This is a genomic window from Alkanindiges illinoisensis (assembly GCF_004377485.1).
Taxonomy (GTDB): Bacteria; Pseudomonadota; Gammaproteobacteria; order Pseudomonadales; family Moraxellaceae; genus Alkanindiges; species Alkanindiges illinoisensis_A.
Map to the genome: position 1 here is coordinate 1 of NZ_SNTY01000006.1, position 56,610 is coordinate 56,610.

General features: G+C 46.6%; 56 protein-coding genes, 2 tRNA genes and 3 pseudogenes (1 of these 61 only partly in view). 32 read left to right on the forward strand and 29 right to left on the reverse strand.

Annotated elements, in window-relative coordinates; all coding sequences use genetic code 11:
* Positions 1 to 380, forward strand: a 380-nt coding sequence (locus E2B99_RS00905; RefSeq protein ID WP_166738956.1) for an ATP-binding protein, incomplete at its 5' end; no start/stop codon positions are given.
* A gap of 111 nt (positions 381 to 491) precedes the next feature.
* On the opposite strand, the gene E2B99_RS00910 is transcribed toward E2B99_RS00905, so the two are convergent.
* The 3 genes from E2B99_RS00910 to E2B99_RS00920 all read right to left on the reverse strand — a co-directional run bounded on the left by E2B99_RS00910 (position 492) and on the right by E2B99_RS00920 (position 4,183).
* Positions 492 to 1,040 (reverse strand): GntR family transcriptional regulator, encoded by a 549-nt coding sequence (locus tag E2B99_RS00910; protein WP_134243136.1) that lies wholly within the window; start codon positions 1,038 to 1,040, stop codon positions 492 to 494.
* A gap of 269 nt (positions 1,041 to 1,309) precedes the next feature.
* Positions 1,310 to 3,007, reverse strand: a complete 1,698-nt coding sequence (locus tag E2B99_RS00915) for an aldehyde dehydrogenase family protein (RefSeq protein ID WP_240687679.1) — start codon at positions 3,005 to 3,007, stop codon at positions 1,310 to 1,312.
* A gap of 234 nt (positions 3,008 to 3,241) precedes the next feature.
* Entirely contained in the window at positions 3,242 to 4,183 is a 942-nt protein-coding gene (locus tag E2B99_RS00920) for a GlxA family transcriptional regulator (protein ID WP_134243138.1), read from the reverse strand.
* Positions 4,184 to 4,510: 327 nt separating this feature from the next.
* Here E2B99_RS00920 and E2B99_RS00925 point away from each other — a divergent pair, with 327 nt between their 5' ends.
* The 8 genes and pseudogenes from E2B99_RS00925 (at position 4,511) to E2B99_RS00960 (ending at position 12,597) form a co-directional block, all read left to right on the forward strand.
* Positions 4,511 to 5,164 carry a TetR/AcrR family transcriptional regulator gene (locus E2B99_RS00925; RefSeq protein ID WP_134243139.1) on the forward strand — a complete coding sequence of 218 codons (654 nt, stop codon included), beginning with the start codon at positions 4,511 to 4,513 and terminating at the stop codon, positions 5,162 to 5,164.
* Positions 5,165 to 5,544: 380 nt separating this feature from the next.
* A complete protein-coding gene (locus E2B99_RS00930; RefSeq protein WP_134243140.1) occupies positions 5,545 to 6,342 on the forward strand; it encodes a PaaX family transcriptional regulator C-terminal domain-containing protein in 798 nt (265 codons plus the stop codon).
* Between the two features lie 148 nt (positions 6,343 to 6,490).
* The gene (locus tag E2B99_RS00935; RefSeq protein ID WP_134243141.1) at positions 6,491 to 7,471 is read left to right on the forward strand and encodes a GGDEF domain-containing protein; all 981 of its coding nucleotides are present in this window, start codon (positions 6,491 to 6,493) and stop codon (positions 7,469 to 7,471) included.
* A 559-nt stretch (positions 7,472 to 8,030) separates the two neighbouring features.
* Positions 8,031 to 8,213 carry a hypothetical protein gene (locus E2B99_RS00940; RefSeq protein ID WP_134243142.1) on the forward strand — a complete coding sequence of 61 codons (183 nt, stop codon included), beginning with the start codon at positions 8,031 to 8,033 and terminating at the stop codon, positions 8,211 to 8,213.
* A gap of 514 nt (positions 8,214 to 8,727) precedes the next feature.
* Positions 8,728 to 9,318 (forward strand): BLUF domain-containing protein, encoded by a 591-nt coding sequence (locus E2B99_RS00945; protein ID WP_134243143.1) that lies wholly within the window; start codon positions 8,728 to 8,730, stop codon positions 9,316 to 9,318.
* A 246-nt stretch (positions 9,319 to 9,564) separates the two neighbouring features.
* Positions 9,565 to 10,944 (forward strand): annotated as a pseudogene (locus E2B99_RS00950) (MFS transporter).
* Positions 10,945 to 11,044: 100 nt separating this feature from the next.
* Positions 11,045 to 12,202: pseudogene (locus E2B99_RS15055) on the forward strand (HlyD family secretion protein).
* A 194-nt stretch (positions 12,203 to 12,396) separates the two neighbouring features.
* Positions 12,397 to 12,597 carry a hypothetical protein gene (locus tag E2B99_RS00960; protein ID WP_134243144.1) on the forward strand — a complete coding sequence of 67 codons (201 nt, stop codon included), beginning with the start codon at positions 12,397 to 12,399 and terminating at the stop codon, positions 12,595 to 12,597.
* A gap of 318 nt (positions 12,598 to 12,915) precedes the next feature.
* Here E2B99_RS00960 and bla read toward each other — a convergent pair whose 3' ends face one another.
* Positions 12,916 to 13,896 (reverse strand): class A beta-lactamase, encoded by a 981-nt coding sequence (gene bla, locus E2B99_RS00965; RefSeq protein WP_134243145.1) that lies wholly within the window; start codon positions 13,894 to 13,896, stop codon positions 12,916 to 12,918.
* Between the two features lie 232 nt (positions 13,897 to 14,128).
* Here bla and E2B99_RS00970 point away from each other — a divergent pair, with 232 nt between their 5' ends.
* Entirely contained in the window at positions 14,129 to 14,701 is a 573-nt protein-coding gene (locus tag E2B99_RS00970) for a BLUF domain-containing protein (RefSeq protein WP_134243146.1), read from the forward strand.
* Positions 14,702 to 14,814: 113 nt separating this feature from the next.
* Here the strand turns inward: E2B99_RS00970 and E2B99_RS00975 are convergent.
* Positions 14,815 to 15,006: pseudogene (locus E2B99_RS00975) on the reverse strand (transposase); the annotation flags it as partial.
* Between the two features lie 142 nt (positions 15,007 to 15,148).
* A tRNA-Leu gene (locus E2B99_RS00980) sits at positions 15,149 to 15,223 on the reverse strand.
* Positions 15,224 to 15,402: 179 nt separating this feature from the next.
* Between E2B99_RS00980 and E2B99_RS00985 the strand changes: the two genes are divergently transcribed.
* The 6 genes from E2B99_RS00985 (at position 15,403) to E2B99_RS01010 (ending at position 20,327) form a co-directional block, all read left to right on the forward strand.
* The gene (locus E2B99_RS00985; protein WP_134243147.1) at positions 15,403 to 16,734 is read left to right on the forward strand and encodes a tyrosine-type recombinase/integrase; all 1,332 of its coding nucleotides are present in this window, start codon (positions 15,403 to 15,405) and stop codon (positions 16,732 to 16,734) included.
* Between the two features lie 7 nt (positions 16,735 to 16,741).
* Positions 16,742 to 17,734, forward strand: a complete 993-nt coding sequence (locus tag E2B99_RS00990) for a hypothetical protein (protein WP_134243148.1) — start codon at positions 16,742 to 16,744, stop codon at positions 17,732 to 17,734.
* 112 nt (positions 17,735 to 17,846) lie between these two features.
* On the forward strand, positions 17,847 to 18,071 hold the full coding sequence (locus E2B99_RS00995) for a helix-turn-helix transcriptional regulator (protein WP_134243149.1): 225 nt from the start codon (positions 17,847 to 17,849) through the stop codon (positions 18,069 to 18,071).
* 77 nt (positions 18,072 to 18,148) lie between these two features.
* A complete protein-coding gene (locus E2B99_RS01000) occupies positions 18,149 to 18,574 on the forward strand; it encodes a helix-turn-helix domain-containing protein (protein WP_134243150.1) in 426 nt (141 codons plus the stop codon).
* Positions 18,575 to 18,636: 62 nt separating this feature from the next.
* Positions 18,637 to 19,071: a replication initiation protein gene (locus E2B99_RS01005; RefSeq protein ID WP_134243151.1), complete on the forward strand. Its 435-nt coding sequence runs from the start codon at positions 18,637 to 18,639 to the stop codon at positions 19,069 to 19,071.
* Between the two features lie 839 nt (positions 19,072 to 19,910).
* Positions 19,911 to 20,327, forward strand: coding sequence for a terminase small subunit (locus tag E2B99_RS01010; protein ID WP_134243152.1), 417 nt, complete (start codon positions 19,911 to 19,913; stop codon positions 20,325 to 20,327).
* 153 nt (positions 20,328 to 20,480) lie between these two features.
* Here E2B99_RS01010 and E2B99_RS01015 read toward each other — a convergent pair.
* The 3 genes from E2B99_RS01015 to E2B99_RS01025 form a co-directional block, all read right to left on the reverse strand.
* Positions 20,481 to 20,557: transfer RNA gene (locus E2B99_RS01015), tRNA-Pro, on the reverse strand.
* 99 nt (positions 20,558 to 20,656) lie between these two features.
* Positions 20,657 to 21,679 (reverse strand): tRNA dihydrouridine(20/20a) synthase DusA, encoded by a 1,023-nt coding sequence (dusA, locus tag E2B99_RS01020; RefSeq protein WP_134243153.1) that lies wholly within the window; start codon positions 21,677 to 21,679, stop codon positions 20,657 to 20,659.
* 84 nt (positions 21,680 to 21,763) lie between these two features.
* Positions 21,764 to 22,738, reverse strand: coding sequence for a DMT family transporter (locus E2B99_RS01025; protein WP_134243154.1), 975 nt, complete (start codon positions 22,736 to 22,738; stop codon positions 21,764 to 21,766).
* Between the two features lie 257 nt (positions 22,739 to 22,995).
* Here E2B99_RS01025 and E2B99_RS01030 point away from each other — a divergent pair, with 257 nt between their 5' ends.
* From E2B99_RS01030 to E2B99_RS01050, 5 genes are all read left to right on the forward strand, one after another.
* Positions 22,996 to 24,123 carry a Re/Si-specific NAD(P)(+) transhydrogenase subunit alpha gene (locus E2B99_RS01030; RefSeq protein WP_134243155.1) on the forward strand — a complete coding sequence of 376 codons (1,128 nt, stop codon included), beginning with the start codon at positions 22,996 to 22,998 and terminating at the stop codon, positions 24,121 to 24,123.
* 11 nt (positions 24,124 to 24,134) lie between these two features.
* On the forward strand, positions 24,135 to 24,461 hold the full coding sequence (locus tag E2B99_RS01035) for a proton-translocating transhydrogenase family protein (protein ID WP_134243156.1): 327 nt from the start codon (positions 24,135 to 24,137) through the stop codon (positions 24,459 to 24,461).
* Between the two features lie 12 nt (positions 24,462 to 24,473).
* Entirely contained in the window at positions 24,474 to 25,928 is a 1,455-nt protein-coding gene (locus E2B99_RS01040; RefSeq protein ID WP_134243157.1) for an NAD(P)(+) transhydrogenase (Re/Si-specific) subunit beta, read from the forward strand.
* A 218-nt stretch (positions 25,929 to 26,146) separates the two neighbouring features.
* Positions 26,147 to 27,445, forward strand: a complete 1,299-nt coding sequence (locus E2B99_RS01045) for an ammonium transporter (RefSeq protein WP_134243206.1) — start codon at positions 26,147 to 26,149, stop codon at positions 27,443 to 27,445.
* Between the two features lie 26 nt (positions 27,446 to 27,471).
* Complete coding sequence (locus tag E2B99_RS01050) at positions 27,472 to 28,161, forward strand: hypothetical protein (RefSeq protein ID WP_134243158.1); 690 nt, start codon at positions 27,472 to 27,474, stop codon at positions 28,159 to 28,161.
* 134 nt (positions 28,162 to 28,295) lie between these two features.
* On the opposite strand, the gene rsfS is transcribed toward E2B99_RS01050, so the two are convergent.
* The 3 genes from rsfS to E2B99_RS01065 form a co-directional block, all read right to left on the reverse strand.
* Complete coding sequence (gene rsfS, locus E2B99_RS01055) at positions 28,296 to 28,730, reverse strand: ribosome silencing factor (RefSeq protein ID WP_026471348.1); 435 nt, start codon at positions 28,728 to 28,730, stop codon at positions 28,296 to 28,298.
* Between the two features lie 210 nt (positions 28,731 to 28,940).
* Positions 28,941 to 31,094 (reverse strand): phosphate acetyltransferase, encoded by a 2,154-nt coding sequence (gene pta / locus E2B99_RS01060; RefSeq protein WP_134243159.1) that lies wholly within the window; start codon positions 31,092 to 31,094, stop codon positions 28,941 to 28,943.
* A gap of 56 nt (positions 31,095 to 31,150) precedes the next feature.
* Entirely contained in the window at positions 31,151 to 32,359 is a 1,209-nt protein-coding gene (locus E2B99_RS01065; protein WP_134243160.1) for an acetate/propionate family kinase, read from the reverse strand.
* Positions 32,360 to 32,656: 297 nt separating this feature from the next.
* Between E2B99_RS01065 and E2B99_RS14965 the strand changes: the two genes are divergently transcribed.
* On the forward strand, positions 32,657 to 32,791 hold the full coding sequence (locus E2B99_RS14965; protein WP_276320925.1) for a hypothetical protein: 135 nt from the start codon (positions 32,657 to 32,659) through the stop codon (positions 32,789 to 32,791).
* A gap of 21 nt (positions 32,792 to 32,812) precedes the next feature.
* Positions 32,813 to 33,073, forward strand: coding sequence for a hypothetical protein (locus E2B99_RS01070; protein ID WP_134243161.1), 261 nt, complete (start codon positions 32,813 to 32,815; stop codon positions 33,071 to 33,073).
* A gap of 92 nt (positions 33,074 to 33,165) precedes the next feature.
* On the opposite strand, the gene E2B99_RS01075 is transcribed toward E2B99_RS01070, so the two are convergent.
* On the reverse strand, positions 33,166 to 34,434 hold the full coding sequence (locus tag E2B99_RS01075) for a glutamate-5-semialdehyde dehydrogenase (protein ID WP_134243162.1): 1,269 nt from the start codon (positions 34,432 to 34,434) through the stop codon (positions 33,166 to 33,168).
* Between the two features lie 382 nt (positions 34,435 to 34,816).
* Here E2B99_RS01075 and E2B99_RS01080 point away from each other — a divergent pair, with 382 nt between their 5' ends.
* A complete protein-coding gene (locus E2B99_RS01080) occupies positions 34,817 to 36,127 on the forward strand; it encodes an alpha/beta fold hydrolase (protein ID WP_240687684.1) in 1,311 nt (436 codons plus the stop codon).
* Positions 36,128 to 36,364: 237 nt separating this feature from the next.
* On the opposite strand, the gene E2B99_RS01085 is transcribed toward E2B99_RS01080, so the two are convergent.
* From E2B99_RS01085 to E2B99_RS01095, 3 genes are read right to left on the reverse strand one after another with little or no spacing between them, the layout of a single operon-like run.
* Positions 36,365 to 37,102 (reverse strand): hypothetical protein, encoded by a 738-nt coding sequence (locus tag E2B99_RS01085; protein ID WP_134243164.1) that lies wholly within the window; start codon positions 37,100 to 37,102, stop codon positions 36,365 to 36,367.
* Between the two features lie 56 nt (positions 37,103 to 37,158).
* Entirely contained in the window at positions 37,159 to 37,608 is a 450-nt protein-coding gene (locus E2B99_RS01090; protein WP_134243165.1) for a ClpXP protease specificity-enhancing factor, read from the reverse strand.
* Positions 37,609 to 37,612: 4 nt separating this feature from the next.
* Positions 37,613 to 38,263, reverse strand: a complete 651-nt coding sequence (locus E2B99_RS01095; RefSeq protein ID WP_134243166.1) for a glutathione S-transferase N-terminal domain-containing protein — start codon at positions 38,261 to 38,263, stop codon at positions 37,613 to 37,615.
* A gap of 198 nt (positions 38,264 to 38,461) precedes the next feature.
* On the opposite strand from E2B99_RS01095, the gene alkB reads away from it, so the two are divergent.
* The 3 genes from alkB to E2B99_RS01110 are packed head-to-tail and all read left to right on the forward strand — an operon-like array spanning position 38,462 to position 41,010.
* The gene (gene alkB, locus E2B99_RS01100; protein WP_134243167.1) at positions 38,462 to 39,136 is read left to right on the forward strand and encodes a DNA oxidative demethylase AlkB; all 675 of its coding nucleotides are present in this window, start codon (positions 38,462 to 38,464) and stop codon (positions 39,134 to 39,136) included.
* Positions 39,137 to 39,157: 21 nt separating this feature from the next.
* Positions 39,158 to 39,799, forward strand: coding sequence for a DNA-3-methyladenine glycosylase family protein (locus tag E2B99_RS01105; RefSeq protein WP_134243168.1), 642 nt, complete (start codon positions 39,158 to 39,160; stop codon positions 39,797 to 39,799).
* Between the two features lie 53 nt (positions 39,800 to 39,852).
* Complete coding sequence (locus tag E2B99_RS01110; RefSeq protein WP_134243169.1) at positions 39,853 to 41,010, forward strand: methionine aminotransferase; 1,158 nt, start codon at positions 39,853 to 39,855, stop codon at positions 41,008 to 41,010.
* 27 nt (positions 41,011 to 41,037) lie between these two features.
* Here the strand turns inward: E2B99_RS01110 and E2B99_RS01115 are convergent, their stop codons facing one another.
* The 3 genes from E2B99_RS01115 to rplM all read right to left on the reverse strand — a co-directional run bounded on the left by E2B99_RS01115 (position 41,038) and on the right by rplM (position 42,935).
* Positions 41,038 to 41,856: a lysophospholipid acyltransferase family protein gene (locus E2B99_RS01115; RefSeq protein WP_134243170.1), complete on the reverse strand. Its 819-nt coding sequence runs from the start codon at positions 41,854 to 41,856 to the stop codon at positions 41,038 to 41,040.
* A gap of 251 nt (positions 41,857 to 42,107) precedes the next feature.
* The gene (gene rpsI / locus E2B99_RS01120; protein WP_026471335.1) at positions 42,108 to 42,494 is read right to left on the reverse strand and encodes a 30S ribosomal protein S9; all 387 of its coding nucleotides are present in this window, start codon (positions 42,492 to 42,494) and stop codon (positions 42,108 to 42,110) included.
* Between the two features lie 12 nt (positions 42,495 to 42,506).
* Complete coding sequence (rplM, locus tag E2B99_RS01125) at positions 42,507 to 42,935, reverse strand: 50S ribosomal protein L13 (protein WP_134243171.1); 429 nt, start codon at positions 42,933 to 42,935, stop codon at positions 42,507 to 42,509.
* A 385-nt stretch (positions 42,936 to 43,320) separates the two neighbouring features.
* On the opposite strand from rplM, the gene pdxA reads away from it, so the two are divergent.
* Genes pdxA through E2B99_RS01145 form a run of 4 tightly spaced genes read left to right on the forward strand, consistent with a single transcriptional unit; the run spans position 43,321 to position 47,261 of the window.
* Positions 43,321 to 44,322: a 4-hydroxythreonine-4-phosphate dehydrogenase PdxA gene (gene pdxA, locus E2B99_RS01130; RefSeq protein WP_134243207.1), complete on the forward strand. Its 1,002-nt coding sequence runs from the start codon at positions 43,321 to 43,323 to the stop codon at positions 44,320 to 44,322.
* 56 nt (positions 44,323 to 44,378) lie between these two features.
* Positions 44,379 to 45,203 (forward strand): 16S rRNA (adenine(1518)-N(6)/adenine(1519)-N(6))-dimethyltransferase RsmA, encoded by an 825-nt coding sequence (gene rsmA / locus E2B99_RS01135; RefSeq protein WP_134243172.1) that lies wholly within the window; start codon positions 44,379 to 44,381, stop codon positions 45,201 to 45,203.
* 8 nt (positions 45,204 to 45,211) lie between these two features.
* The gene (locus tag E2B99_RS01140) at positions 45,212 to 46,369 is read left to right on the forward strand and encodes a hypothetical protein (RefSeq protein WP_134243173.1); all 1,158 of its coding nucleotides are present in this window, start codon (positions 45,212 to 45,214) and stop codon (positions 46,367 to 46,369) included.
* A gap of 52 nt (positions 46,370 to 46,421) precedes the next feature.
* Complete coding sequence (locus E2B99_RS01145; RefSeq protein WP_134243174.1) at positions 46,422 to 47,261, forward strand: symmetrical bis(5'-nucleosyl)-tetraphosphatase; 840 nt, start codon at positions 46,422 to 46,424, stop codon at positions 47,259 to 47,261.
* Here the strand turns inward: E2B99_RS01145 and E2B99_RS01150 are convergent.
* The 9 genes from E2B99_RS01150 to E2B99_RS01190 form a co-directional block, all read right to left on the reverse strand.
* On the reverse strand, positions 47,207 to 47,764 hold the full coding sequence (locus E2B99_RS01150) for a hypothetical protein (RefSeq protein WP_134243175.1): 558 nt from the start codon (positions 47,762 to 47,764) through the stop codon (positions 47,207 to 47,209). The genes E2B99_RS01145 and E2B99_RS01150 overlap by 55 nt on opposite strands.
* Positions 47,765 to 47,856: 92 nt before the next feature.
* Complete coding sequence (locus tag E2B99_RS01155) at positions 47,857 to 48,303, reverse strand: DUF2147 domain-containing protein (RefSeq protein WP_240687682.1); 447 nt, start codon at positions 48,301 to 48,303, stop codon at positions 47,857 to 47,859.
* A gap of 535 nt (positions 48,304 to 48,838) precedes the next feature.
* Positions 48,839 to 49,285, reverse strand: coding sequence for a DUF2147 domain-containing protein (locus tag E2B99_RS01160; protein WP_134243176.1), 447 nt, complete (start codon positions 49,283 to 49,285; stop codon positions 48,839 to 48,841).
* A gap of 120 nt (positions 49,286 to 49,405) precedes the next feature.
* Complete coding sequence (locus E2B99_RS01165) at positions 49,406 to 49,864, reverse strand: DUF2147 domain-containing protein (RefSeq protein ID WP_134243177.1); 459 nt, start codon at positions 49,862 to 49,864, stop codon at positions 49,406 to 49,408.
* A gap of 262 nt (positions 49,865 to 50,126) precedes the next feature.
* Entirely contained in the window at positions 50,127 to 50,795 is a 669-nt protein-coding gene (locus E2B99_RS01170) for an LrgB family protein (protein WP_134243178.1), read from the reverse strand.
* A 310-nt stretch (positions 50,796 to 51,105) separates the two neighbouring features.
* The gene (locus E2B99_RS01175) at positions 51,106 to 51,525 is read right to left on the reverse strand and encodes a hypothetical protein (protein WP_134243179.1); all 420 of its coding nucleotides are present in this window, start codon (positions 51,523 to 51,525) and stop codon (positions 51,106 to 51,108) included.
* A gap of 292 nt (positions 51,526 to 51,817) precedes the next feature.
* Entirely contained in the window at positions 51,818 to 53,299 is a 1,482-nt protein-coding gene (gene hflX / locus E2B99_RS01180) for a ribosome rescue GTPase HflX (RefSeq protein ID WP_134243180.1), read from the reverse strand.
* 131 nt (positions 53,300 to 53,430) lie between these two features.
* The gene (locus E2B99_RS01185; protein WP_134243181.1) at positions 53,431 to 53,619 is read right to left on the reverse strand and encodes a hypothetical protein; all 189 of its coding nucleotides are present in this window, start codon (positions 53,617 to 53,619) and stop codon (positions 53,431 to 53,433) included.
* Positions 53,612 to 54,226, reverse strand: coding sequence for a superoxide dismutase (locus E2B99_RS01190; protein ID WP_134243182.1), 615 nt, complete (start codon positions 54,224 to 54,226; stop codon positions 53,612 to 53,614). The genes E2B99_RS01185 and E2B99_RS01190 overlap by 8 nt, the downstream gene beginning before the upstream one ends.
* Positions 54,227 to 54,576: 350 nt before the next feature.
* Here E2B99_RS01190 and E2B99_RS01195 point away from each other — a divergent pair, with 350 nt between their 5' ends.
* Positions 54,577 to 55,311: a lysophospholipid acyltransferase family protein gene (locus tag E2B99_RS01195; protein ID WP_134243183.1), complete on the forward strand. Its 735-nt coding sequence runs from the start codon at positions 54,577 to 54,579 to the stop codon at positions 55,309 to 55,311.
* Positions 55,312 to 55,414: 103 nt separating this feature from the next.
* On the opposite strand, the gene E2B99_RS01200 is transcribed toward E2B99_RS01195, so the two are convergent.
* Positions 55,415 to 56,610: the 3' portion of a phospholipase D family protein gene (locus tag E2B99_RS01200; RefSeq protein WP_134243184.1), read on the reverse strand. Its footprint extends 427 nt past the window's final position; the window shows 1,196 of its 1,623 coding nt (coding positions 428-1,623); its start codon lies beyond the right edge, outside the window; it ends in the stop codon at positions 55,415 to 55,417.

The following is a 56,610-nucleotide window of genomic DNA, read 5'->3' on the forward strand; positions in this document are numbered from 1 at the left end:
GAAAAACGCACCTTGCAACAGCATTAGGGGTGAGTACAATCCAGCAAGGCAAGCGAGTACGTTTCTACAATACCGTTGATCTGGTTAATTTGCTGGAACGGGAGAAACGGGATGGTAAAGCTGGAGCACTGGCAAAGCAGCTATCCCAGGTCGATGCTGTAATTTTAGATGAACTGGGCTATTTGCCATTTCCAGCGTCGGGGCGCGCGTTGCTGTTTGACTTAATTGGTCATTTATACGAAAAGACCTCACTGATCATTACGACTAACCTGTCATTTGGAGAGTGGGTGTCAGTATTTGGCGATGCTAAAATGACCACTGCATTACTCGATAGAATTACCCACCATTGTGACATCCTTGAAACTGGCAATGATTCCTAGCGTTATAAGCAGAGAAAGAAAACCTCAAAATAGCTGGTCAAATTTGCACGCTGTTTAGTGGTCAATTTTCAACGCTGATTGACAGTTTTAATCGGCTGGTGAGTCAGCGCATCATTGGCAACCAACGGTAAGCTGCGTTTGACATACCTCTTCCAGTGCCAGAAAAATATCGGTGGTGACCAGATTCACCTGTTGCAGTTCATGTCCCAGACTTTCCGGCAAATAGGTGATTTCAAAGGAAACCGGCTGCTGGTTAACCCGGCGTATCCGCTTGATCACGGTAACCGTACTACCTACGGGCAATTGCAGTTTTGCTGCCACATCAATGGGTGCAGTCACAAAGTCAAACTGCCGGACATCGTTAATAACTTCATGACCCAGTGTGCTCAGGGCCTCCGCAAAGCCTTGCAAATGGGTCACATTTTGGAAAGCCTTTGGCTTGCTCACAAAAGAGCCCTTGCCATGCACCTTGAAAATAAACCCTTCCTGCTGGAGCTGGGTTAGCGTAATGCGGCTCACCTGAAACAGTTCCCGCAGTTCATTTTCCGAAGGAATCTGGCTGTTGGCCGGATAAGTGCCATTGGTGATTTTTTGCAGCAACTCATCACGAATCTGGTTGTACAGAGGTTTGCTGGCGCTACGGGCAATTGGCTGGTTCATACATGCTTCCTGGCAAGCAGTAACTTGTTATAACAACTTGGCCAGATAGTGCTTTTTTTTAAAAATAATGAGAAATATTTATTTTGGATATTTATAGTGATTTTTTGGGATAGCTATTTTTTGTAAACAAAACACGAGGATTTAATTTTGGTAAAAAATTATTAAAAACAATCAAGTATGGGATTGAGAGTTATGGCGGGAAATTTAAAATCAACCCTAAAGTTAACGCTTTTGTCGTCTTAATTTAGGGTTGATTGAGCCATTCAGGATCAGGCGCGAAAGGCAGCCATAAAGATTGCAGGCATTTTAAGCCAGCTTGGTTTGGCGGTAAATGCAGTCAGTTTTTTGGCAGTAGAGGCGGCAGAGCGCGCCGTAATAAACCAGGCGGGTTTGGGGGAAAGTGCAAATTCACCATGAAACACCGAGCGGGGAAACGGTCTAAACGGCCCCCAGATCACATTGCGTTCGGGGCGTTCCACCAGATGAGAATTATGCACCACGCCAATGCCACTACCCACACGGTCAAGGCTATTGCCTTTAAATGCCCCCCAGGCCAGCGTAGGCAACAGAAAACCAATGGCACTCCAGACATTCACGCCAATGGTGCCATAACGCAGCTCAACCAGTGCCTCATCAAAGGCCTTACCCATACTTTTATGGTCGGCGGGTGCAACAATAATGCTGGCTCCCAAGCTACCATCAAGCTGCGTATTGGCAAACTCGATTGCCGCACGGAAAAAGCTAAGGCCTGTGCCGGGCAGGCTGGTGTGGCCAAGTACTGGGGCAAAATACTCGGTATTGAATAAATCCTGCGCCGTATGTTGATTCACCTCAATCAGCATTCTGCCATTGATGGTTTCGGCTTGTGGGTAAGTTGCAGTAGCAAGGCTAATTTTTTTGTCTGAACCTGGATACCATGCGGTTCTGGCAGGAACTTCATTTAGTACCGCACGTAACTCTGCCAGAAATTCAGCGCGCTGTGGCCAGTCCTGACTTAGAATTAGCGCCTGGCCAGCAATGCAGTTATGCCCCCCGTTATGCAGGCGCTGGGTTGCAACGTGTTCGGCCTGAAATCTCAGGTCTTCCTTCGACCAATTGCCGGGAATGACGATAATTGGGGAAACCCCGCCTAGTTCACTGGTAATTGGCTTGATCAGCTTTGGCGTGCCGGTTTTATCGTGGGTAGACCCCCAGACAATCATGTCATGGGTAACACCACTACCCGTAATATGCACATGCGCAATGTCTGGATGACTGGTTAAATAAGTGCCCACTTCGGCTCCACCATTAACCAGCCTGAGTAACCCAGCCGCAATTAATGGCGCAAATGCCTGTTGATAAATAGTGATGAGCGTACCAAAGGTGGGATTGAGTTTGATGATACTTACGCGGTTATAGGCAACCAGTTCATACAGGGCATCCAGCGGTGCAATCGCACTAATGTTTCCTGCACCAAGCACCAGTCCAACCCCGCCATTTTCACCCGGCCGCTTTGCCCCCAGTCCGGCACTGGCCCGTGCTTCGGCTTCGGAAATACCCGGTTCCATCCATAACTCTGCACGGAAGCCATGAAACAGGTTGTATTCATACAGGTTGCTTGGCAGCATCTGGAATTTTACCCGGTTGCCCGGCGCGCTTCCTGCCTTGATGCCGTTTAGGGGTGACTGGCCGTGAGCCATTTTTTCCAGACTTTCAATTGTGGATGCAAAACCTGCCAGCGTGGCGTATGGACCAGACATCCACTCTTCACCTTCAAGCGGGCCTGCGGGTGTTCCCTTGGCGGCAATGGCAGCAAGCGCCCATGCTTCATCCACTGTTACAATACTGGCATGAGTGGCTTTAAGCAGCTCAATCCGCTGTTGCAGATCAAGGCTTGCCCATTTGGCTGCACCGGATTTTAGTTCCAGAATAGCCTGATCCAGTTCGGGTTCAGTGGCAAAGTGTACCTGGGGAGTTAGTGAGGTCACGATAGAGTCCTTTCTTGTATTCATTGAATAAAATTTGGAGATATTGCAGCAATCAGCAAAATTTTTTACTGCTGATCTATAGCTTAAAATCGTATTGCATCGTTTATGGAGTGTGCACCCATAACACCATCATAACAGCCATGCGGTAGGGGTTGGCCTTGATTATATCTAATCCACGATTCACGCCGAGTCAAGCGGCTATTGGGGCAATCAGGGTTTAGCAATGACAGCAGATTAACTTTTAAAGCGCTTGCGATACTCTGTGGAAGTAAGCCCAATGACTTTGGTAAAAATCTTGTTAAACGATGAGCTGTCCTGATAGCCCACCTGCCAGGAAATGGCCTCAAAACTTAAACTGGTGGTTTCCAGCAACTCTTGTGCCTTTTGAATTCTCAGGTTCTGGCAATATTCAATCACGGTCATGCCGGTGGCTTTTTTAAAGCGCCGTAACAGGGTTCTTTTTTCCAGCGCAATATGCTGAGCCAGCACTTCAAGCGTAATTTTCTGTTGATAATTGCCCTGTAACCAGTGCTGGACTTTAACAATGGTCACATCGCCATGATCAAACTTTGGTGAAAAGGCATGATAATAGGATTGCTCACGTGACGGCGGGTCAACCAGCAGGTATTTTGCAAATTCGCGCATGGTTGCGCCATCGTAGGCTTTTTCAACAATCTTTAGCCCCAGATCCATCCATGATAAAAGCCCTGCCAGCGTGATAATTTCATTGTCATCTACAATTAGCTTTCTGTTATCCAGCGTGACGGTGGGATAGTTTTGCTGAATGGCTTCACTGTGCATCCAGTGCGCTGTCACGGTACGACCGTCCAGAAGCCCGGTTTCCAGCAGGGTAAAAATGCCTGAACAGATGGCACAAAGAATGGCGCCATTGTCATAAAGCCGGTTAAGCCATGCTGAATAAGCCCGCGCATCCTGTCTGGAAATAGGAGGCTCAAAACTGGGCGGAATCACTACTAGATTCACTGCATTATCGTTAGCATCAGGATGGGTATCAAAGACCTTGATGATCTGACCATCCTGTTCTTTCCAGTGACTAATTCTTAAATCGGGGAACTGTCGCGCCACCACAAAGTTACTGGCATATTTTAGCAGGTCAGTGAGTCCCCATACCGAGGGCAAGTGTGCAGCAGGATAAACAACAATACCTATTTCCATGGCTTTGTCCTTATGTCGCGATCCGCCATAAGATTGTCATTAATGACTGTTCATATTTGCTGGCAGTTTTGTCAAGCTTACTCCACTGTAGCGGGTTGAATAAAGTTGCATTTGACTAAAGGGTAATACTGGGCGCCAGGTTGCAAAAAACCTATTCAAATGGGTAATGCTTAACGTTTGGCCAATAGGGCATTGCCCAATATAAGACCCTTCCACGCCTGTTTTTTGATTGCCTCGGCATCTCTCAGGCAAGTTTTTATCAGGCATTTTTTATTAGACAGCTTTTGCCAGACAACTTTTAGCGCACAGGTAAACTGCTGGATTTTTATGCCGGCAAAATCTGTATTGGCAAATGCTACGGTTATTACTGGGCATTTTTTTGACTATTTTCAGGTTTATCTTAAGTTTGGTATGACAGTAAAAAGAACACATGTTTTAAAAACGGCGTTGTCGCTTTTTCATCGTGAAGGCTTTAGCAATGTCGGGGTTGATAGAATCGTTGCAGAGTCAAATACAGCCAAAATGACGTTTTATAAGTATTTTCCTACCAAGATTCGTTTGATTGAGGAATGCCTAAAGCTGGAAAGCCTGACCATCCAGAATTCACTCAATACCCTTCTGGTGAAGAGCAACACCTTAGATCCTTTACAAAAATTACAGGCCATTTATAAGTGGCATTATGAGTTTGTGCAAACTGACAGTTTTAACGGTAGCCTGTTTCATAAGGCAGCCGGCACTTTCTTGCCAGAAGACGGCAGCATTTTTGAGATTATTGACCAGCATAAAAAATGGCAATTTAATTTGATCAAGCAGCAGCTGGTTGAATTTGAGGTCAAGCAGCCTGAGGTGCTGGGTAGTTTATTGGTGAATATGCTTGATGGCATGCTCTCCAATGCGCGTGATGATCATCTGGTGTTTAATGGCACTTGGCCGCTGTTGGAGGCAATACTCATGTGTCATAAAACAGGGCTTTGTAGTTAGCAATCCCTTATTTTAATAGACCTTTTTATTTTTATATTTCCTAAAAAGAATCGAACGATTAAAAGCATAATTTTTTATTGGCTCCTGCTGGTTTTTTAGAGGGGCTTCTTTTCTTAGCCTGTATTTATAGCCGAAAGCTGACTGACCGACTTGAAGCACTGGACCATGAAACCGAGCAGTGGATCAGGCGCACGACGGATTACCTGAGCCACCGTGATCAGTCCATTGCCATTCCCTGAATTTTTCAGGTCAGCAACGCACTGGATAACCGATTAAAATAGGAACAGGAAGTTTTAAAAAATATCATTATATTACATAAAATTTCATTAAGTTAAATTTTATGCAATATAATGATATCCGTTTTTATTATACAGGTTGCCATGACTTACGCAAAAATGAATGCCCGTCATTTAATCATTGATTTAATCATGGGATCAGATGGCGCGCCAATTACCATCCGGCAACTGTTACTGGCAGCCAACCTGTTTGACTTTAGCGAAAACAGCATTCGGGTGGCAGTTACCCGTTTATCCAGTGACGGGATGATTGAGTCATCCGCGCGGGGCAAGTACCAGTTTACCCAGCAGTGGCAGGCATGGGCCACAGACATGCTTAAGCGCAAGCAGGGTATTCAGGCCACCAAGCCATGGAATCACGATTATCTGGCTGTGTTTACTGGCGCACTGGGCCGGGTAGACCGTACCGCATTAAAGCGGCGTGAGCGTGCCTTGCGTCAGCATGGTTTTCGTGAGCTACAAACTGGCCTGTTTATCCGGCCTGATAATCTGGCAGAAAGCTTTGATGAAACTTTTAAGCGCTTAATCTTAAATGGCCTCGAGCCGGACGCCAATATGTTCCGGGTGAGCCACCTGGATACAGCCAGCAGCCAGAAAGTTGCCATCTTATGGGATGGGGAAAGCCTTAATCATACCTATGCCAATATTAGCCAGAAAATTCAGGCCTGGCTGGCACAAGCCCATGAGTGTGATGTAGAGCAGGCTGCGCGTGAGTCACTCTTGCTGGGCCGTGAAGCCATTCCCTTGCTCACTGCAGATCCGTTATTGCCACCGCCATTTATTGACGAAGCTGCTCGCCACCAATTTATTCAGGATGTGCAGCAACTGGATCAGGTAGGACAGAAGCTATGGCAACAATTCTACGACATGGTACAGGTATGACCCCAAATCTGGCTAAATGCACCAATGCGGCATAAAACAGCTTTTTTATTATAAAAGCATTAAAAAACATGATGATTGACCTACAGAAAGGCTTATGACTGAATTATTTATGAGGTAAGCTAGCCAGAGCAATAATAGGGTTTACAGCATGACATCGTGGAATTTCAACAGCTTTGAAAGTGCAGGCCAGGCCATCCTGAAATTTTTGCACCAACGCCTGGGGTTTGACTTGTGGATGATCACCCGTACCGAAGGTGAGGACTGGATTGTCCTGCAAACTGAAGACCATGGCTACGATATTAAACCCGGTCAGGTCTTTCGCTGGGCAGATTCATTTTGTTCACACATGGTAAAAGGCAATGCGCCCTGTATTGCCCCGCGTTCCAATGACATTGAACTTTATGCGGCAGCACCGATTGCCAAGCAGGTTAATATTCAGGCTTATATCGGCCAGCCTCTGGTTAAGAGCGATGGCGAGCTGTTTGGAACCTTATGTGCCATTGATCCCAATCCACAAGCAGATAGTTTAGTCCAGGAAAAAGACCTGATTGAATTCATGGCCGCCTTGCTGAACCATATTTTGCAAATTGAGCTAAAGCAAACTGAACAGACCCGTCAGATTGAGCGCTTGCAAGCCAAGGCCATGACAGATGAACTCACCCAGCTGTATAACCGGGGTGGCTGGGAGCACTTTATTGCACTGGAAGAAGAGCGTAGCCAGCGTTATGGCAATTTGTCGGCAGTCTATGTGATTGATCTGGATGGGCTAAAAGAAGTCAACGATACTCAGGGCCATGCAGCAGGTGACCAGTTGATTCAGCGTGCGGCTGAAGCCTTGCGTCAGGTAGCGCGCAAGAGTGATGTGGTGGCGCGGCTTGGCGGTGATGAATTTTCGATTTTAAGTATAGAAGTGGATCATGCCGGGGCGGAGAGCCTGTTTGAGCGTATTGGTCAGGCCTTGGCAGAGGCGCAGGTGAGTGCATCCATTGGGTTTGCTTTGCGTCATCCTTCCTTTGGCTTGCGGCAGGCCATTTGGCAGGCCGACCAGCAAATGTATTTTTATAAGCGCAGTAAAAAGACTTCTCAGGCCGAGCTTGAGCTGAATCGGCGCTTAGAAACTAAACACTAGCATCAACAAAAAGGCTATGCCCAGCAGAATTACATTGGCGATCATAAAAAACTTGGACCAGTCCTTAATGTCGGTGCAACCGCAAACCTGACATACCTTGGCCTGTCGAGGTAAGGCAGCGCCACAATCCGGACATAAACTCAAGGTAAAAAACATAGGTAGGCAATAGCAGAGGGATTGGAAAAAATATTGTGACTTAAATCACTAAAAAATAAGTTGGTTTTATAATGAAATCCCGTTACGCAATACTACCTGCATTACAGTTGTGATGAGTTCTTTGAAAAGTTTGGTAATGCGAACTACTTGTTTTACACGGCTGCTGCTATATTCAGGCCAAGTTGTTACTGCTCTTTAATTATGCACCGATGGAATGTTAAAGCCCAGGGAGTCTATTAGCCAGTAAGTGCGCAAAATACATATTCTGCTCATCATTACAGGGTTTTGGCTTGTGATTAATTATTTGTTTACAACTTTAGTCGTATTAAATGTGACCAAATTCACAATTGGCGCTAATTTGTTGTATAGAATTTGTCTAAAAGTTGACCACGGTACGAAGCTCATGGAAGCACTTTCCCAAATGATCAAATCGGCCGAATCCGAAACCGGCCTTAATATTTCCGTCATTTGTGACAGAAACAAAGCATTTTATGCGCAAAATCCTAAACAGGTACAACGCTTACCCAAGCAAGAGCGTGCTTATTGGTACTGGTTTTTAAAACACCATAGAGCGGATGCTGCATAATTTTTTTAATTTTATAGTTTTGAATGTTGAAGCTTGATGTACTTTTTACCGCCTACCCAGGCGGTTTTTTATTTTTTAAATTCTGCAAACCGGGTTTTTACTCTTGTTTAGATTTTTTACTCTTGTTTAGATATAGGCACGGTCTGCTATTTCCATTGAACTCTTAACGGATGAAGACTATAAGTGCAGAGTTATTAAAGTGAAGAAATATTAAATTGAGCTTAAATCGTCTGGGTTATATTTAAATTCATTAAATAATAATTGCATTTGCAATATAATATTTCAGCAGTATTTAATTAAATCCTATTATTTTTAATCACTTAAGTAAATTGATAGTTAGTTTAACCTTAAATTAGGTAATATTGGTTAAATAATTTAATCTTTGAATTAAGTGAGAATTAATAATAATTAGGTACTTAGATGGATTAGGTGTATGCTTAACCTCTGATTTGCTTAAGCTATTTATTCGCTCATTAGTATCAAGTACCGATAATAATAGCAAGGAGTCATTACAATGAGTAACTATATTCGCCTGACTTATGCCAGTAGCACCACTTCCAAGCCTGCTACCATCCGGCAGGATCTGTTAGCCATTTTAAATGAAGCACAAATGCATAATTCTAATCATGGCATTTGCGGGGTGCTTTTTTATGGCAATAATTACTTTTTTGAGTGTATCGAGGGCAGAAAGCTCGACATCGACATACTGTATGAAAAATTGCTAAAAGATCCACGGCACAAGGAAGTGGTGCTGTTGTCCTATCAGCCAGTGACTAAAATGCGTTTTATGGGCTGGAACATGAAATATGTGTTGCAGGAACCCGCCATTATTGAGTTTTTTGAAAGCAATAACTGGGAAAAATTTAATCCGTATGCGCTGGATGAGGATTTGATTGAACCATTCTTGAATATTCTGGCTAATCATAATGAAAGTACGCCGGGCGAACGCGAAGAAGTGCTGGGCCGTGAGGCCGTACGTGGTCATGTACTAAATTACAAGTATGCGGTATTTATTATTGGGATTGCGCTTTTGATTTTAGTGGGCATGTATATGTTTACTGGTTTTGGCAGCTCGGTGCCTGTTCAGGGAATTAACATGCGCTAGGCTAGGAATACCTAACAGCTAGGGTGGTTTCAACAAGAACTTACAATGTGCAATAAAATTCATTGTCTTTAATGCGCTTTCTCACTAAATAAACAGGTCTGAATTTGGCTTAATACCTGATAAATAAACAATTGTTTATTGTATTGGCATGTCATTTCTTCTTAAGTATCTAGTTTGCTTGCAGGTCATTGCCGGAAAATTCTTATTTTCCTGATGAAGTTCTTTTTTTAAGATTCAGGCCGGTTCATGGCAAATCCACCTTATCCGTATCTGGAGCCTATTCCAGACTAGACACCCGAAGAGCGCCCCACCTTGCCGGGTTCGCCTTCCATGCCCAAGCATTCGCGGCGTATGCGGCTGGTGTATTTTTTCATTGGTATCTTTATTGCACTGACGGCTGGGCTGAGTAATAGCTTTATTAAGGCCAAAGGCTTATATATGGGCTTGGGCTTTCAGCAACTGGGTGTGCCGCTGGCCTGCATCATCTCACCGTTTCTTACCAGTATTGGGGACTGGACGGTTTTATATACCTTTGAGCTGGGTCTGACATTATGTTGTCTGGCCATGGTGGTCACGGTCAAGCTGCCCCCGGGTATCCGTATCCGGGTGTTTGAAGGGCTGGATTTTGTCACGTTTATACTGGTTGCGCTTGCTGTAGCATTGATTTGTGCGGTGCTGGCACAGGGCACATTGCACTGGTAGTTTGATGCCCCATGGCTAGCGTATGCCCTGATTGCAGGTTTTGTCTTGCTGATGCTGGCATTTTTCTTTGAGCATCACCGCGCCAGTCCACTGATTTATACCCGCTGGCTGGCTTCAGGCTTTGCATTGCGTTTTGCACTGAGCGCATTGGCACTCCGGTTTTTATTGTCTGAGCAAAACTATGCAGCCATTAATGTATTGCGCACGCTGGGCATGGGGCCAGAGCAACTGGTGTCGTATTACACGGTAATTTTTGTGGGCATTATTACAGGCACTGTCGTGGCAGCCATGACTTTTAGGCCTGATGCCTTGCTACTTCAACTGATTGCCGCCGAAGCACTGATTATTGTGGCCTGTGCCATTAATTACCACATTAGCAGCGATGTACGGCCACATAATCTGTTTGTGAGCCAGTTTTGTGCTGTGATGGCAACCGGCATATTCATGGGGCCAATTTTGCTGGTTGGCGTGATGCAGGCACTCAAGCATGGTTCCAACTACATGGTGACTTTTGTGCTGCTGTTCGCGCTAACCCAGAGCTTTGGTGGCCTGCTGGGTTCGGCATTCTTTGGGACTTACCAGCGTTATCGTGAGCATGACTACTCGGCACAGATTGTGGAGCACGTTAACCCAACCAATCCTGAAGTGGCCAGACGATTGCAGCTACAGCAACAGGCTTACGCTTCCACGCTCACCGATCCGGTATTGCGCCAGGCTGAAGGGGTAGCCACGTTTTCACGTATTGCCAGCCGTGAAGCACAGGTGCGGGCGTTTAGTGATGTGATTGTAGTTAATGGGATGATTGCGGTGATTTTTTTCTTTTGGGGTATTTTTAATATCTGGCGCGCCAGACAGCTAGCGCGCCGGGAAGCTGAAGCCGCAGCACCTGCCATGATTGCCACTGCCACGCCAAACCAAGGATGATGCCATGAGCCAGCCCAACACGCCGCCATCCAGTCTGCAACAGCCAAATCATTCTACAAATTTACCTGAAAATAATGCAGCCACTAACCCTTAATATCCGCTGGAAAATATTGAAGTTCCCACTGATGCTGCCAATCCCAACCAGCCATCTTCGGCGCAGCCGCAGTTGAGTGAGGAGCAGGAAGCAGCGCAGCCCGAACAGCAAAAGCCGCCCAAAATCATCAAGCCCAAAAAAACCACAGTGGCCATGATGGTCGCGGTGCTGCTGATTGGCGTGGGTATTATTTTATGGTCGTGGAAACTGTGGCCATTTAATAGTGCATTGCAAACCACCAACAATAGCTATATTCGTGGGCAAACCACTATTTTGTACTCGCAGGTAAATGGCTATGTGACCAGTGTGCGCGTCAAGGATTTTGACGAGATTAAAAAGGGTCGGGTACTGATGACCATTGATGCCACCACTTATGCACAAAACGTGGCACAGCCACAGGCCAATGTCGAGCAGGCCCGTAACAGCCTGTCCAATGTCGAGCAAACCATTGCCCAGCGCCGGGTAGATATCAATGCTGCCCAGGCATGTGTTGCACAGGCACAAAGCCAGTATGAGCTGGCCCAGACCAACTTTGCGCGGATTAACCAGCTGGTGGGTGAAGGAGCTGTATCACTGGCCGAACGTGACCGTGCCCGTGCTGAAGTAAAAAACAATCTGGCTAACCTGAAACAGGCGTAGGCCAATCTGCAAGTAGCGCAGGAAAGCCTGAAATCAACCCAGGTGGGACGTTTCGGCATGGAAGCACAAATCCGGGCAGCACAAGCCCAGCTTGAAAAAACCCTGATTGACCAGCAGCATACCGATATCATTGCACCACGTGATGGACAACTGGGCGAAGTGGATACCCGGCTCGGTCAATATGTGGCAGCAGGCTCGCAATTGCTCTATTTGATCCCAGATCAGTTGTGGCTGGTGGTCAATTATAAGGAAACCCAGATTGAACGCATGCTGGTCGGCCAGCGAGTGAGCTTTAAGCTAGATGCCCTGGGTCATCAAAAGTTTACTGGACGTGTGGACAAGATTGCGCCAGCCACAGGCTCGGAGTTCAGCGTGCTCAAGTCAGACAATGCCTCAGGTAACTTTACCAAAGTGGTGCAACGTATTGCTGTGCGTATTGCCATTGACCCCAATCAGCAACGCCTTGAGCAATTGCGCCCCGGCATGTCGGTCATTACCACAGTAGATACCCGTAATGCTGACTAAAGCGGTTAGTTAAAACTGCAAAAGATAAGAGCCAAACATAACTATGGTTAAAAAATAGCCATTTATCGGATAATGCCCAACAATAGAGAGTTTCCTGCAAAAACCCAACACTGTATTGCATATTCTTTCATTACAAAGTGAATGTAACTGTTATAATCAATCCATGATTTCATAGATGAGAACAGGTTAGAATCATGAAAACAATTGACGAAGCCGGCAAAGTTGCCGTTACCCCTTTTCAAAGAAATATCACGGTAATTTGCCAGCAAAACAAGGAATTGTATTTAAGCAATCCAAAATTGATTCAGCGCTTGCCCAAAGAACAGCGTGCTTACTGGTACTGGTTTTTAAAGCATTATAATGATACGGATTCCAATGCGAATACCATTCATTGATATTGTTACTGCTGATGCAAAGTGCTGATTGAATCGTGGATTTAATGTGTCTTTGAATTATTGAGACTTTAAGCGGCTTGTGGCAAAACTATTCTAATATGCAAAAGTCAATGTTAACTGTTTAAGGGTTAAATGCTGTCGACAAAGCTTTTGCAGTAATAAGCCAGCCAAACCCAGCTGTCCTAATTCCTCACCGCCTTCGGGCGGTTTTTTTAATCCCTGTTAATCTAGGATTTGAGAGCCTACCGCATGATGTGATTTATCCAGGCTATCACCGGGTAGCCTATAAGTAAGCTGAAAGATTTTAAGTTGGATAGTTTAGCGCAAGGCCTGGCAAACAATCTTGCTGGCTGAAGCAATAATGGCATCATTGGGCTTGGCGGTTTTGTCCGGGCAGGTAAAGTAAATGGCTAGAATGATAGGCGCCTGCTGGGTTGGCCACACGATGCCAATATCATTACTGGTGCCATAAGCGCCGGTTCCGGTTTTATCACCCACGATCCAGCTATTAGGAACACCAGCCCGGATACGAGCGTTGCCCGTGGTATTGTTTTTTAGCCAGTACAATAGCAACTCACGCTGGGTGGGTGCCAGTACATTGCCCAGTAGCAGGCGTTGCAGCGTGTCTGTCATGGCTGCGGGAGTAGAAGTATCACGCTCATCCTGGGGCAGGGCAGTATTAAGCGCAGGTTCCCAGCGATCCAGCCGGAAGTTATGATCGCCGATACTACGGGCAAACCGGGTAAGGGCGGCTGGCCCACCCAGAATTTGCAACAACAGGTTGGCGGCTGCGTTATCGCTATAGCTGATACAGGCTGCACAAAGTTCACTTACTGTCATGCCACGATCCACATGCTGCGCTGTAATGGGGGCATAACCGGAGTCTTGAACCTGTTGAAAGGTAAAATCAATATGCTGCTGCAACAGGATGGAGTTATGCATACTTTGCTGCAAAATGGCAGCCACAGCCACCAGTTTAAACGTACTGCACAATGGAAAACGCTCGCTGGCCCGATAATCAATGCGCATCTGGTTGGCAGTATTCATGGCCGATAGCCCAAGCCTGCCCTGTGCCTGTTTTTCCAGTTGGGACAGAAATACATTAACTTGCTGTATAACCGATTGCTGCACTGCTGTTGGTGGCAATGAGGGCTGCTGTGCTTGAGCAGGGTCGTCCATTAATAGGGAGCGTTTGCGGTTAGCGGTAGAAAAACCAGAATGCAGACTTGCACAGCCCGGCAGTAACGGGGCAGACAGCAAAGCCAGAACGACGGAGCGGCGTGACAGGAAAGATTGCATGATGGGAGTTCCGTTTCCAGTGAGTCGTATAACAACCTTGTTAGGAATATTAGCAAATTCAAATGCGGCTAGAAGCAGGAAATGTTTATGGCTTTGCAACCTGGTACTTACATTTAGGCGAAACAAGTAGCAGTTAAACTATTTACCAGAACTTACCTGATACATATTGATATTTACTGAAGCTAGTGAATGCGTTATAACTGAATCCTATGATTTTGTACTGGGGTAAACCATGGCAGATCTCGTCAGGCTTACCTATGCCAGCATGGCCACCGGCAGCTCAGCAGTGGTGCAGGGCGACCTGATTGATATTTTGCATCAGGCCCGTCACTTTAATGCCAAACGCCATATTCATGGCGTGCTGTTTTATGACAACAACTATTTTTTTCAGTGTCTGGAAGGTGAGCGCCAGCAGGTCTTTAAGCTTTATCATAAAATTTCAAAAGACTCACGGCATACCAATATTGTGCAGCTAACCTGTGAGCAAATTGATGCACCAGCCTTTAGTCGCTGGCAAATGAAATATATTCTTGAGGACAACCGAATCCGGCATTTTTTTACCAATCATTACGGCCAAAAATTTAACCCTTACCTGTTAAGTGATGAATCTGGCATTGCCTTAAACCATGAATTTATCCAGTTGCTGCTCACCGGACAAGAAGCGCCGATTGCAGACACGACTGCTCATTTTGCACGTCCGGTGCCGACCAGCGCGCGCTATAGCCCTATTTATTCCTCGGGGTTTTTTACTCTGTTTGTGGTAATTCCCATTATTGTGATTTGCCTGATGATTTATCTATCTTAAGCAGACTGGGCAGCTTCATCCTACATTCCTTAATAAGTCAGGCTCACTGTAGTTATTTTAATAAACCATACATTCTTGCTGGATTTTTTATGCTGGATAGTTAGGGCGTGTCCTCATTTGGCTTTACACCAAATAAATATGCAAGCAATGTAAATCATAGACTGATAATTTCGTGCAAGCTTATCAAATCGGGTTGCAATCGCTCGGAAATGTTTCAATCTTGCAAACACATTTTCAACTAAATGTCTTAATTGATATAGATATTTATCAAACTCCCTATTCGATCTTTTACTATTTGATCTCTTTTTTTGGACACGCAAAACTAGAAGAAGTAACTTACGCTTAAAATTTATCAAAGGTGTAGGTGAATGTGTAGGTAATTAATTAAAAATTAAACAGATTTGATTTATTGGATTTCTTATTTTTGCTTTAACTCATTGATTTTATTGGTCGGAACGGAAGGATTTGAACCTTCGACCCCTTGCACCCCATGTAAGAAATTCACTATTTCATCACGTTTCATATTGTCTATAAAAGTTATTAAGTTATTGTTTCAAATATTAATTTATAAATTGCATGTTTCATGCAGTCCTATACAATGTCATTAAAACCTAGTCAAAGGTGTACGCCAAAGTGTACGCCAGCAATTGGCTATCAACCCCTTGCAATAACTGCAACAGGCGACGCAAAGGCGGCAGGAAATGGGCAATTTAACAGAGTTAAAAATAAAGAAAATTCAGGTTGAGCGAAAAACTGAGCTATCAGATGGCGAAGGCTTAATTCTCGGAGTAACACCAACAGGCATTAAGCGGTTTTATTTCAGATATAAGATTGATGGCAAAACCAGAAAGCTACCACTTGGCTTTTATCCAGAGATGTCTCTTGCTCAAGCTCGTGCTGAAGCAAGCCGCCTGAACGTAGAACGTCGCAACGCTGAAACCACACTTGATCCACTGGCCGAACGTGAACGAATTAAGGCAGAAAAACAACAGCAGGCAGAGCTTGATAAAGTAAACGCTGAAAAAGCCCGATTGATCGCATCACAAAAAATGAATTTTCAGCAGCTTTATGAACGCTGGTTTAAGGTGTATGTTTTCAGTAGTCATAAAGATAATGGCGCGTATGTGGCAAGATTATTTGAAACAGATATTTTGCCTAAACTTGGCCAGTTTGATGCAGATGAAGTTACACGACAGCAAATTAGTAAAGTAACGCTGGATGTAGTGGAGCGCGGTTCAAAGGTCATGGCTGGCCGTGTGCTTGGTTATATCCGTCAAATGTATGGTCATGCCATTGGTACTGGATTGCTTGAACATGATCCTACTAGCCACCTTAAAAAAGAAGCCTTCAGTGGACGTGCCAATATCCGCAAACGCTACTTAAAAGATGCTGAAATAATTTACTTACTGCAAACAGCATTGCCTACCTGCTCATTGATACCGAAGTATAAAACGGCCATTGTCATTCTACTGGCAACGGCTGCGCGTGTGGGCGAACTGATGAAGGCTGAACGCCAGCATATCGACCTGAACGCGAAAACGTGGTTTATCCCTCAAGTAAATTCTAAAAATGGCAATGAACATACTATTCATTTGTCAGATTTTGCGGTAAGTGCATTTCAACAACTTTTTCAATTTGTAGATCATCCAAAATGGATTTTTCCAAACCGTGATGGTTCAAGTCATGTTTGCCCAAAAACTCTAACCAAGCAGATCACCGACAGACAAAACGACAGTCCGCTACAAGGTCGCGCCAAAGATAATAGTTCACTCATGCTAGAAGGCGGTCACTGGACAGCACACGATTTAAGGCGCACCGCTTCAACCATTATGGCCAGTCAGCGCATTAGCAAAGAAGTGATTGAGAAGTGTTTAAACCATACTGAACAAGATCGGATGGTATTGACCTATAACCAGTGGGAACACATGGCAGAACGTGAAAAGGCGTTTAATGCACTAGGCGCACGGCTGGCCTATTTGTCTGACCCCAATGCCATGCAAGGCGAGATTATTCCATTTACTAAGTTAGGATAAAATAAAAATGGCACCTCCACCCAAAGCACCACAACCGCCAGCACTGGTCGAATTACCTTCACGGCAGTTTTATACGCTTAAGGAAGCAGCAACCGAACTAAACCGTTTATATGGTCGAACGGATATTGATGAAAATTATATTTTGCAGTTGGCCAGTATAGGTAAAATTGCGGTTCAGTGGCGTTTCACACCCGAGGATGGAGAGGTTTATCATTTAATTCCACACTGGTATGACTGGCCAGAAAATTTTGATGCTATAGATTTTTATTATTTGCAAAATCATTGCGTTGGTATTTTCGAAAACATGCCGTTTCTTGATCTAGGTACTTATAGAATAAATGAGCTTATTTTTGAAGATAGCTTAAATATCGATAGATTATTTATTGAAAATTGCTTTGACGCTAAAAACCAGTATTTTTTGCAAAGTCCCGAGATCGTAAGAGGTTTCGACTTTAAATTGGTGTGCATTGGATCTGATGTAAAAGACAAATTTATTGATATGGGATTGCTTAATTTATCGACAAAATTATTTCACTCATACGATAGCCCTGAATTTCTTTCTGATAGAGCAAGAGAAGAAGATGAAAGAATAATTTTTTGTTTTAAAGATGAAGCTTTTCAACATGAGCTTATAAAAGAACATTTAGTAGAAATTGATGTTTATAAGAAAGATTTATATGTGCTTGGTTATGATATTGACTTAATTAAGCAGGGGAAATTTAGAAACAGAGAGGATTTAAGTGTTATGGCAGCTAAGCAACAAGAAACTTTAATGGCTCGACGAGATAGCACACCGCAGAAACAAGAACGGCCAAGTGACCAACGCAGGCAAGTTTTAGCTGCTTTACGACACATGGCACAATGCAACACTGGTCAACCTTACAAAGATGCTGAGGTATTGTTAGCTTATGCAGCAACTAAAGGTTTAGATATGCCAGCCAATGTAAAAACGATTGCTAAGCATATTTATCCAGATCAAAACATTATTGATTCAGACTAAGACCATTCCAAATTGAAATTGAACTTTTCCAATTTGGAACACAACTAAAAACTAATCCTTCACTATGCCCTTATCGCGGTTCATACCGTACAACCCAAGGGCATAGATCATCATGCAACACAATACACTCCCTTCTGGCGCAAACATCCGTTTTATGCGCTTGCCTGAAGTTTTGGCACGTTATCCAGTCAGCCGTTCAAGCTGGTGGCGTGGTATCAAAGCAGGCCAATACCCAAAACCCTATAAATTATCTGCCAATGTCACCGCATGGTTAGAAAGCGATATTGAATCGTTTTTGCAGTCGCTCGCCAATCAACAAGGGGCAGGCCATGAATAAAGTTTTATTGCCTATTACCAAGCTGCTTTGTATCTGGTGGCTGGCCTTTATCCTTAGCGAATTAGTGAGTAAATAGCATGACGCAAACAAAGAAACGGCTGCAACAAGGGCAGCCGAATCAATGGCGGATTTGTGGTGACAGCCACTTAACGCCAGCTCTAAATCATCTTCTCGGACAATCAGAACAGGGGAACTTTACCATGCTTAATGCAAAGGTGACTAATCATTGTTTAAGTAGCGATGCACAAAAAAAGCGGGTAATTGACTATCTTCAGCAAAATCAAACAACAGGCTTAAATCGCTATGAAGCCGACGAGTTATTGAACGTATGTCACTTGGCAGCGCGGATCAAAGCCCTACGCGATGAAGGGCATCAAATTGTCCGTGTTGATGAAACTGCCCTTGATTTAAGCAATAGACCACATAAAGGCATAGGTCGTTATTTCTGGCAAGGGTACAGCGTACCGCAAAATAGCGTTAAGACTGAAGTAGTCGCTTTATAGGCTGGCCAGCAGGGTAATGGTGCATTGCTGGCCGTTACCCTCATCGTATGGGGCATTGACCTATGAGCAAAGCAAATAGCAAATATACCAAAAGGCGCGTAAGCGGTATTTTTTACCCATTGCCTGCTAACCTGGTGAATAGCGCGAGTTTTCAAACCCTGTCACCAATGGGATTAAAAGTGTTTATGCTGATTTTATCCCAAGTGCGTTTCAAAGGTGGTGGCACAGTCAATAATGGTGATTTGAGCGCAACCTTTACCCAAGCGCAAGCATGGGGCATCAACTCTAAAGCAACGCTAAGAAAAGCCATTGATGAGCTTTTAGCGCGTGGCTTGATTGAACAAACGCGACAAGTCTTGTTTAGCGCAACCGATAAAAATAGACCCAATCTATATGCCATTACCTTATGGGCGGTTGATAGCTGCAACGGCAAAGTGACAGCTACCAAAGCACCTTCAGCCAATTGGCTACACTGGCAGCCAGAAGCAGCCGTTTAAAATTAAACTTGTGGTTCATTTTTTTTTATTCATGCGTTCATTATCTGGACGCATTGTTTATTTAATAATCAAAATTAAAGTGATTGCGTTCAATATCTGAACTCAATCGGGCAGTTTTGAATAAGCATTGCGTTCATTATCTGTACACCTTCTTAGAATCTACCATAGGTATAGGTTTCATTCTGGTTAGCACAACTTTGTATTTTTACCCTCACTAGATGCTAAGTAGTACATAACCTTAGATCATTGTTTAGGGTTTGGTGATGGGTTTAAAAGTTAAGTTTTACTAGGTTTTACCGATAGCCGAAAAATCATCAGAAGTAGAAATTCTGAATTATTTGAGTCCATAAAAAGGAAAACGTTTTAGAGACAACTCTCAGTTTTCCGAGTCTATAAAAAGCATTTTCCTACGCCTTATACGCGCGCGTACTGTTCCGAAAACTCTAAAACTGTCTTTCATGGGATTAAACTCAAAATAACCGATTATGGTGAGACAGTGAAAAAACCCTTTTCACAAGTTAACCCCATGAAGCAGGCACTTAAGACAGGTCAAGTACCTGCTTTTAGGTTGACAATTGTTGACAGCTTTTAACTTTGGTTCGCTGGTGCAGTTAAGTATGAAACCAAATGACTGCAACGGTTTAATGTTGTTTTATGCTATGGAGTAACTTTTAACTTCATCAATTAGGAAATTTTTTTATACATGCGATGGGTAGCGGTCTAGGAAAACTGTTTATTGCAACTTTCAATCTACCCCCCCACCTTTTTTATGGACTCCGAAAAACCATAACAATTGATAACAGGTACAATAAGACCATTATCATGCGTGAGTGCCAGCAATGCGCCATATAAGTCACCAACAGCAGCAGTTTATCAATGAGTACCTAACCACAGGCAACGGCAAACAGGCGGCCATAGCAGCAGGCTACAGCGCAAATACAGCACAGGTACAAGCCAGCAGACTATTAAAGCAGCCAGCTATCAAACACGCTGTAGAAGCACAGCAGCAGGCGGCCAGTATAGAAACTCAAACCACCATGCAAGATTTACTGGCAGAACTTGAAGCGGCCAGAGTTGAAGCCTTAGCACAAGGTCAGTGTGGTGCGGCCATAAGTGCAACAATGGGCAAAGCAAAATTGCTAGGACTGGATAAGCCGAAAGATCAAACAGGTCAGCCTAAAGATGAGGTAACTAAAATTATTATTGAATTTATGGATGATGACCAACGGATTGAAAAGGATTGCCTAGTAATTTAAAACGACTTCCTTTTTATGGACTCGGAAAAATAGAAGCAAAACCTAAAATAAACTTTTATCAAAGGTGTACGCCAAAGTGTACGCCAATGCTTAAAAAATGAACTTTTTTAATTTCTGATGAGGCTTATTTTTGCTTTAACTCATTGATTTTATTGGTCGGAACGGAAGGATTTGAACCTTCGACCCCTTGCACCCCATGCAAGTGCGCTACCAGGCTGCGCTACGCCCCGAACAGTCAGCTAGTGTAGCGATTTTTATGATTTTGTCCAGCCTATAGTCGTATTGCTGCATTAAATTTGAACAAATGGCAAAAGTTTGAAATACAAGATTTAATCTGCCACAAAACAGTGGGCTGCTGTATCAATACGTTCCTGCATATAAGTTAATGCGCGTTCGACATCAGCAATCGTTTTAGCATTATTGCCGCTTAAGGCTTGGCGCCATTTACGTGCACCGGGAATGTTCTGAAATAAACCCAGAATGTGGCGGGTCAGCATGCTTAATGAAGCACCCTGTTGAAGCCGCTGTTCCATATAAGGTAAAAATTGCTGCATGATGGCAAAACGGTCAGGTGGTGTTTGTTGCGATAGTTGCATGCACTGCGCCAGCAGATAAGGATCATGGTAAGCCGACCTGCCAATCATCACACCATCAACCTGCGCCAAATGTGCAGTTGTGGCTTCCAGCGTTTGTATCCCGCCGTTGATTTCAATGGTTAAATCTGGACGTTCCTGTTTGAGCCGATAGACGTCATCATAACGCAAAGGGGGAATTTCCCGGTTTTCCTTCGGCGATAAACCATTAAGCAGGGCAATGCGGGCGTGCACAATAAAGTGGGTGCAGCCGGTTTGCGCCACCGTATCGACAAAATGCAGCATTTCTTCATAAGACTGCCTGTCATCAATGCCAATGCGGTGCTTGACGGTCACAGGAATCTCAATAGCCTGTTGCATCGCGGCAATACAATCCGCCACCAGTTCTGGCTCAGCCATCAGGCAGGCACCAATTTTATTGTTTTGTACCCGGTCACTGGGACAGCCTACATTGAGGTTCACTTCTGCATAACCCCAGTCTTCGGCAATTTTACTACACGTGGCTAGGTCCTGAGGGTTAGAACCGCCCAGCTGTAGAACCAGGGGTTGTTCCGCGGCATTAAAATCCAAATGACGTGCCTTGTCGCCATATAAAATAGCGCCGGTAGTTACCATTTCACTATACAGCCAGACATGCGGATTAAACAGCCGCGCAAAATAGCGGTAGTCACGTGTGGTCCAATCCATCATGGGTGCAACAGAAATACGCTGATGTGGCTGAATAAGACTTGTGGAAATTGGTGCAGTAGAGGCAGTCATTGGCGCAAAAGGACAATTGAATAACGCATTATTTTACAGGATTCTGTCCTAAAAAGCTGTAACTGGCAGCATGCCGCTTCTGTGCTAGGTCAGGTTTTCCATAGAAGGTGCAGTGGGTGCAGGTACGGGTTTTTTAGGCATCAGTGTAATCATCAAAACGCCAGTGATATTTAAAGCACAGCCAATCCACTGGATCAGGTTTAAATGTTCACCTAAAAATGCCACAGCCAGCAGCAGGGTTAAAATTGGCCCCCCTGCACTAATCAGTGCTGCTTGTGCTGACCCAATCCGGGCAATCCCTTGCATTAATAATGTGGCAGGCAACACGGTTGAAAAGAACCCTAAAGCCATGCCATACCAGATCACGCCGTTAGGCAGTTGCAGCAGGTGCTGCGCAGGCTGTGGTGTCACCAATAAATAATGACCAATTGCTGCAATACAGGCCACACTCATGGCAAGTCCGGTAAAACGCCAACTGCCAAAGCGATTAATTAAAGTCGGTGTCATCACCAGATAGCTGGCATAGGCAATGGCTCCGGCAAATACCAGTGAACTGCCCAGTAAAATATTGTTGGCATGCAGCGCTTGCCAGCCTTCACCAAAAACCACCACCAGCGTGCCACCATAACTCAGCAAAATAGCCAGCCAGGTGTGCCCGGTAATTTTTTGCCGATAGAGAGCAGCACTGGCCAGCACCGTTAGCGTTGGATATAGAAATAAAATAATCCGTTCCAGTGAGGCGCTCACATACATCAGCCCCATAAAATCCAGAATACTGGCCAGGTAGTAGCCAATAAAACCAGCAAACAGCAGCAAGCTCCAGTCGCGCCATGTGGTTGATTTTATAGGTGCTTTGGATAGCAGGGCAATTGCCAGAAAAAATGGCAGCGCGCTCATCATGCGCAAGGCAAGCACGGTGACTGCGTCGGCATCAGGTGATAACTGATAGGTGTATTTAATTAAAATGGCTTTAATGGCAAATAGTACCGCCGATAAAAGCACGCAAATAGAACCAAACAGGGCAGTTGAACCGGAAGCAGTGAAGTTAAGGCGGGACATGTTAAATGCAGCACGGCAGGACAGGGCAATAGTGTGTTTTTGAAATAAGCAGTTGTCAATTAGCCAAATTGAGCAACTTGACATGTAAAAATGTCAAAATTGAAGAAAAATAGAATTTATTGGTATTCAGCTAAGAAATAGTAGGTACAAATTTTAATTATTTAGAGTACAATCGCAAACCTTTTACGGGAAATTTACTGGGGGAAGCTTCTTACAAAGGAGCTTTTGCAGACAAAAAACCAGCTTGAGGACCTCTCATGCAGATCGGAATTCCAGCCGAAACGGTTGCAGGCGAAACACGCGTTGCTGCAACACCTGAAACGGTTAAAAAATTGACCGCGAGCGGGCACACCGTTGTGATTGAACGCGGTGCTGGCGTTAGAGCCGCTTATATTGACAGTGCTTATGAACAAGTGGGTGCAACCCTGACGGATAATGCCTATACCGGCAGTAAAATTATCCTTAAGGTACGCGCGCCTTCTGGCGATGAAATTAAGCAGCTCGAAGCCAATAGTATTATTGTTGCGACTTTCGATCCGTACCGTAATCCAGAGCTGGATACGTTTGCGGCCCAGCAAGTTTCTGCTTTTGCACTTGAATTACTGCCACGTACCCTATCACGCGCCCAGAATATGGACGTGCTGTCTTCGCAAGCCAACCTTGCAGGCTACAAATCGGTACTGCTGGCGGCTAACGAATATCAGCGTATGTTCCCGATGCTGATGACCGCTGCCGGTACCGTAAAACCTGCCCGTGTTGTGATTATGGGTGTTGGTGTTGCCGGCTTGCAGGCCATTGCAACAGCCAAGCGTCTGGGCGCTATTGTAGAAGCAACAGACCTGCGTCCAACCGCCAAAGAGCAGGTTGAGTCGTTGGGTGGCAAGTGGCTGGATGTGCCAATGTCTGATGAAGAAAAAGCCCGCGCTGCCGAAGCTGCCAAGAGCGGTTACGGCTGGCAGCCCGGTGAGCAGTACATCAAGGATCAGGCTGCCATTGTGGACAAAGCGGTTTCCAATGCAGATATCGTGATTACCACAGCACTGATTCCTGGCCGCAATGCCCCACGCCTGATTAATGCGACAACTGTTGCCAAGATGAAACCTGGTTCAGTGATTCTGGACATGGCGGTTGAAACTGGCGGTAACGTGGAAGGCTCACAGGTTGGTGAAACTGTTGTAACCGCCAATGGTGTCAAGATTCTGGGCATTCCAAACATTCCTGCCACGCTTGCCACTGAAGCGTCTGCATTGTATGCGCGCAACGTATTGAATTTCATTGAAACTTTATTTAATAAAGAAAAAAATCTGGTTTTAAGCCAGGACGATGAAATTCAAAAAGCCCTGTTGGTAACCCATGGCGGCCAAGTGCTGCTCAAACGTGGTTAAGGAGCACAATCATGGTTGAAACGATAACGATTTTTGTACTGGCCATTTTTGTGGGCTATTACGTGGTGTGGGGTGTTACACCAGCATTGCATACACCCTTAATGGCGGTAACCAATGCGCTGTCCTCCATTATTATTGTTGGTGCCATGCTGCAAACTGTTGGCTTACCGGCAATTGGCGTAGATGGAAACGTGGCGTTCCAGAGCATTAACGTGGTTAGTGTGCTGGGTGCTGTGGCAGTATTCCTGGCCAGCATTAACATTTTTGGTGGTTTTGCAGTAACAGCACGTATGCTGGAAATGTTCAAGCCTAAAGCCAAAAAAGCGGCCAAAGAGTAAGGGGCAGGATTGATGGAATTTATACGTGAATATGCCAACTGGTTTTATTTAATCGGTGCGGTCCTTTTTATTCTGACATTGCGTGGCCTGTCTGGTCCCAAGACTGCGATTGCGGGTAACCGTTATGGCATGGTTGCCATGGCAATTGCTGTAATCACCACATTCTTTGTTGCTGACCATCCGGTTGTACCCATGATTCTGGGTGCGATGGTACTGGGTGCCGTGGTGGGTATTGCCCGCGCGCGTACTGTACCAATGACCCAGATGCCAGAAACAGTAGCACTGATGCACTCACTGGTTGGTCTGGCAGCAGTCCTGATTGCCATTGCCGCAATTTTGCACAACAATCAGCTGATTGATCTGTTTGCCAATAATGAAGCAGCATTAACCACTGCTGGTGTAGAACATGCACACATGAGCAAGGTTCATTTGTTTGAACTGTTCGTGGGCTGTTTCGTGGGCGCAATTACCTTTACCGCGTCTGTATTTGCCTATGGCAAGCTGGCGGCTAAAAAGTGGGCCAAAACTATTAAAGGTGGCTGGGTTAAACCAGTTCAGGCGATTATCTTTATTGCCATGCTGGCTAGCGGCTTTGTATTCTTTAGCACTGGCAATATGCAGGCCTTCTGGGCCATGACTATTCTGGCACTGGCCTTTGGCTGGGTGTGGATTGCACCAGTGGGCGGCGGCGACATGCCAGTCGTGGTATCTCTGCTGAACTCATTTTCTGGCTGGGCAGCGGCTGGTATTGGTTTTACCCTAGAGAACAACATGCTGATCGTGGCTGGTTCTCTGGTGGGTTCATCCGGTGCCATCCTGTCCTACATCATGTGTAAAGCCATGAACCGCTCTATCATCAACGTATTGTTTGGTGGTATTGCAACTGCTGGTGCAGCAGGTGGCGCAGAGGCTGGAGAAGTTAAGCAGCGTAACTACCGTTCCGGTTCTGCGGATGATGCAGGCTTCCTGATGTCAAACGCAGACAGCGTGGTCATTGTACCGGGTTATGGTATGGCGCAAGGCCGTGCACAAAACGCGGTTAAAGAACTGGCTAACCTGCTCAAAGAGCAGGGCGTGACTGTACGCTTTGCAATCCATCCGGTTGCTGGTCGCATGCCGGGTCACATGAACGTATTGCTGGCTGAAGCCGACGTTGCCTATGAAGACATTCTGGAAATGGATGAAATCAACTCTGATTTCCCGGCCACTGATGTGGTGCTGGTGATTGGTGCAAACGACGTAGTAAACCCTGCGGCAAAAGATGATCCAAGCTCACCAATTTATGGCATGCCCATTCTGGAAGCCCACAAGGCACGCACCATTATGGTGATCAAGCGCTCTATGGCTACTGGTTATGCGGGTCTCGACAATGACCTGTTCTACAATGACAAGACCATGATGATCTTTGGTGATGCCAAGAAAGTTGTGGAAGACATGACCAAAGCAATTAATGGTGGCGGTCACTAATTCCGGTTAGTTATCCTAGAAATCGTTGATTCAAGAAAAGCTGTCCAATCGGGCAGCTTTTTTTATGGCGAGTTTTTGATTGCTAATTTTAAAAAAATTGCTGAAGCCAGCGTAAAAATTAAGTTTTGCTTAATATCTTGGCATGCTGTTTGCGTTGTCCCCTGTAATCATCAAAGGGGATGAACATGTGTAATCAGCGTTGGGTATCAATATTTTGCATGGTGGCTGGTTTAGGGAGCACAGGCATTGCCTATGCTGCGCCCGATAATCTGGGTGAAATCAAGCTGGCAGTAGACAGTGTTTGGGTAGTCGTGGCAGCCATGCTGGTGTTTATGATGCAGGCCGGGTTTGCGCTGGTCGAAGGCGGCATGGTGCGTAGCAAAAATGCCGTGAATGTCATTATGAAAAACTATCTGGATGCCTGTTTCGGTGGCCTGGTGTTCTGGGCAGTGGGTTATGGCCTGATGTTCGGCACTAACAGCACTGGCTGGTTTGGGGCAAGTCATTTTTTCCCGGAGCAAATGGCCGACTGGGACTGGACGTTCATGTTCTTTCAAATGATGTTTGCTGCAACAGCCACCACGATTGCCAGTGGCGCTATGGCAGAACGTATTCATTTTGTGGCGTATCTGGCTGGTGCCTGTCTGGTGAGTGGCCTGATTTATCCGGTATTTGGCAGCTGGGCCTGGGGCAGTGCCCATGGTGGTGATGGTTGGCTTAAGGCAATGGGATTTATTGACTTTGCCGGCTCTACTGTGGTGCATTCGATTGGCGGCTGGGTAGCACTGGCTGGCATTATCTTGCTAGGGCCACGCATGGGCCGGTTCGATAGTCAGGGCCGTGCCCGCCATATTCCCGGCCACAATCTGAGCCTGGTTGCGCTGGGTGGTTTTATGCTGTGGCTGGCGTGGTTTGCCTTTAATGCAGGTTCGACAGTGGCAGCAGGGGGCAACATTGGCAAGATTGCATTAAACACCCATCTGGCAGCCTGTGCAGGTACTGTCACTTATCTGGTGCTGAGCTTAATACGCGGTAAGGCCATTTTGCTCACTGGCGCAATCAATGCCAGTTTGGGGGGATTGGTGGCAATTACTGCCGGGTGTGCCAGCATGTCACCGGTATTTGCCATTTTAACTGGCCTTATCGCAGGCATTGTGGTGACTCATGGGCCATTGTTGCTGGAGCGACTAGGGCTGGATGATGTAGTCGATGCCGTGAGTGTGCATGGTTTTTGCGGGGCATGGGGCACGATTGCAGCAGGTCTATTTTTTGAAGGACAGTTATTTAATCTGAACCGGGTGCTGGTGCAGTGCATTGGTGTATTTTCAGGGTTTATCTGGGGGTTTGGTGCAGCGCTGGTGGTGTACTTTGTCTTAAGCAAACTACTGGGCGGCCTGCGTGTATCACCACAGCATGAACAGCGTGGTCTGGATTATACCGAACATGCCGAACTGGCTTATCCCGAATTTCAGGATGCTGCGGTATTTGATCCTGATCAATTGAATAGCCGTCGCTAGTGGCCATCCAGGGAGGAGTGAAGACTATGAATTCTGATGCAAAGACGCACCTGAGTGTGGCGCAAAAACGGCAAGCAGTGGAAGAAGGATTAAAACCTTTTTTGCCAGACGATTATCTGCAGGACATACTGGAATTCTGGGAACTGCACTACAGCCATGAACCGGCATTTGTGCTGCAACGATTTTTAAATGAAATTTGCACCACTGCAACGTTAAAGTCACAGCGTTCCCAAATGCTGCAAAGTGTCCTGCTGGCCTTGTCAGCACGGGAGCGGGACAACCAGCTTGCCAGCAAGAAAACCAAGCCGGGAAAACCGGTATTGCGCCATGCTGAATCACTGGACATGCCCACCCGGTTTAAAGGGGATGAACACGCTCAGGCCTTAATGCAGTGCTTTACTGCTTTAAGCCAGCGCCTGTTTAAAACTGCACCTGCCCAGATTGATCGTAGCCTGCGACTATACTTGATGGATACCATTCCCAAGCTGAAAATGGGGAGTGACAGCATTCATGCCTTGCGGCTGTGGACAGGGACGGATATGGAAGCGCCACCTACTAGCTTGCTGACGATTGAGGATATGCAGCAGGTGATTAACCTGATTTATAGCGCCCTGTGTGAGTATGTGGGGCCAGTGAAGGCAGATCGGCAGTTAACGATGGCAGTCAGGTTTCTGGAAGAAAATCATCCAGAATGGCCTATTCGCCAGTTATTGTAGAGGGAGAAACTAGACTTATTAGCGCAAATGGTTATCAGTAGACAACAAAAAAGCAGGTCATATCCCTGCTTTTTTTACTGGTTCACACCAGACCAGTCAGCTTTTTTAGCGAAGCTAAACGTCTATACCAGCAGTTATTTCTCAACCGGACGCCACAGGCTTTCCAGATCATAAAACTTGCGGGCTGTTGGCAACATCACATGGACCACAACAAATCCTAAATCAATCAGAATCCATTCGGCATCACGCTCACCTTCAACACCAACAGGGCGGTATCCCTGTTTCTTGGCTTCTTCCGCCACGTTGTCAGCCAGCGCTTTCACATGACGGGTTGAGGTACCACTGGCAATCACAACCATATCGGAAATATTGGTCAGACCAGTAACGTCAAGCTCAACAATATTTTGGGCTTTAACATCATTCAAGGCAAAGCGTACGATTTCAAGGCATTCTTGTGCATTTTTATCGGTTTGATTTGCGGCGGAAAGTGCAGAGTTTGCGATAACACCAGTCGTAGTAAAGGTTTTATCGGATGTTGATGATTGACCTCGAGAAGGTTCAATATTCATACAGGGAATTAAATCCATACAATTAGGCACTATTACTATAGCGCAAATCTCAAAAAATTTCAATTTCGCTGTAATTGTTTTATTTTTAATCAATTAATAAAAAATTAGCCATTTTACAGTTAAAAAATGGCTAATAAAGACGGTTGAAAAATGTAAGAATTTTAGACAAACCTACTTTAGGTGGCTATGTGTGCTGGCTATAACCTTTACTTAATCAGGTTGAACATTGCGCTGAATGGCCTGAATCGCAGTGAGGGCAATCGTGTAAACAATGTCATCAACCAGTGCTCCACGAGACAGGTCATTAACCGGCTTGTTTAAGCCTTGCAGCATGGGGCCAACACTCACCACATTGGCACTACGCTGTACAGCCTTGTAAGTGGTATTGCCTGTATTTAAGTCAGGAAAAATAAACACGGTGGCACGTCCGGCAACGGGTGAATTGGGCGCTTTTTGTTGTCCCACACTTTCAATGGCCGCAGCATCATACTGGAGCGGGCCATCAATCAGCAGGTCCGGACGGCGCTCGCGGGCAATGCGGGTGGCTTCACGGACTTTGTCAACATCGGTGCCTGAACCAGATTCACCGGTGGAATAGCTAATCATAGCAACACGTGGGTCTATGCCAAAGGCCAGCGCAGATTCAGCACTTTGAATGGCGATTTCAGCCAGCTCTTGAGCATTCGGGTCTGGATTAATGGCACAGTCCCCATACACCACCACCTGATCCGGCAGCAGCATAAAAAATACGGAAGAAACCAGTGAGTAATCGGGTGCTGTTTTAATCAGCTGGAAAGCCGGGCGCACGGTATTGGCCGTGGTATGTACAGCGCCTGACACAAGGCCATCCACTTCGCCCAGTGCCAGCATCATGGTGCCCAGCACGACAGTATCCTGCAACTGGGCTTCGGCCATTGGCTCGGTGAGTTTGCCTTTGCGGCGTTCAACCATGGCACTAATGTACTGATGGTGAATCAGGTTGGGATCAATGATTTCCAGATCAGGCGGCAGGGTAATGGCACGCGCCTTGGCGACTGCTTCCACTTCTTCAGGCTTGGCCAGCAACACACATTGGGCAATACCGCGTGACTGGCAAATGGCTGCGGCCTGTACGGTTCTGGGTTCCGCGCCTTCAGGCAGTACAATCCGTTTTTTATGGCTTAGCGCGCGTTGTACCAGCTCATGCCGGAAAGCAGAAGGCGACAGCCGGGTTGCATAAGTCAGCGCACTGTGTGCCTTGAGCCAGTCCAGGTCAATATGACTGGACACAAAGCGGGTCACCTGTTCGGCACGTTCAATGTCATCACTGGGGATTTCATTGCTCATCTGGCTTAAGCGGCTCACGGTTTCAAAGGAATCCATGCCAACCGATAGTACCGGCAGTCCAGTTTTTAAGGCCGGGCGGCACAATTCAACAATGGCGGGATGCGGAGTATAGCCACCGGTTAGTAGCACGCCAGCCAGCGGAACACCATTCATGCTCGACAGTGCCGCAGCCACCAGAATATCATCGCGATCACCGGGCGTGACAATTAATGTACCCGGCTTAAAGCCCGGCAAGGCATTGCTCACGGTGCGCGCTGTTAAACTAGTGCGCTGTACCCGGCGCTGTTCAGCGTCGCCTACATTCAGCCACTCGGCATTCAGGACATCGGCCACATCCAGCGTGCGTGGCACACTCAAGGTATTACTAAACGGCACCAGGCCAATAATGGGGAATTGTTCGGTGCCCACCAGAGGTGAGAATGGCTGTACCTGTTCAATCAACTCTTGTAAAGGCTGGGTCAGACGCAGCGAGCTATCGGTGGCCAGTGGAATTTGTGCGCTATCAGCCGGCAAGCCCTGTACCCTCATTAAAATGGTGCCCAAGGTACGTGGTGACCCAGTGCCGCCAAAAGGCCGCAAATGCATATCAATGCGGTCGGCCAGTGCTTCCGGGTTTTGCATATCGGCTGTGGTGACCAGAATCACTTTGGCATCCAGTGCTTGCGCAAGGCCGATATTGAGCTGAGCCGCATAGCTGGCTTCTCCGGTAGGCACCACACCTTCCACCACCACCATATCCTTGCCCTGTGCCGCATCATGGTACAGGCTAATCACTTTCTCCAGCAGTTCATCCAGCTGGTTATCACCCAGCATGCGTTCGACCTGATGCTGGCCAATGGCAAGCGGAGGATTAAGGCCAAAGGTGCGACCAACCAGTGCCGAGGAGCGATCCGCACCACTGCCATTTAGCTCGGTTTGTACAAATGGTTTTAAGAAGCCTGATTTAATGCCCAGACAATCCAGTGCATGAATCAGCCCCAGACACGCTGATGTCAAACCAACGCCAATCCCGGTAGGAACCAGTAAAAATGTTTTCATTTTGCTTTCCTTAAATGCTGTTAACCTAATATTTAAAAATCATGCAATAGCTTGGCTTATTCAATCAGCCCTAAAACCTGCCGGGTTTCTACGGCAATCCGGCCTTCTTCATCGGTGGGAATTACCCAGATTTGCGGGCCTGCTCCAGCGTCAATGCGGCCTTCTGCACCCGCATACATGCGCTGGTTTTTTCCATCATCCAGCGTGCAGCCAAAATGTGGTAGCAAACTAATAGTCTTGGCGCGGATATCTGCTGCATTTTCACCAATGCCACCCGTAAAAATCAGGCCATGTAGGGCAGGCAAGGCACAGCTCATGGCTGCCAGTGACTTGGCCAGCCGGTAGCAAAACACATCCACCGCAAGCTGGGCTTTTTCATTGCCCTGTTTGGCAGCATCCACTAGCGTGCGCATGTCATTCGACAGTCCGGACAGGCCCAGCAAGCCACTATTACGGTTTAGCACTTCATCAATTTTAAGCAGTGACCAGCCCAGATTATCAGCCAGAAAACGGTGCAGGCCGGGATCAACATCGCCACTACGGGTGCCCATCACCACACCTTCCAGTGGAGTCAGACCCATGCTGGTATCCATGCTTTGGCCATTCCAGATGGCGCAGGTGGAACAACCGTTGCCTAAGTGAGCCGTGAGCCAGCCGCCCTGATCTGGCATGCCGGCAAGCGTATTGGCACGCTCACTCACATAGGCATGACTGGTGCCATGAAAGCCATAACGGCGCACCCCGTAGTCTGTATATAAAGTTTCTGGAAGGGCATAGCGGTAGGCATGTGGCGGCATACTTTGGTGAAAAGCCGTATCAAATACAGCCACTTGCGGTAAACTGGGAAATAACGCCAGCGTGGCTTCAATACCCAGCAGGTTGGCCGGATTGTGCAGGGGTGCCAGTGCCGAAGTTTGCCGGATGCTGGCCATCACTTGTGAATCAATCTGCACCGCCTGCGTAAATTTTTCACCACCATGGACAACCCGGTGACCAATCGCAGCAGGCTGATGATTTGATAACTGTTTAAGAATATATTGCAGCGCATCGGCATGGCTGGCTGGTTTAGCCTGTGCATCATTATTGTCGTTGAACTGATAGTTAAAGGTACTGCCATCTGCCTGTGTTCCTTTAATCCGGGCCTGTGCCGTTCCCAGATTTTCGGCCAGCCCGGCAATTCGCTGCTCAGCGCCAGTGCCACTACCAATCAGGGCATATTTAATGGATGAAGAACCGCAATTGATTACCAGGATGCAAGCAGACATATCATTCTCAGAATAAATTCCAGACCAAAGCAAAATATAAAGCCCATCAAGGGCATAGCAAACCCTACAGCAAAGTTGCCCAGTGTGCTAAAAAACAAAAGTAGCAAATAATGCTTAAGCGTTTAAGTATGAATCAGTAATCTTTGATGAATCTTAAATGAAACTGAGAATTGTTTTTACATAGGAATAATTTTTATAGACACTATTGTAAGATAGGTTTTTCAAAATTTTTTTAGTGGGGAATCGCAATGATTAAAACCGGCATGTATACAGCTTTGCTGGGGAGCAGTATTACTGTTGGCTGGTATGGCCAATGCGCATGAAGTCTATATTTTGCCATTAAGTGATTTACCGGAAGGCAAACAGGCACTGACTCCTGATAACAAAGGACTGGCGCTGAAATTTAGCCAGCATCCCCATCAGGTTAAATAAGCCGAGGGTTTAAGTTTCCAGTTGCTGTTTAATGGCAAGCCTGCGGCAAATACGGGTTTGCATGTTGAGCAGGCCGGTGCCATGCATCATGATGAAAATGAAGGCGAGGATAAACCGGATGTAATGTCTGATAAAGACGAACAGGTGCGGATTCAGTTTACACAGCCGGGTCAGTATTTAATTAAAACCAGCTACCCGCAAATGAGCTATCCAAACAGCAAGACTGGTGAGCAGCCTGCTGCTGATGTGTATCATTATGCGCTGACGATTACAGTGCGATAATTTATTCTCTATTCAGCAGACATCATAACAGGCATAAAAAAAGGGCTGCATTTGCAACCCTTTTTTATTTTCCAAAAGATTTTCTAGTCAGCTTAATGGCGAATCTGACCGTCACCCAGCACAATCCATTTTTGTGAGGTCAAGCCTTCCAGTCCCACAGGCCCGCGTGCATGAATCTTGTCGGTAGAAATGCCAATTTCTGCGCCAAGTCCATATTCAAAACCATCGGCAAAACGGGTAGAGGCATTCACCATGACCGAACTGGAATCCACTTCACGCAGGAACTGACGTGCCATGCTGTAGTTTTCAGTCACTATGGCATCGGTATGATGCGAGCCATACTGGTTAATATGGTCAATGGCCTGTGTAATGCCATCAACAATTTTGATGGCCAGTACTGGCCCCAGATATTCGGTATACCAGTCTTCTTCACTGGCTTTGGCAACTACTGTTTCACCCAGAATCCGCCGAGTTTCATCACAGCCGCGCAACTCTACGCCTTTTTCCAGATACAGCTCGGCAATCATCGGCAGGAAATCTTCAGCAATAGGTTCATCCAGCAGCAGGGTTTCCATGGCGTTGCACACGCCATAACGGTGGGTTTTGGCATTAAAGCAAATGGGCAGTGCTTTTTGCAGGTCGGCCTGACGCTCTACAAACACATGGCAGTTGCCGTCCAGATGCTTAATTACCGGAATGCTGGCTTCATTGGTAATGCGCTCAATCAGGCTTTTGCCACCGCGCGGTACAATCACATCAACAAATTCCGACATGGTAATCAGCAAGCCCACCGCATCCCGATCCGGTGTGTCAATCACTTGGACACAGTGCTCAGGCAAATGGGCAGCGCGCAAGCCGTTCTGAATGCATTTGGCAATGGCCTGATTGGATTCAAAGGCCTCGGAGCCGCCACGCAAAATGATGGCATTACCGGATTTTAACGCCAAAGACGCTGCTTCCAGCGTCACATTGGGACGGGATTCATAAATCATCCCCACCACACCCAGTGGCACCCGCATCTTGCCAATTTGAATACCCGACGGACGGTAAGCTAGATCGGTAATTACCCCCACAGGGTCAATCAGTGCAATCACATCCTTGAGTCCCTGCAACATGCCTTCAAAACGTACAGGCGTAAGTTCCAGCCGATCCAGCAAGGCAGCATCCAGATTACGTTCCTGACCGCGTTGCATATCTTTGGCATTGGCTGCCAGAATGTGTTGTCGTCCGGTTTTAAGGGCATCATAAATACAGGATAGTGCAGCATTTTTCTTTTCTGTCGGCGCACCTGATAGCACACGTGCGGCAGCACGTGCTTGTTGCCCTAACGTTTGCATATAATCATTGAGTGATGCGGACATTGATATTTCCAATAAGGTATAAAGATTGAATGGGCTAGTTTAGCAGCAAACTACTTTTAGCGGTATATTTGAAGCAAGTGTGCGGATTGTGTCACTGTTCAAGATCTTTTGTTCATCAGAATTATATTATTTTAGTAGTTAATGTGCTGTTCACAAGCCAGTAACTTATGGTATATCTAGCAATCACAGAAAGTCTGTAATGAAATGACCAGTAAAGGAATAACTGGAAATGCTGACAGTGATGTCATAAAAGAAATGTAGGTAGCGATGTGAATGGAATTCATGCTGCTTATTACTGAAATTAGCCACGCTATACCAAGGGATGTCGTGGGGTTACAAGGAGTGTGTTATGAATGCCGTGTGGGCGTTAGGGCAACAGGATATGCATGATAGCTTGATCCAGCGAATTCAACCTCATTGTTTTTTTGACACCTATACGCGTAACAGCTTTAAGGAACCCAGCCGGGCACACTGGATTGATGGCTGGAAAATCGAATATGTGGCCTTTGGCCTCGAAGAAACCATGCATTTGCCACCTGTGGTCATTATTGGTGGTGCCTTTCAGAATTTTAATTCCTATAAATACTGTGTAGAACAACTACTGGAATGTGGCCCAATCATTCTGGTGGACTTGCCTTCAATGGGCGGTAACCAGCAAATTACCAACGTGGAAACAGGTGCGTCTGCAGGCATTCTGGAATTGCCAGAGCTATCAGGTATGCTGGGTCGCTGGATGGATGAAGTAGGCTTAAACAAGGTTTCCATTATGGGCATGTCACTGGGTTCAGTGGTGGCTTCCCATTTTGCCGACCAGCGTCCTGAAAAAATTGAGCGGCTGGTGCTGATGGGTGTGATGCAAAAAACCCGTCCCAGCTGGCGCATGTTGCTGGAAGAATCCCTGCACCTGATGCGTGAAGACCGCATGGAAGAATTTGGTCAGGCCGTCATTTTATACCTGATTAATCATGCCCGCCTTGACCAGACCCGGATGTCACCCACAGCCAAGCGCCTGTTTTTTAGGCAAATGGCTGATTTTGCCACGACCGAACGGCTGCGTTACGAAATTAACTGTAATCGATTGCTGCGCCTGAAACATGTGCCCAGTCCACAATGCAAAACTATGGTGGCCTGTGGTGAGTTTGATAGCTTTACCCTGCCATTTGAAAATGCCAACTTTGCCCTGCAGTGCAAGGACATGCAGTTTGCCATGATTGAAAATGCCGATCATGTGCCTCAGTTGCAGCGCCGCAAGGAAACCATGAACCTGTTTGCAACTTTCCTGCAAGGCAAGGACATTGCCGAGGTGGAAGGCGTGCGGGTGCTCAACCGTGAGCAAATGCAAAACATGGAGCGTCGCGGGGAAGCACGGCTACAGCTTAAACAGTCCAGCTATCTGATGCGCCACCGGCTACAGCCTGAGCTGGAAACCAGTGTTAATGTAGTAGACATTAACTTTTTTGGTGTGCTGATTGATGCAGGCAGTGTAGAAATGGCGCAGCAGTTGTTGTCACAGCCGCGTGATATGCGCTTATGCCTGACTGATATCGATGGACAAGAGCTTGGACTGGAATGCCTGATTTTTGAGGCACAAGGACAGCGGGTACGGGCCTTGTTCAAGCATGGCAACTTTGAAAATGCTGCACGTTTGCAGGATTTGCTAAAAAGTGATGCCGTAGTAGGTCTGTTAAGTTGAGTGGCTGTGATGTTGAGTAGCGTTAAACGTTGATTTTAAAATATAATCAATAAGATTTGAAATACCCGGTTTTACTGGCAGTAAGGCTATTTCCGACTTACTGTCAGTTTTTTTATCTGTTAATGGATCAGTCTCTATTATCTTTTTCTAAAGCTCGTCGCGAATTAACTCTTATAAAAGCAAAACTTATAAAAACCATGCCTGTTAACACAAATGGGTAACAGGCTTGAAGCCAGATTAGTAGCCTGTCAGGTTGTTATAAATTTCCCACAAGGCAATCAGAATCAGCAATGCAATTAATGGTTCCAGTACCAGAAAGAAACGTGGGGCTGGGCGTTGTGAAGGCAATTCAATGCTTGCATGGCCATAACTGGGATCGTGCTGGTCGTGATGTAAATCCGGATCATGCGCTACAGCAGAATCGGTATGGTGTGCATGGTCAGGCGTTTGCGTGTTCATTTGGCTGGCATCCATCATCAGTTTATTCAAGCTTGCAATACTGGCGTTCAGATCAACTGCTGTTTCTGTAGTAGCAGTCTGGCCCTGTAATTCGGTCAAATTTAACACGTGCCACACCTGATCTGGTGCAGCACCAGCCAGATATTCTGTCTGTCCCTGAATCAGTTCGGACACCCCGGCTTGTTCCAGATTGGCTGTGAGATCTAGGCTATGAATTTCATCACTGGCATAGCCATACAACTGGTCAAGTACGCTTTTAAATTCGCTAACAGGCAGGGCAGTGGTTGCTGCAAGCTGGCTGATGGCCTGATCATCAAGGCCTTGCCAGAGTATGTTATGCTTTTGTGCGGCAATGGCCTGGTACAAGGCCTGACTGTTGCTACGGTCAAGCACAATAAGCTGACCCAGCATAATGGCCAGCAATTCGCGCTGGCCGTCAGCATCAATGGCTGGCACAAGCGCCTGAATTTCAGTCTGGCGACTATTTTGCAAGTGATCAAGTAGTGAAAACGCCATTCGGTGTTCCTCGGTTAAGCTAAAAACCTGTTAATGCCGTCTGTTAGTCCCGCCTGTTAATCCAAAATACGCAAGCTGGGTTTTTTAGTTGGAGCTTTAGCAGCATTTTGGTCGGCAGCCTGATCTGTTTCGTTTTGAACACCATCTGCGGACTGATCTGCGGTACTGGCTTGATAGCTTTCATATTCCTGCGGGTCAAAAAACAGGCCTTGTCCATTTTCACGGGCATACAATCCCAGTACGGCAGCCATGGGAATATACAGTTGCTGTGAAACGCCGCCAAAACGAGCACTAAAGCTGACTGCATCATTGTCCATCACCATGTGGTGTACGGCATGTGGTGCAATATTCAATACAATCTGGCCATCCTGTACATGCTGGCGCGGTACATGCACGTTGGGCAGTTCAGCATTGACCAGCAGGTAAGGTGTCAGTTTGTTGTCATTGGTCCATTCATAAATTGCCCGGAGCAAATACGGACGGGTTGGGATCATTTCAGTAGACATGGCATTACCTGTACAGTGGATTTTGCTGTTTATGGCGTTCTGATTCGGTCAGCGAGGCAATAAAAGCAGGTCGTTCAAAAAGTCTTTTACAATAGGCCAGTAGCGGCTTGCAATGGGCGCTTGGTAAATGAATCTGCATTTGTGGCAGACGCCATAACAATGGCGCTAATATACAGTCGTTATAGCCAAATTGCTCGTTCATAAAAAACGGAAAGTGAGAAAACAGGGGCGACAGGCTCACCAGTGACTGGCTTAAGCTATGGCGGGCCTCGCGGGCCGCTTTTTCATCCAGCGTATCAGGATGGCGCAGCAGGATATCGGCCAGTTTCATCCAGTCCTGTTCGATGCGCCACGCATACTGGCGTTGTTCAGCACGCAAATTGGGTGTGTCGGGGAGTAATTTGGCTTGCCGGTAACGCTCGTCCAGATATTCTAAAATGACATGGCTTTCATACAGGCGCACCTGACGTTCCACCAGCGTTGGCAACTGATTATAGGGATTGAGGTCGGCCACATCTTCGGAAAATTCATCCACCAGCACCAGTTGGTACTTCACATTTTTTTCGGCCAGCGCCAGCCGGATACGATGGCTATAATGATCATCGGGATGGCTATAAAGAACAATACCTTGCTGGGGGGCTAACTCGTTATTCATATTGCCAAAAGGCTATGTCACTAAAATTTCAGGATACTTGAGATTATAGCGCGATTAAATGGATTGCCCGGTAATAACATCGTTTTATTTTTGCAGGCTTAAGCATTTTAATTTTTGTGACATTAAATGCGTTATGTTTAATCACACGCTAGAGTGTCCTAACCTGGCGATGGTGAATCAAACTGGTAGGAGCAACCAATGAATCTGGATTTGTTTGAAGGATTACCTGATGAAACAGAAAATGCTGAGCCTGAAAAAACCAGCATCGAAAAAATTGGGGAGCAGTCGGTGGTACTGCGCCAGTTTGCCAGCGCCATGCAGCATGATCTCATCACGGCAATTGACCAGATTGCAGCACGCGCGCCATTTCGGCAGATGGTCACGCCGGGAGGTTACCGGATGTCTGCCGCCATGACCAATTGTGGCACACTGGGCTGGGTCACTGACCGGCAGGGCTATCGCTATCAAGCTTTTGATCCATTGACTGGCAAACCATGGCCAGCAATGCCGGTTATCTTTAAAACGCTGGCAATACAGGCTGCCAGCCTTGCCGGGTTTAATGATTTTCAGCCGGACGCCTGCCTGATCAATGAATATGCCATTGGGGCAAAAATGTCGCTGCATCAGGATAAAAATGAAAAAGACCTAAGCCAGCCTGTGGTATCGGTATCACTAGGAATGGCTGCCACATTTTTGTTTGGTGGATTGCAACGGCAGGATAAATCGCAAAAAATTTTGCTACAGCATGGCGATGTGGTGGTATGGGGCGGGGTAGACCGTCTGCGCTACCATGGTATTTTAGCGTTAAAGGCTGGCTGCCATCCGCTACTGGGCGAGCGGCGTATTAACTTTACCTTCAGGTGCGCAGGTTAAATAAAGGCAGGCTACAACACGATGATTGAGTCTTCTGCGATTAGCGCCAGTCAACAACAGCTGTTTAAACAGGCCAGCCGCTTTTTAGCCAGTCTTGATAACGACTGGCAACAACACATTGCCAGGGTGGGAGAATGCCAGCTTGAGCTAAAACCGGTGCAACAGCCATACGAAGCCCTGATTCGGGCCATTGCACACCAGCAGCTACATGGCAAGGCAGCACAAGCCATTTTAAATCGGCTGTTAACGCTTTATGAGGGAAAGTTTCCCACCGCCCTGCAACTGATACAGACCGATCCACAGCTGATCCGTGCCTGCGGATTTTCGGCACGTAAGCTAGACAGTATTCTCGGCATTGCACAGGCTCAGTTGCAAGGTGGAATCCCTGATTTTAGTACCGCCCAGAAAATGCAGAGTGAACAGTTAATTGCGCAGTTAACCCAGCTCAAAGGGGTGGGACGCTGGACGGTTGAAATGCTACTGATTTTTAATCTGGGGCGGCTGGATGTGTTGCCTGTGGATGATTATGCAGTGCAGCAGGGCTATCGGCGGCTTAAAAAACTGGAACAGGCCCCCAGCAAAAAGGAGTTGCGCACTATTGGTGAACAACTGGCGCCTTATCAAAGTGTGGCAGCCTGGTATCTATGGCGTATGATGGATTAAACATTGCTTAGCTGCTTTTAAAATAATTCGCTTGAGTAGTACAGGAGTTTGTCATGCCCGTTCAGTTGCCCAATAAGTTACCGACCATTGGCACCTCGATTTTTACCCAGATGACGCAACTGGCACAGCAAACCGGGGCATTAAACCTGTCGCAGGGTTTTCCAGATTTTGACAGTCCACCAGAGCTGCTGGAGGCGCTTAAAAGCTTTGCTAGTCAGGGTTTTCAGCAATATGCGCCAATGCAGGGTTTACCAGCCTTGCGTGAACAAGTGGCGCTTAGCATTCAACAGCGCTATGGCTGGCTACCGGATGTTGCCAGTGAAGTTGCCATCACCCCCGGTGCAACGGCGGCAATTTTTTGTGTGATTCAGGCGGTAGTGCAGGCAGGTGATGAGGTGATTGTGTTTGATCCCTGCTATGACAGTTATGATCCGGCCACCCGCTTAGCCGGTGGCGTGTGTATTCATGTGCCGTTGCAGGCGGATTTTTGCATTGATTGGCAGCGTTTTAAAGACGCGATCTCGGCCAAAACACGGTTGGTGATTATTAATTTTCCACATAATCCCAGCGGGGCTGTCATAAGTGCGCAGAACTTAAAAACCCTGTATGACATTATCGAACCCTATAATATTCTGGTGCTGAGTGATGAAGTATATGAATATCTGGTGTTTGATGGGCAGCCCTATGCCAGTGTGCTTGGGTTGCCAGAACTGGCAGCACGTTCGTTTATGATTGGCTCGTTTGGAAAAACCTTTCATGTGACCGGCTGGAAAACCGGCTATGTGGTGGCAACACCAGAACTGATGCAGGCATTTTTAAAGGTGCACCAGTATGTGAATTTTTGTGGGGTCACACCAATCCAGCATGCACTGGCAACGTTTATGCAGCAGCATCCCGAGCATATTAATCAATTAGCCGGTTTTTATCAGGCCAAGCGCGACCTGTTTGGCCAGTTGCTTCAACCTTCAGCATTTAAATTACTACCCAGCCGGGGCACTTATTTTCAGTTGCTGGATTATTCAGCCATTCGCAATGATCTGGATGATGTGGCCATGAGTCAGTGGCTGGTACATCAACATGCCATTGCCACCATTCCCATTTCGGTATTTTATGAACAGCCCATTCAAGGCCAGCGCCTGATTCGCTTGTGTTTTGCCAAAACTGAAGCCACCTTGCAACAGGCAGCACAACGCCTTTGCCAGATTGCCTAAAACTTCATTAATGAAGTAGTCTTACAGTTAATCTTGCGCATCAGTTGGCTTGGGATCATCCTGCTGACGTAGCATGTGCAGGCCAATTTCAATTTGCTGCTGGATGTAATCGCGCAATGCCATTTTTTCTTCATCAGAGGCATTGATGTCTTTATGCCAGGTGGTCAGGCGTGGCATAAACTGGTAAGCCAGTGCCTTGGGCTTGGGTAAAAAGGGAATGTGCTTGTAACCGGTTACAAGGGGAAAGAAAAACTCGCCATGACGCAAGAACCGTGCAGAAAAACCACTTTTTTGCGCTAGTTTACCCAGCCATGACTGTTTAAAGTCATTGCCATCATAGACAATATCCAGCGTTTCCTCGCCACCCAGTGCCGCAAATGGAATAATGTCATAGCCATGCTGGATGGCCAGTTCAATAAAGCCCAGACGCTGCTTCCAGAATAACTGATAGGCCTCGCCCTTGTGCTTGAGCACTTCACGCGAACCACCCGGATAAATCAGGATATGCTGCCGCGCCTGCATGAGCCTGTCCACTGCCTGCCGTGTGCCATCAAAGGCGCCAAACTGTTGCAGCGCACCGCGCCATAGCGGAAAATAAAAATGAAAATGATCCGCCAGGCCGCGCAACCAGATTTTCTTATACTGATAAATGCCCAGCACAAAAGCAGGCGAATCAAAGCCATAAATGGTGTGATTGCCGACATACAATGCCGGGCGTTTGGCATCCAGATGCTCCAAACCATAAAAGCGCGGCTTAAACCAGCGTTTGCTCAGCCACCAGACCGGCTGTACCAGCGGAGCGGGTAGCGGTTGAAAATCAGCAACAAGGCTTGAGGATGTGTTCATGGCAAGCCGTCTTGAAGTTATTAAGCAAAGCAAAGTGGGTTAATCAGAGCTTTGGTTGTAGCTTGAACTGTAGTGAATCACAAGACAGATTTGTAGCGTAAATTTATGGGTTAATGTAGAACACAGTCCTGACGATCACGAAGATAATAAAGATATTTAATGAAGCTGTAAAAACTGAAGTAAAATGGCAGGTAATAAAAAACCCCGGTTTCCCGGGGTTTTTGCACAACTCGCCCCACAGGGCAAACGTATTAACGTTTGGAGAATTGTGGACGCTTGCGCGCTTTGCGCAGACCGAGCTTTTTACGCTCAACTTCACGCGCATCACGGGTAACAAAACCAGCCTGACGCAGTGCAGATTTCAGGGTTTCGTCAGTTGCAATCAGCGCACGGGTAATACCGTGACGAATTGCACCAGCCTGACCACCGATACCACCACCTTTAACAGTGACGAAAATATCGTATTTGCCAACAGCGTCGATCAGCTCTAATGGCTGACGAACGACCATACGGGCAGTTTCGCGGCCAAAATAGGTGTCTAGATCACGGTTGTTGATAGTGATTTTACCTGAACCTGAGGACAGGAACACACGAGCGGTTGCGGTCTTACGGCGACCAGTACCATAATTAGTTGCCATGTCGTTTCTTCCTTAGATGTCCAAAACCTGTGGCTGTTGAGCAGTATGTGGATGCTCACTGCCAGCGTATACTTTCATTTTCTTGATCATGGCATAGCCCAGAGGACCTTTTGGCAGCATGCCTTTAACAGCACGTTGCAACACTTCTTCTGGCTTATGGCTGATCAGCTTTTCAAAGTTGGTTTCTTTCAAACCACCTGGGAATTCGCTATGACGATAGTACATTTTGTTCTGTGACTTAGTACCAGTTACTTGTACACGCTCAGCATTGATGACAACAATGTAGTCGCCAGTATCAACGTGAGGGGTGAAAGATGTCTTGTGCTTGCCACGTAGGCGACGAGCGATTTCAGTCGCGAGACGACCGAGAGTTTTGCCTGATGCGTCAACAACATACCAGTCGTGTTGCACTTCAGCAGGCTTGGCGCTGAGAGTTTTCATTGACCACTACCTATTATCGTTGGTTTGAACCTTAAAGCAGTCCAAACAAAATGGAGCGCGAATTTTAGTGAAAATTGAGCAAAATAACAACCTTTACCCAGATAAAAAGCAAAAGTTTTAGTTAGGATTTAAAAATTGATTAAACGGCCAGGTATAGGTAAATAGGCGGTCAGCAATACGGTTGCAACAATTTGCTTACTATCTGGTTTAGGCACTAGTCCACTCAAGCAGCAGAACGGAAGAAATTAACTGAAAACCAATAAATTTTTGGCTTTAGATATGTAAGCTCAACAACCCGCAAAGTTTTATGCCTGTTTTCTCTCTCTTAGGTTTATATAATGATGGCAAACCGCAATGAAAAAGGCGTAATCCTCAATTGAATTCTCTGCCATTAAAGCCGCTTTATATTACCTCGGGTGAACCTGCAGGCATTGGGCCGGACATTTGTCTGGATCTGGCCGGATTTAACACACCGCGTCCACTGGTGGTGCTGGCCAATAAGTCCTTGTTGCAGCAACGGGCAGCCGAACTGGGCAAAACAGTGACCTTGCTGGATTATCAGGGGCAGTCCGAACCTGCATCAGGCAGTGCGCTATATGTCAAAGACTTGCCACTGGCCCAGCCCGTGATAAATGGCCAGCTTAACACTGCTAATGCAGCCTACGTGCTGGCGCAGCTTACCGAAGCTGCCCGTGCCTGCATGCGTGGTGATGCAGCCGGGGTGGTCACGGCTCCTGTGCAAAAGTCAGTGATTAATGAAGCAGGCTCTCTTGAGGGGCGTGCCTTTAGCGGTCATACCGAGTTCTTTCAAGAATATGCAGGCGTGCCGCGGGTGGTCATGATGCTGGCTACCCATCAGCTTCGGGTGGCGTTGGTGACCACACATTTGCCATTAAAAGATGTGGCAGCGGCGATTACCCAGGAGCGCCTGAGACAAATTCTGAACATTTTAATTCATGATCTGAAAACCAAGTTTGCCATTAGCCATCCAAAAATTCTGGTGTGTGGCCTCAACCCGCATGCAGGCGAGGGCGGTTATCTGGGCCGTGAAGAAATTGACGTGATTGAACCCGTTCTGGCCAGTTATCGTGCCCAAGGCGTTGATGTGGGCCATGCACTTCCAGCCGATACCCTGTTTACGCCCAAGTATTTAAAGGATGCTGATGCCGTGCTGGCCATGTATCATGATCAGGGTTTGCCAGTGCTAAAATCGCAAGGTTTTGGTGAAGCTGTTAATATTACGCTGGGTTTGCCATTTATCCGCACCTCGGTGGATCATGGCACGGCACTGGATTTGGCGGGCAGCGGCAAGGCCAGTAGCAGTAGCTTATTCGTTGCGACCGAACTGGCATTGCAGTTGGCAGACCGTTATGAGGCAGCACTTTGAGTGCTGTTTCGTTGAATTACGCATTGTTATATTTATAGGGTTAAAAAGGTTTTGTCATGAGTTATCAATTTAGCGCGCCCAATCCCAAAGATGAAGGACACCGGACGCGCAAGCGGTTTGGACAAAACTTTTTGCATGACAACCGCGTGATTGAAAAAATTGTGCATGCCGTTGCGCCACGCCCGGGTGATTTTATGGTGGAAATTGGCCCCGGCCTTGGCGCGCTCACAGCACCCTTGCTGGTGGCTAGTGAAGCCTTAACTGTTGTTGAGCTGGACCGTGATCTGGCTGCGGGTTTACCGGGACGGATAACCCAGCCGGAAAAGCTCACCATTGTGGAAGGCGATGCCTTACGCTTTGATTTTCTAACGCTGGTGCAAGACAACAAGCCGTTGCGTATTGTGGGTAATCTGCCGTATAACATTTCCACGCCATTGCTGTTTCACCTGTTGCAATATGGCAGTCAGGTGCAGGACATGCATTTTATGCTGCAAAAGGAAGTGGTTGACCGGATTGTGGCCGAACCCAACAGCAAGGATTATGGTCGTCTGTCTGTCATGATTCAGTATTATTGTAAGCCTGAGTTTTTGTTTGAAGTGCCACCGGGCGCCTTTAATCCGCCGCCAAAAGTCACCAGTGCCGTGTTTCGGTTAACGCCTTACTCGCAAAAACCACTGAGTGCGCAGGATGAAAAACAGTTTGCCAGTCTGGTGTCGCATGTATTTACCCAACGCCGTAAAACATTGCGTAATACGCTCAAGGGCAAGCTGGATGAGGAAGGTTTTGCGCGTGCACAGGTAGACCCCATGGCACGCCCGGAAAATCTGAGTCTGGCGCAATTTGTGGCGCTGGCAGATGCGTGCACTGCTTATACAGGATAGCAACAACCGTGCTAGCACCCAGCAAAACAGCCATTATTTTAGTTGAGGGTGAAGCTACGCACTCATCTTCACAACAGTCGCTAACACCTGCACAGCAACAGTTTAATGCGTTGAGTGAAAAGATAGCGCAGCAAAAACAGCAAGTTGAAGAATGGCAGGCGCTGGTGGTTTTAGTGCAACAACGAATTCATGGAAAACTGATGCCACTGTATGATCAGTTGGCGCGTCAGCAAGGCCAGTTAATTGAGCAGCTACATCAGGCTAGCCTGCAATATCCGCTGACAGCCTGGGAAAGTGTCCAACTGCACCGGGTGATTATTGAATTATGCGAGCAGGTATTAAGGCACAAATTGCCGGATGAAGATCCGCTCATTGCCCAGATTTATCAGCTGTATCTGGCTGAACAAGCCCAAACAAGTACCTTTGCGCCAGTAGCCAGTGAACTGCCGCAACAGCAGCATCTACAGCCGCTAGACCATAGGTTTGAACCTGATTGTGGCGTTGCCTTATTCGATGCAGATGACTTAACAACTGACTTGGCAACTGACCTGGTAACCAGTTTTGAAATCATGGCACAGCAGCAGGAAGCTGAGCGTGATTATCAAAAGCAGCAACGAAAAATGGCACGGCTTGCACTCAAACAACAGGCTAAGGAACATGCTAAGGAAGAACGGGACACAGCACAGCAGCAGGCAAATGCGCCGGCGCAAAAATCATTAAGACAGCTTTATCAGCGACTGGCTGCAATGTTGCATCCTGACCGTGAGCAAGATGAGCAGCAGAAAATTACCAAAACTGATCTGATGCAGCAAGCAACTGAAGCCTACCAGTCACAGGATTTATTGGGATTAGTTCAGTTACAAAATGCAGTGAGCTTTAATACGAATTCTAATTTTGCCCAACTGGCCGATGAGCAGTTGCATTTATATCACCTGAATTTGCACCGCTATAGCCAAACACTGGATGAAAACATTACTGGGCATAAGGCTAGGCTGGCCAGCTTATGTGCTATTGAGCGGGTTGAAATGGTTACAGCAAAGAGTGTGATCAAAAAACTGAAAGAACAGGCTTCTCTCCTGACGCAGTACAATGCCATGCTTTCACAGCAGTTAAAGAACCTCAAAGATGCAAAGGCAATCAAGGCTTTCTTAAGGCAGTATTCTTGAGCGCCAAGCGTGAATCAATACAGCACATGATGGGTAAAACAGGAACAAAAGAATGACTTACCGCTATCAGTATATTATTGGCGATTTGCAGGGATGTTTTGCCGCACTACAGGCTTTAAAGGATGCGTTGGCCTTTGATGAACAACAGGATTGCCTGTATTTTGCAGGCGATCTGGTAGCACGTGGTGAGGATTCACTAAATACTTTACGCGAAGTCAAGCGGCTGGCTGATTTGGGCGCTGCCAGAACGGTGCTGGGCAACCATGATTTAAATTTGCTGGCCGTCTGGCGTGGCTTCCAGAAAATTAAGGACAAAGACCGTACCCAGCCGATTTTTGACGCCTTAGACTGTGATGTATTGTTAAACTGGTTGCGTAAGCAGCCGCTACTGTTACAACCAACTGCTGGATCAGTGGTGGTACATGCCGGAATACCACCAGTCTGGACCTTGCAGCAGGCCAGACAGTATGCACGCGAAGTTGAAAAAGTGATTAGCGGTGAACTGGATGATCTGGATGCTTTTTTGTCGCACATGTATGGCAGTCAGCCAGACGTTTGGCAGGAGCATTTATCCGGCTATGAGCGTTGGCGCGTAATTACCAACTATTTTACCCGCATGCGCTTATGTGATGAAAATGGCAGGCTGGAGTTTGACTTCAAGGATGACTTAAGTGCGCCAATGCCGGAAGGATTTAAGCCATGGTTTGAATGGCCAGACCAGCTAGAAAATCAGACACAATTATTTTTTGGGCATTGGGCTGCTTTGCAGGGCAAATCAATTAGCTCGCATATCCATGCGCTGGATGGGGGATGCGTATGGGGCGGACAACTCATTGCCTATCGGCTGGAAGACAAACAATTTTTTACCTCAGCCACAGGCTGCGGGTTATAAATACAAAGCTTGCTAAGTGTCCAGTTGTTCCATGATTCCCGTTGCCATTCAAGCCACAGGGTATTTTCTGGTGTATTGCCTACTGTCAACCGAAAACGCGATGGAAAACGCGAATAAGCGCGCTTGATGCTGTCAGGCGGTGCACTATTAAAATGAAACAGCAGTAGCTGATGTAAGTTTTGCTGAACCGCCACTTTTGGCCAGACCTGTTTAAGGTATTTGGCACCCGGCCCTTGCCATTGCTGCGCGTCAAGGCTTTGGGGCGTCATCAAGTCTGCCTGATAGGGCTGTAGTAAATGTTGTGGAATTGCCTGTTCAGCTAAGGCAAGGTTATTCTGGCTCAGCTGATGAACCATGCTACGGCTATACCAGTAAGGTGAAAGGCAATAAAATACCAGCCAGATCAGCGCACTGCTAATGAAAAAAATCAGGAGCAGGCCATACGGTAAATTGGTTTTCTTGAGTACTAGGGATTTGCTTTTATGCAGGGCTACTGTAGCCATGATGACCCATAGGCGAAGTCTATCGTGACTACAGTGTAGAGTATTTTAGGATTCTGTTAAGTGCTTGCTACAAAAGCTGAACAAGACAGAAATTATTCCTTACGTAACCAGGTTTGGCTACGGCCTAATACTGATACACCTACATAGCCACGCAATCTAAACTTCCGGCCATCAGCACTTAATTTGGCCTTGCCGCTATAAATATGTCCATTGCGTGGATCAAGCACTTTGCCATCAATAAAATTGTTGGGATTTTTAGGATCTTCTTTAAATCCCTTTAAAATCTGAAGGCCAATGATGGGTTTGTTGGTATAAGGGGCTGGGCATTTAGTACAGTCCACCAGAGGTTTTTCACCCGGTGCTGGAAAATCTTCAATCAGTGTGCCGATATAACTGCCGTCAGGTTGTTTGGCCATCTGGATATGCGCACGGACGACGCCGCTTTTATCGTCAATCGTACGCCATACGCCATTAAGATCAGCTGCATTGGCAACAGAGGCCAGACTTAAGCTGCCAAGAATCATCATCCATGCTTTCATCAATTATACTTCCTAAAAAGAGGTTAAACAGGGGGCTATTAAACCAGTAAAAGTAATTAATATCCAAAACTGTTGAGTACACAATTTATATCCTAACTGTGGAATAAATGCGAATATATATTGTTAAAACTAAATTTATTTTAATATTGAGGTTATAGAACTTTATATAAGCGGCATTATTAAGTACTACGCGTATTAATAGGAAATTTGTTTAGCCCGAATAAAATCAATTGTGGCGCTATAAATTAAAAAGCTATTGTTGAATTAATTTGAGCGTGAACTGACCAAAAACAATGGTATGAATAGATCTCTTGCATAAGTCTGGTTTCGACAAGCTCAACCAACGCTGCCTGAGCCTGTCGAAGGCGAGTTGGTACAACTTATGAAAGAAGTCTAATAATAATTGCTAATGTATTAGCAGGTTATGGAATGTTAAAACAGGGTAGCAAAACGACTGGAAGCATGCAGAAAAAGGCTCGCATGCTTTTAGTGTGTTTAAATTTTTTAAAATAATGAATCAGGGAGTATTGCCTAATTAATGCTCGCGAATCCAGGTCTGACTGCGACCCAAGGCAGAGATACCCACATAACCACGCATGGTCAGCTGGCGGTTATCTGCATTCACTTTGGCTTTGCCTTTATAAATCTTGCCAGATAACGGGTCAAGTACCTGAGCGCCAGTGTACTGGTTAGGACGATTTGGATCAGCTTTTAGACCCCATAATACCGTTAGACCCAGAATTGGTTTGTCGGTATAGGGTGCTGGACAGTGCTGGCATAATTCCTTGGGCGTGTAATTGGGACGCGGAATAATCTTGATAATGGTGCCGGTATAAGAACCATCAGGTTGTTTTTTGATTTCAACCAGTGCCTTGGAAAAGCCTGTGCGGTCATCAATAGTACGCCAGATCCCGGTCACATCTGCCGCGTGGCTCATGGCGCAACTCATCAGACAGACCAACCCCAGTGTCCAGTTTTTCATTGCAGAATCCTTATTAGAGTAATCATTCTAATAGTAGCTGAAACAAAAAAAAGGGCATAATCATTTTTTTAATAATTATGCCCTGTTGCAATGAAGAAAAGTATTTAGCAGCGGTTAGGTTTAGTCCTCGCGAATCCAGGTCTGGCTACGACCCAAGGCAGAAATGCCCACATAACCACGCATAGTCAGACGACGGCCATCGGCACTCAGCTTGGCCTTACCTTTGTAAATATTACCTGACAACGGATCAAGCACTTTGGCATTGATAAAGTTGTTTTCATTTTTTGGATCCTGCTGCAGGCCATTTAATACCGTCAGGCCAACCATTGGCTTGTTGGTATAAGGCGCGGGGCAGTTCTGGCAGGTTTCCTTGGGCGTATAGCCGGGACGGGGAATAATCTTAACAATGGTGCCATGATAAGCGCCCGTACTGTCTTTTTTAATTTCAACCAGTGCCTTGGAAAAGCCGGTTTTGTCATCAATAGTACGCCATGTGCCGGTTAAATCACCTGCCTGGGCAAAACTAGCACATAAGAAAGTCAAACTTGCTGCACAAGCGATGGATAACGATTTTAACATCTAGGTTCTCCTTAACCTTCAACGATCGCATGATCTGTTACTTTTAAGCAGCGCATGGATGCGCGGACAGATAAGATCACCGGCAATTGAAGTTAATTAAATTAACAACACTTAACATTGATATATCTGTAGACAATTTAATCGAATACAAGGTTCCCTACAACTATTTTATGTGAACGGTTCGATCATTTAACCTTAAATTAAGGAACTATATCTACATTTTAATTGATGAAAACGACGAAATACATCCGTACATATTGGTTTAAAACAAATTCAGGAACAGCAGCGGCAGCCAGATGGCGGTTAAAATTCCATTCACGGCCATGCCAAAAGCGGCATAACGTCCGGCCACTGGCCCGCGTTGCCAGGCTTGCACGGTGCCAATGGCATGGGCAGCTAGTCCCAAGGCCAGTCCAGCAGCGCGCTCATCATTCAGGTGACGCAATATCAGTGGTGACAGGGCAGCACCCACCAGACCGGATAAAATCACAATCAGGCTTGCCATAGCCAGTGGCGCATGGATTAATGTTGCAATATTCAAGGCAATCGGGGTAGTCACTGCACGGGTAGCAAAGGCCAGCACAGTAGGCGAGGACAAATGCACGGCATAAGCCAGCCCCATGGGAATGGCTACACTGGTGAGGGTGGCAAACACAAATAGCCCAACCAGTGCCTTGAGCGGCACATCATCCAGCCGGATTGCTGCCAGTGGAATGGCCAGTGCCACCGTGACATAGCCCAGCAAATGCCGGAATAGCTGATCCACCTGTTGCATGTAATGGTCATACGGCCAGCGCACCAGCCATAACAGGGCCAGTACAATAAACATGGCAATCACAATCACAGGCAGGCGTGGGAAATACTGACCCAAAAAACGGGCTAATATATGTGCAACCAGCGTGAGGGCAAAGCCAGCAATGACCAATAGCATCGTGATAATTTCCTCTTTAACTGGCTAAGCCTGTGAAGTGTTTATTTAACGGTGATAAGCGCTGGGCCAAAAACATGTTAATTAATCAGCGTCTTCATATCTGGTCACTATTTACTCAACGCTGAATTAATCTTTACCTAATTAGCTATATGAGACACCAGTGTCGCAAGGTCTTGCGCTCAGGCAGATGAGGCATATATGCCGCAAGGCGAAGCGGCACTGCTAACCTGAGTTACTTAAGCAGAAGCTTGCCTCTTGCGCCTGGATGAAGCAATGCGTGCTGATACTTGCTACTCAGGCACATGAGACATTAATGTCGCAAGGTCTTGCGCTCAGGCAGAGCGGTGCTCTGCTTACCTGAGCTCATCCAGCGTTTGGCCATTTGTGCATAAAGCCATAGGGGCAGCAGGGTGCTAAATACCAGAATAAATAGAAACCACGGCAGCTCTTTGCCCAGATGCGCCAGCATGATGATGGCACCTGCTGAAATAGGCAAAAAGGCAAAGGCACTTTCTTTCATAATATGCGTGTTGGCATCCAGCATACGAATGGGCAAGGGTTTAATCTTGCGCCACAGCACCAGAATTGCCAGCAATAACAGCAAACCCACTAAATTGCCAAGCTCAGGATGCGCAAACAGACCCATTAACCAGACACAGCTTTCCCGCACCAGCACAATCAGGCTTAAAGTGGCAAGCAATGCTGGCCAGTCATATTTATTCCATAGCATGATATCGCCTAAAGTAAACGGTAAAACTGGAGTGACCCAATTAATCCCAGCGGTAGCATAGCGCTCCAACACAATCAGTGCTATTCCACCATTTGCTAATAAACCACATGCCAATAAACAGTTTAGCTAAATACTAGACTTCTTTCATAAGTTGTACCAACTCGCCTTCGACAGGCTCAGGCAGCGTTGGTTGAGCTTGTCGAAACCAGACTTATGCAAGAGATCTACTATACCTAAGCGTATCAACATATTGATTAAGATTAGAGCTGGGGTTAATGTCCGGGAGCACAGTTTAAGAGGATGAACACGGCTTTTCCAGCGGATGCGCTAAGGCATCATCGGATTGACCTGCTTGCTCCTGCGTTATTAATGAATGGTTTTCATCATCAAATTCAAACGCAAGTTCTGGGTCATCACTGGGCTCAAATTGCGCTTGCTCAGCCGAAGTTTGCTCAAAATGTTCCAGTGGTCGCTCAAGCAAAGCAGCTTGATGTGGTGGCAATACCTCGCGCGGCAAAAGCTGTGCCTTGCCAATCAACTGCTGGAGCTGATCCTGTGCCAGATGAACCTGAAGCACGCTATAGCCATTGTCCAGCGTTTGCTCGTTTCGCACCACATTGAGCTGATAAAGCTGGTTGCGCAACTTGCCCGCACTGGCCGGCAGGGTGAGTTCAAAGTCATGCAGCTGACCCATCAGGCAGGTTTGTACTGCCTGTTTTAGCAGGTTGATCCCGGCGCCAGTATAAGCCGACACATACACCCGGTCTGGCTGGTTAGGTGCGGCTTCAACCAAACGGGGTTCATCGCCACTGGCATCAATTTTGTTATAGACCCGTAGCACCGGCACATTGTTGCCAATTTCCTTGAGCACGGCTTCAACCGCTTCAATTTGCTCGTGCATTTCCGAGCTGTTGGCATCAATCACATGCAGCAATAACGAGGCTTCCAGCGTTTCTTCCAGCGTGGCGCGAAAGGAATCAACCAGTGAGTGCGGCAGATTACGCACAAAGCCCACGGTATCAGCCAGCACGACGGTGCCAAGGCCATCCCATTCCAGACGGCGCAAGGTGGGGTCAAGCGTGGCAAACAACTGGTTAGCCGCATAGACATCGCTGTTGGCCAGCTTGTTAAATAGCGTGGACTTGCCAGCATTGGTATAGCCCACCAGTGAAATGGTTGGCACATCAGCTTTCTGGCGTGCAGCACGACCCTGACTACGGGTTTGCCGTACTTTTTCCAGTCGTTCCTTGAGCTGGGTGACCCGGATTCTCAGCAGGCGGCGGTCGGTTTCCAGCTGGGTTTCACCGGGGCCACGCAAGCCAATCCCGCCTTTTTGCCGCTCAAGGTGCGTCCAACCGCGTACCAGACGACTGGACAAATGTTCCAGCTGGGCCAGTTCTACCTGTAACTTGCCCTCATGGGTACGTGCGCGCTGGGCAAAAATATCCAGAATCAGGCCAGTGCGGTCAATGACCCGGCACTGCATGACCCGCTCAAGGTTACGTTCCTGTGCTGGTGTCAGGGTGTGGTCAAAAATGACCAGATCAATCTCATCACTCTGAACGCGAGCGGCAATTTCCTCAGCCTTGCCACTGCCAATAAACAGCTTGGGGTCAGGGCGCTGGCGGGAACCAGTGATCAAGTCAACAATATCAGCGCCGGCAGACTGGGCCAGCAGCTTGAATTCTTCAACATCCAGTTCTTCAAGCTGATACACGCTCATGTGAACCAGCAATGCCCGTTCACCGCCCTGATGCCGCTCAAAATATTCCACGTATGAATTGACCTGTAGCAAGAAAATAAGAAGCAGCTATTTTAAGCAATTTTGTGGTGGTCTGCTGCATTATTTGTGTGATCTTGGCAAGCGCAGGTCATGCGTTGACGCTGTATTAACAGGCTATTAATTTAAAAACTGTTAAAACCATTCATCAGTAATACTGTACTGCCAGATAGCAAAATCAGTGTGCCGATAAAATAGCGAAACCAGCAGCGAAACAGGCGTGACATGGTGGGTGCTCCGGGTTTTACAAGGGGCGGCAAAACAGCAGTTTTAGGGTTCATATACATATCGGTGTCCTGTGCAGGGTTAAGCATCAAGTGCCGTTTGATAGCGCTGGGAAACTTCTTCCCAGTTGATAACATTATAAAAAGCACCAATATAGTCAGGTCGGCGGTTTTGATAGTTCAGGTAATAAGCGTGCTCCCATACATCTAGCCCTAAGATGGGCGTATTGCCGTGCATTAGTGGGGAATCCTGATTGCCAGTATTTTCTACAATTAATTGTTTATCAGGCGTAACACTCAGCCATGCCCAGCCGCTGCCAAACCGACTTAACGCTGCCTTGGTAAATGCCGCTTTAAAAGCATTAAAACCATCCAGATTAGCTTCAATAGCCTGTGCCAATATGCCTATAGGTTGTTCTGCTGCATCAGGCTGCATGACAGTCCAGAACAGCGAATGATTGGCATGGCCGCCACCGTTGTTAATAACCGTGTTGCGGAGTTCGGCAGGAATTTCATCAATACGCGATACCAGTTCTTCAACCGTCAGCTTTTCCCATGCTGTGCCTGCAATGGCGGCATTTAGGTTATTAATATAAGTCTGATGATGCCTAGTGTGATGGATTTCCATGGTTTTGGCATCAATGTGCGGTTCTAATGCATCGTAGGCATAAGCCAAGGTAGGAAGGTGATAGGCCATAATCAGTTCTCATGCAGTGCTGGTTTATCCGAAAGAATAAATAATTAGCTGCATTAATACAAATGATAATTATTATCAAATAAGTTAAAGTCAATTGCTTATGTATCCAATCCACTGCTAGCAAGTTGATTTCTAAATCACCGGGCATAGTCATTCATTTTTTTAGCCAGAAAATATGGCACTATACGGTGGTCATTTTAGTTAAATGCTAAGCAGGCGGGTCACCGCTTTTAGCGATAAGTCAGGTGAAAACGTTGAATTTATTTCCGTCCCAGATTCCTTTTGTTTCATTAAAGCAATTTAAGCAGTTAAAGGTTAAGGGCCAATTGACGCTTAGGCAGTTAAAACATATGACTGCCTTGCTTAAAGTGATTAATGAAGGTTTTGGACTGGCGTTTCGGGAAGGTGCCTTCAGCCAGCCCAACCAGCCAAAACATACGCGAATGGTGCGCTATTTTTGCCGTCGCCTGTGCGAGGCGCTGGATATTGACGTGACGGTTCATGCACCGATGCCTGTTGAGCATGCATTGTGGGTTAGCAATCATGTGTCGTGGCTGGATGTGGCAGTGATTGGCTCGCAAACCCGGATTTTCTTTCTGGCCAAGGCAGAAATCCAGAACTGGCCCGTATTTGGCAGGCTGGCACAGGCAGGTGGAACGCTATTTATCAAGCGTGGTTCTGGTGATTCTGTGGTGGTTAAGGAACAGATTTCCGGATTTTTAAATCAGAAAATCCCCGTACTGTTTTTTCCAGAAGCCACCACCACCGATGGCCGTGCGGTAAAACGCCTGCATGGCAAGTTACTGGCCTCGGCCATAGCAACCCGGACATCCATTCAGCCCTTGGTGCTGTGCTATGTGAATGAGCAGGGGCAACTGGATCAGGTTGTGCCATTTGTCGATGATAATGGTTTTGCGCCGCACTTGTTTCAGGTCTTAGGCCTTAAAAAAATACGGGCACATCTGATGCCATTGCCTGCAATTTCACCAGAAGGCCACGATGTGGAATCCTTAACGGCTGAATTGCATCGCCAGATGAGTGAAGGGCTGCTGGCATTGCAGCAGCAAGTGCTTCAGCCAGCATAATCAGCATAATTAAGGTGATTTGTAGTAATAGAAAGCAGCGCTGCTAAAAATATGATTCAAGACAGCGCTTTAATTAAAGCCTAATGCTATGCAAGCTTTAGGCTTACATATAACCATCCAGCGGCAGGTAAGACAGCATTTTCAAGCCAAACCGCTTGACCGGGCTAATATTGGGTTCTTGTGTATACACCTTGATACCCGTGGGCGTTTTTTCTTCCCAGATAATATTGCCGCGTTCATTAAGACGTACCCGGTAGGCAATATTCATAATCGCGCTGTCCAGATCTTTGGAAACCTGTGTCGCCAGCGTTGGGCTATCGAGAATAACGCCAATTTCGGTATTTAAATTGGCCGAGCGTGGGTCAAAGTTAAATGAACCAATAAAAGCCTGCTGGTTGTCGAATGCCATCATTTTGGCATGCAAACTGGCGTCGCTGCTATCACCAATACCACTGCTCTGTGGATTTGGCGTGTCATCAGCCAAGGCACTTAAATGATTCTTTTTAGCCTTTCGCTTGCCATTGGGTTTGGACTGAGGCAGGAATTCATACAGCTCAATGCCATTTTCCAGCAGTTCCTTACGCCGTTTGGCATAAAACGCATGCACTACACCCACGTCATTGGCAGCATACGAGTTGGTGAGCACCCGTACCCGTACACCCTGGCGTTTCAGGTTAATCAGTGATTCAGTGCCCGTATCGGCAGGCACAAAATAGGCTGAAATAATATCCAGCTGCTTTTGTGGCTTGCCCACCAGATTCTGTAGCTGGAAGGTCAGGTGTTCGCTGCGTTTTGCATCTTTATTAATTTTTTCAGGTGAATCCTGCACCAGATGCACAGGCACCCACTGCATTTTTTCGTCACCGGACAGCCAGTTATCAAAATCGGCTTGTTCCCGTGTTAGGTTTAAATAGTTTTGTGCCGTACTGGTTGCTTTGTAATGTGCTAACTGGAAACGGAGTTGTTTTAAGTCAAGCTGGTGATCTTTGGCCTTAATCATCTGGCTAACCGGATAGGCCATTGGGTAGTTCCAGTAGTCGTCAAATGACTTGGCAACTTCGGGCACCACTTGACCCACCATCATCACATCAATATCGGAAAACTGAAAACTCTCACCAGCATCATAATACTGGTTGCTGATATTGCGTCCGCCGACCAGCGCGACCTGAGTGTCAGCAATAAATGTCTTGTTGTGCATGCGATGGTTATTGCGGCTAAAGTCCAGTAAATAATTCAGCATGCGCCATTTGCGGTACACAAACGGGTTAAACAGGCGAACTTCCACATTCGGATGCTGAT

Excerpts from the sequence above, each read along its gene's own strand:
- E2B99_RS00910 (WP_134243136.1), bottom strand. The coding sequence starts at position 1,040 with ATGAACCAGCCAATTGCCCGTAGCGCCAGCAAACCTCTGTACAACCAG.
- E2B99_RS00920 (WP_134243138.1), bottom strand. The coding sequence starts at position 4,183 with ATGGAAATAGGTATTGTTGTTTATCCTGCTGCACACTTGCCCTCGGTA.
- E2B99_RS00925 (WP_134243139.1), top strand. The coding sequence starts at position 4,511 with ATGCCGGCAAAATCTGTATTGGCAAATGCTACGGTTATTACTGGGCAT.
- E2B99_RS00930 (WP_134243140.1), top strand. The coding sequence starts at position 5,545 with ATGACTTACGCAAAAATGAATGCCCGTCATTTAATCATTGATTTAATC.
- E2B99_RS00935 (WP_134243141.1), top strand. The coding sequence starts at position 6,491 with ATGACATCGTGGAATTTCAACAGCTTTGAAAGTGCAGGCCAGGCCATC.
- E2B99_RS00940 (WP_134243142.1), top strand. The coding sequence starts at position 8,031 with ATGGAAGCACTTTCCCAAATGATCAAATCGGCCGAATCCGAAACCGGC.
- E2B99_RS00945 (WP_134243143.1), top strand. The coding sequence starts at position 8,728 with ATGAGTAACTATATTCGCCTGACTTATGCCAGTAGCACCACTTCCAAG.
- E2B99_RS00960 (WP_134243144.1), top strand. The coding sequence starts at position 12,397 with ATGAAAACAATTGACGAAGCCGGCAAAGTTGCCGTTACCCCTTTTCAA.
- bla (WP_134243145.1), bottom strand. The coding sequence starts at position 13,896 with ATGCAATCTTTCCTGTCACGCCGCTCCGTCGTTCTGGCTTTGCTGTCT.
- E2B99_RS00970 (WP_134243146.1), top strand. The coding sequence starts at position 14,129 with ATGGCAGATCTCGTCAGGCTTACCTATGCCAGCATGGCCACCGGCAGC.
- E2B99_RS00985 (WP_134243147.1), top strand. The coding sequence starts at position 15,403 with ATGGGCAATTTAACAGAGTTAAAAATAAAGAAAATTCAGGTTGAGCGA.
- E2B99_RS00990 (WP_134243148.1), top strand. The coding sequence starts at position 16,742 with ATGGCACCTCCACCCAAAGCACCACAACCGCCAGCACTGGTCGAATTA.
- E2B99_RS00995 (WP_134243149.1), top strand. The coding sequence starts at position 17,847 with ATGCAACACAATACACTCCCTTCTGGCGCAAACATCCGTTTTATGCGC.
- E2B99_RS01000 (WP_134243150.1), top strand. The coding sequence starts at position 18,149 with ATGACGCAAACAAAGAAACGGCTGCAACAAGGGCAGCCGAATCAATGG.
- E2B99_RS01005 (WP_134243151.1), top strand. The coding sequence starts at position 18,637 with ATGAGCAAAGCAAATAGCAAATATACCAAAAGGCGCGTAAGCGGTATT.
- E2B99_RS01010 (WP_134243152.1), top strand. The coding sequence starts at position 19,911 with ATGCGCCATATAAGTCACCAACAGCAGCAGTTTATCAATGAGTACCTA.
- dusA (WP_134243153.1), bottom strand. The coding sequence starts at position 21,679 with ATGACTGCCTCTACTGCACCAATTTCCACAAGTCTTATTCAGCCACAT.
- E2B99_RS01025 (WP_134243154.1), bottom strand. The coding sequence starts at position 22,738 with ATGTCCCGCCTTAACTTCACTGCTTCCGGTTCAACTGCCCTGTTTGGT.
- E2B99_RS01030 (WP_134243155.1), top strand. The coding sequence starts at position 22,996 with ATGCAGATCGGAATTCCAGCCGAAACGGTTGCAGGCGAAACACGCGTT.
- E2B99_RS01035 (WP_134243156.1), top strand. The coding sequence starts at position 24,135 with ATGGTTGAAACGATAACGATTTTTGTACTGGCCATTTTTGTGGGCTAT.
- E2B99_RS01040 (WP_134243157.1), top strand. The coding sequence starts at position 24,474 with ATGGAATTTATACGTGAATATGCCAACTGGTTTTATTTAATCGGTGCG.
- E2B99_RS01045 (WP_134243206.1), top strand. The coding sequence starts at position 26,147 with ATGGTGGCTGGTTTAGGGAGCACAGGCATTGCCTATGCTGCGCCCGAT.
- E2B99_RS01050 (WP_134243158.1), top strand. The coding sequence starts at position 27,472 with ATGAATTCTGATGCAAAGACGCACCTGAGTGTGGCGCAAAAACGGCAA.
- rsfS (WP_026471348.1), bottom strand. The coding sequence starts at position 28,730 with ATGAATATTGAACCTTCTCGAGGTCAATCATCAACATCCGATAAAACC.
- pta (WP_134243159.1), bottom strand. The coding sequence starts at position 31,094 with ATGAAAACATTTTTACTGGTTCCTACCGGGATTGGCGTTGGTTTGACA.
- E2B99_RS01065 (WP_134243160.1), bottom strand. The coding sequence starts at position 32,359 with ATGTCTGCTTGCATCCTGGTAATCAATTGCGGTTCTTCATCCATTAAA.
- E2B99_RS01075 (WP_134243162.1), bottom strand. The coding sequence starts at position 34,434 with ATGTCCGCATCACTCAATGATTATATGCAAACGTTAGGGCAACAAGCA.
- E2B99_RS01080 (WP_240687684.1), top strand. The coding sequence starts at position 34,817 with ATGCATGATAGCTTGATCCAGCGAATTCAACCTCATTGTTTTTTTGAC.
- E2B99_RS01085 (WP_134243164.1), bottom strand. The coding sequence starts at position 37,102 with ATGGCGTTTTCACTACTTGATCACTTGCAAAATAGTCGCCAGACTGAA.
- E2B99_RS01090 (WP_134243165.1), bottom strand. The coding sequence starts at position 37,608 with ATGTCTACTGAAATGATCCCAACCCGTCCGTATTTGCTCCGGGCAATT.
- E2B99_RS01095 (WP_134243166.1), bottom strand. The coding sequence starts at position 38,263 with ATGAATAACGAGTTAGCCCCCCAGCAAGGTATTGTTCTTTATAGCCAT.
- alkB (WP_134243167.1), top strand. The coding sequence starts at position 38,462 with ATGAATCTGGATTTGTTTGAAGGATTACCTGATGAAACAGAAAATGCT.
- E2B99_RS01105 (WP_134243168.1), top strand. The coding sequence starts at position 39,158 with ATGATTGAGTCTTCTGCGATTAGCGCCAGTCAACAACAGCTGTTTAAA.
- E2B99_RS01110 (WP_134243169.1), top strand. The coding sequence starts at position 39,853 with ATGCCCGTTCAGTTGCCCAATAAGTTACCGACCATTGGCACCTCGATT.
- E2B99_RS01115 (WP_134243170.1), bottom strand. The coding sequence starts at position 41,856 with ATGAACACATCCTCAAGCCTTGTTGCTGATTTTCAACCGCTACCCGCT.
- rpsI (WP_026471335.1), bottom strand. The coding sequence starts at position 42,494 with ATGGCAACTAATTATGGTACTGGTCGCCGTAAGACCGCAACCGCTCGT.
- rplM (WP_134243171.1), bottom strand. The coding sequence starts at position 42,935 with ATGAAAACTCTCAGCGCCAAGCCTGCTGAAGTGCAACACGACTGGTAT.
- rsmA (WP_134243172.1), top strand. The coding sequence starts at position 44,379 with ATGAGTTATCAATTTAGCGCGCCCAATCCCAAAGATGAAGGACACCGG.
- E2B99_RS01145 (WP_134243174.1), top strand. The coding sequence starts at position 46,422 with ATGACTTACCGCTATCAGTATATTATTGGCGATTTGCAGGGATGTTTT.
- E2B99_RS01150 (WP_134243175.1), bottom strand. The coding sequence starts at position 47,764 with ATGGCTACAGTAGCCCTGCATAAAAGCAAATCCCTAGTACTCAAGAAA.
- E2B99_RS01155 (WP_240687682.1), bottom strand. The coding sequence starts at position 48,303 with ATGAAAGCATGGATGATGATTCTTGGCAGCTTAAGTCTGGCCTCTGTT.
- E2B99_RS01160 (WP_134243176.1), bottom strand. The coding sequence starts at position 49,285 with ATGAAAAACTGGACACTGGGGTTGGTCTGTCTGATGAGTTGCGCCATG.
- E2B99_RS01165 (WP_134243177.1), bottom strand. The coding sequence starts at position 49,864 with ATGTTAAAATCGTTATCCATCGCTTGTGCAGCAAGTTTGACTTTCTTA.
- E2B99_RS01170 (WP_134243178.1), bottom strand. The coding sequence starts at position 50,795 with ATGCTATTGGTCATTGCTGGCTTTGCCCTCACGCTGGTTGCACATATA.
- E2B99_RS01175 (WP_134243179.1), bottom strand. The coding sequence starts at position 51,525 with ATGCTATGGAATAAATATGACTGGCCAGCATTGCTTGCCACTTTAAGC.
- E2B99_RS01185 (WP_134243181.1), bottom strand. The coding sequence starts at position 53,619 with ATGCTTAACCCTGCACAGGACACCGATATGTATATGAACCCTAAAACT.
- E2B99_RS01190 (WP_134243182.1), bottom strand. The coding sequence starts at position 54,226 with ATGGCCTATCACCTTCCTACCTTGGCTTATGCCTACGATGCATTAGAA.
- E2B99_RS01195 (WP_134243183.1), top strand. The coding sequence starts at position 54,577 with ATGACTGCCTTGCTTAAAGTGATTAATGAAGGTTTTGGACTGGCGTTT.